Below are 57671 nucleotides of genomic sequence, written 5' to 3'. Positions count from 1 at the left end.
GATGCCAAGAATTTCGCCGATGGCGTAGAGCGCGCCGTCAGGCACCCAGCCACGTTCCTTCTGGACGATCTTCAGGGCTTCGATCGACGCCGCGCGCGGGTCTTCGTAGTGATGCAGCTCGTGCTCGATGGCCGAGCGCTCGGTTTCGCTCAGGGCGAAACGGTCTGTCTGGATAAGCGTGCTGTTCATGCTTAGCGGTCCACGTCGGCCATAACGAAATCGATACTACCCAGGTACGCAATCAAGTCCGCGACCATGCTGCCTTTGATCACCGAAGGGATCTGCTGCAGGTGCGGGAAGCTTGGGGTGCGAATCCGGGTGCGGTAGCTCATGGTGCCGCCATCGCTCGTCAGGTAATAACTGTTGATGCCCTTGGTCGCTTCGATCATCTGGAAGGATTCGTTGGCCGGCATGACCGGGCCCCACGAAACTTGCAGGAAGTGCGTGATCAGGGTCTCGATGTGCTGCAGGGTGCGCTCTTTGGGCGGCGGCGTGGTTAGCGGGTGATCCGCCTTGTACGGGCCTTCCGGCATGTTGCGCATGCACTGCTCGATGATCTTCAGGCTCTGGCGCATTTCTTCGACACGCACGATGCAACGGTCGTAGGCATCGCCATTGGCGGCCAGCGGCACTTCGAATTCGAAGTTCTCGTAACCGGAGTACGGGCGAGCTTTACGCAGGTCGAAATCGCAACCGGTCGAACGCAGGCCGGAACCGGTGACGCCCCATTCCAGGGCTTCTTTGGTGTTGTAGGCGGCGACGCCGATGGTCCGGCCACGCAGGATGCTGTTGTCCAGTGCTGCTTTCTGGTATTCGTCCAGACGCTTTGGCATCCACTCGATGAAGTCTTTCACCAGTTTTTCCCAGCCGCGCGGCAGGTCGTGAGCGACGCCACCGATGCGGTACCAGGCCGGGTGCAGACGGAAGCCGGTAATGGCTTCGATCACCGTGTACGCCTTCTGACGGTCGGTGAACGTGAAGAACACCGGGGTCATGGCGCCGACGTCCTGGATGTAAGTCCCCAGGAACAGCAGGTGGCTGGTGATCCGGAAGAACTCGGCCATCATGATGCGGATGACGTCGACCTTCTCAGGCACCTTGATACCGGCCAGCTTCTCGACCGAGAGCACGTACGGCAGGTTGTTCATCACGCCGCCGAGGTAGTCGATACGGTCGGTGTACGGAATGAAGCTGTGCCAGGACTGACGCTCGGCCATCTTCTCGGCACCACGGTGGTGGTAACCGACGTCCGGCACGCAATCGACGATCTCTTCACCGTCCAGCTGCAGAATGATGCGGAACGCACCGTGCGCGGAAGGGTGGTTAGGACCGAGGTTGAGGAACATGTAGTCCTCGTTCGCACCGGAACGCTTCATGCCCCAGTCTTCAGGCTTGAAGCGCGCAGCTTCTTCTTCAAGCTGTTGCTTGGCCAGGGTCAGGCTGAACGGGTCGAACTCGGTGGCACGGGCCGGGAAGTCCTTGCGCAGCGGGTGACCTTCCCAGGTCGGCGGCATCATGATGCGGGTCAGGTGCGGGTGACCGGCAAAGTTGATGCCGTACATGTCCCACACTTCACGCTCGTACCAGTTGGCGTTCGGCCAGATGCCGGTCACGGTCGGCACGCTGAGGTCGCTCTCGGACAAGGCGACCTTGATCATTACGTCACTATTACGTTCGATCGACATCAAGTGATAGAACACAGTGAAGTCGGCGCCGCTTGGCAGCCCTTGACGCTTGGTGCGCAGACGCTCGTCCACGCCGTGCAGGTCATAGAGCATGACGTACGGCTTGGGCAGGTTACGCAGGAAGGTCAGGACTTCGACGAGTTTGGCGCGGGCAACCCAAAGCACCGGCATGCCGGTGCGGGTAGGCTGGGCGGTGAACGCCTCGGGGCCAAAACGGTTGTTCAGTTCGACGACCACATCCTGGTCGTCTGCCTTATAAGGCGGGATGTACAGAGCACTGCCTGTAGTCATGGTTATTTATCGCTTTCGGTCAACGTAAAGAATGAAGCCAGTGTCTCGTTCTATAAAAGAAGCAGGTCTGGATCAGACTTCGTCGGGGCTGCGCAGGTTGGTGACTGCGATTCGCTGTTCGCGGCGCTGTTCCTTTTGCGAAGGCATCTCGGCGCGGTATACGCCTTGATCGCCAACGACCCAGGAAAGCGGACGACGCTCCTGTCCAATGGACTCCTGCAACAGCATCAAGCCTTGCAGAAAAGCTTCAGGACGGGGCGGGCAGCCAGGCACGTAGACGTCCACGGGCAGGAACTTGTCCACCCCTTGAACGACGGAGTAGATGTCGTACATGCCACCGGAGTTGGCGCACGAACCCATGGAGATAACCCATTTAGGTTCGAGCATTTGCTCGTAGAGACGCTGAATGATCGGCGCCATCTTGATGAAGCAGGTACCGGCGATAACCATGAAATCCGCCTGACGCGGCGATGCCCGGATAACCTCGGCGCCAAAGCGCGCGATGTCGTGAGGCGCCGTGAAGGCGGTGGTCATTTCCACGTAGCAGCACGAAAGACCGAAGTTATACGGCCACAGGGAGTTCTTGCGCCCCCAGTTGATCGTGCCGTTAAGCACGTCTTCGAGCTTGCCCATGAAAATGTTTTTGTGGACTTGATCTTCTAACGGATCGGAAACGGTTTCCCGTTCGCCAATCGGATACTGCTCGTTAGGAGCATCGGGGTCGATCCTGGTGAGATTGTATTGCATTGCCAAAGCCTCATTGTTTCAGCTTCGCTTGCCGCTTACGACGAGCTTCCGGAGCCCAGTCAAGGGCGCCCACTCGGAATAGGTAGACAAGGCCTGCCAACAGAATTGCTATGAAAACGAGAGCTTCGACGAATCCGGTCCAGCCGCTTTCGCGGACGGACACAGACCAGGCAAAGAGAAAAAGGGCTTCGATATCGAAGATCACGAAGAGCATCGCGACCAGATAGAATTTGGCTGAGAGCCGCAGACGGGCGCCACCTGTAGGTAGCATGCCGGATTCGAACGGTTCGTTTTTGCTGCGGCCCCAGGCTTTTGACCCGAGGAGGCTGGAGACGCCGAGCATGAAGGCACAAAGGCCGACGACGCCCAGAAGGAAAATGGCAAAGCCCCAGTTGTGGGCCATGAGTCCTGTCGCTTCGGGCATGCTGGTAATCCTTAACAGAGAGCAAAGGTCTCTGAGCTTGAAAAGAAACAAAGCAGTGACGATATGTCGCAGCAATCAATCCCGCTGATTTTATGGCACATCACCGTGCAAGTAAAATTCAGATAGCGAAATTATTTATAGGAATAAGGACATAGCGCACCTCCAGAACCCTGTAGCCCATGCGGTTCGGGCATTAGCTGGCATTTCATCAATTATGTTTTGTAGGGAATGTAACGAACATAGTTGCGTCTAAATGATAATCAATATTGTTTGAGGTGGTTTTTAAACTGTTTAACGGGTGGGTGGCCAGAAAGTTGTCATATATGCGCGTTACTGCAAGTAGCGCTCTGGGTAGTTTTACCTTCTTTTCCTGATCGAAAAACTGCTCTGGATCAATGATTTTCTCGCGGTTATCTGATCCATGTGGGAGCGAGCTTGCACGCGATGGCGGCCGTCCAGTCGAAGTTGTACTTGACATTCCGCCATCGCGGGCAAGCCCGCTCCCACAGGGATTGATGGTGTTTGTGAAATCACAGGCAAAAAAAACGCCCCGAACCAGTCGGGGCGTCAGATGTGCGACGTTGCGGTTAGCTTTCTATCCGGTCCGCAACGGCCGTTTGCTCAGGCGAATCGGATCAGTGGAACTGTTCTTCTTCAGTCGAACCGGTCAGCGCGGTTACCGAAGACGAGCCACCTTGAATCACAGTGGTCATGTCGTCGAAGTAGCCGGTGCCCACTTCCTGCTGGTGAGCCACGAAGGTGTAACCCTTGGCAGCGTCAGCGAACTCTTGCTCTTGCAGCTTCACGTAGGCGGTCATGTCGTTACGGGCGTAGTCGTGCGCCAGGTTGAACATGCTGTGCCACATGTTGTGAATGCCGGCCAGGGTGATGAACTGGTGCTTGTAACCCATGGCAGACAGTTCGCGCTGGAACTTGGCGATGGTCGCGTCGTCCAGGTTTTTCTTCCAGTTGAAGGAAGGCGAGCAGTTGTACGACAGCAGTTGGTCCGGGTATTCCTTTTTGATCGCTTCAGCGAAGCGACGAGCCTCGTCCAGATCCGGCTTGGCGGTTTCGCACCAGATCAGATCGGCGTACGGAGCGTAAGCCAGGCCGCGAGCGATCGCCTGGTCCAGGCCAGCGCGCACTTTGTAGAAGCCTTCCTGGGTACGTTCGCCAGTCACGAATGGCTGGTCGTACGGGTCGCAATCGGAAGTCAGCAGGTCAGCCGCGTTAGCGTCGGTACGAGCCAGGATGATGGTCGGAGTACCGGCAACGTCAGCCGCCAGACGGGCAGCGGTCAGCTTCTGTACAGCTTCCTGGGTAGGAACCAGTACCTTGCCGCCCATGTGGCCACATTTTTTCACGGAAGCCAGTTGGTCTTCGAAGTGAACACCGGCGGCGCCTGCTTCGATCATGCTCTTCATCAGCTCGTAAGCGTTCAGTACGCCGCCGAAACCGGCTTCAGCGTCCGCCACGATTGGAGCGAAGTAGTCGATGTAGCCTTCGTCGCCCGGGCCTTTACCGGCTTTCCACTGGATCTGGTCAGCACGACGGAACGAGTTGTTGATGCGCTTGACCACGGTTGGAACCGAATCCACCGGGTACAGCGACTGGTCCGGGTACATCGATTCGGCGGAGTTGTTGTCCGCAGCGACTTGCCAGCCCGACAGGTAGATCGCCTGGATACCGGCTTTAACTTGTTGTACAGCCTGGCCGCCGGTCAGGGCGCCCATGCAGTTGACGAAATCTTTCTCAGGACGGAAGGACGGCTTGGCACCCTGGGTCACCAGGTTCCAGAGCTTCTCGGCGCCCAGTTTTGCAAAGGTGTGCTCAGGTTGAACCGAGCCACGCAGGCGGACGACGTCAGCAGCGGAGTAAGCGCGTGTCACGCCTTTCCAGCGTGGGTTTTCAGCCCAATCTTTTTCGAGGGCTGCAATTTGCTGTTCGCGTGTCAGTGCCATGGAGATAAACCTCGTCGCATAGGTCTGGGGTGGAAAATTCCTGCTCCTGCCAAGTACGCATTAAGACGTGCGTAAAAGGCTGCTCGCTGACCAGAAGCTTAGGTGGTCAAGTCGGATTCGGCGGGGTAGGCGACGGGATGAACGATGGGCTCGAGGGGAAGTGAGCAGGTAAGGGCGAACTGGCGAGCGCATTCGGGCGTCGTGGGCCTTGGTACGAACTTCAGTGTGGAGCCGGGTTACCTAATTACGCTTCCGTCCCTCGGGACAACTTCGTTCCAGTCGGCAACCTCGTCAAACACACCTTGTGGGCGGTACAGACACGAAGCGGCTCGCGGGGTTGGTGCGAACGGCGCCTCGAAGGCCCTTGCCAGGGCCCCTGATTAGCGGGAGCGAGGCCATCATGCCTTTGCTTTTTTGTATCGTCAAACGTTTTGTAGTGCTTTTTTTATGGCACTACATCTTTGGTCTAATACGACTAATCAGTCAGTTTTCGGTGGTTTAGTCCAAAGTATCGACTTTCACCCGCAGGGTCATGTCATCCCGGCCCTGAGTCGAGTAGCTGCGGGTCTGGCCCTGTTTGTCGGCCTGAGTCTGGCGGTTCATGCCGGCCAGGGTGATCCATTCACCCAAGCGTCCTGTGACAGTTGTGTCGGTACTTTGCACATTCACTACATCGGGGCGTTCCTGGCTCATGCGGTCACGATTGGTACTGATCGCCAAGTGAACGATGTCGCCGGTGACGCTGGCGGTGACGTAGAAACCCTGGGTGACGTTGCGGTATTCGGTCTTGCTGCGCAGGTCGCCGTAGGAATCGGTCTGAGTGCTGGTGAGCGGGACGCTTTGGCCGACCTGGATCAGTGCCGGCGCGCCTTCGCTGGCCTGGATCTGCTGAATCCCGCCGTCACGGCTGTCGGTGCTGCGGTTGATGATGCGAGTCTGGCTCGGTTTCGCACCGTTTACCGAGTAACCCTGATCGCCCTGGAAGTTGTTTTCGTTGGTGTCGACAGTGATCAGCAGACGTTTGGCGGCCACATCGAGTTGCATGATCAAGGCTTTAAGTTCGTCGATCTTGCGCTGATCGGCATTGACGATCAGTTGGTTGCCGTAGGCGCTGACCTGGCCCTCCTTGCCGATGAAATCCTGGGCCATCGGCAGCATGTCGGCACTGGTACGGTAGTTCAGTGGCACGATCTCGGTGGCTGCCATGGCCGAAAAACTGCAGCTCAGCAGCAACGTGGTGAGCAGGGTGCGTAGGGACATATCCGTTATCTCCGACATCTTGAAGTGTTGATATTGCCAGTTTGTCGGCCCGGCGTGGGGCAAGTTGAATCGTAGACAGCAAAACGCCCCGGCATCGGTTGAAGACGGGGCGTTTTGTGTGTTCTTGCGGGCCTCATCGCGAGCAAGCTCGCTCCCACAGTGGATCAATGGTGTTGCTGCATTCTGTGGCAACACCTAAAACCCTGTGGGAGCGAGCTTGCTCGCGATGAGGGCACCTCGGTGTCAGGCTGAGTGCCTTACCATGTCCACATGCGGAATGCCTGCTTCCAGGAATTCCTCACTGACCAGGCTGAAGCCCAGGCGCTCATAGAACGCCGTGGCTTGTACCTGTGCGCTCAGCATCTGCTGCTTCAGTCCGCGCTTCTCGGCTTCACCGATCACCGCTTGCATCAGCGCATCGCCGACTTTCAATCCGCGCCAGTCTTTCAGCACCGACACCCGGCCGACGTGGCCATCGGGCAGCAGGCGGGCGGTGCCAATCGGAAAGTCGCCTTCGAAGGCCAGAAAATGCACCGCCGTTGCGTCATCAGCATCCCATTCCAGCTCAGGCGGAACGGATTGCTCGGCGATGAACACCGTCTCACGAATGCGCCGGATCTCGGCGTTGTCCTTTTGCCAGTCTGCGACACGAACGTGGATTTTATTCATCAGCGAACCCCAGGCTGCCTTGCTTGACCAGCTCGCACAGCAGGCCGCGGCCGTCTTCGTCGTTCAGCCAGTCACCGAGGTTGTCGGTGTGCAGGGCGTCGGCGGCGCAGATCAGTTTCAGCAGCTCGCGCAGTTTGCCCGGCAGGTAACGGCTCTGGCCACTGGCGAACAGCAGCAGGTCGTCATCGACTTCGGACCAGGCCATGCGTGCGCTCGGGTTGCGGATCAGCACGGCGCCTTGTTCAAGGCTGGCGAGGAAGTCTTCTTCTTCGACTTCTTCCGGGCCGACGACCAGCTCCGGGTAGCGCGGCTCGGTCATGTACTGGCCGAACCAGGTCAGCAGCAGGCGCTCATCGCTCATGTGCTCGGCCAGCAATGCTTTCAGGCGATCAAGGGCGTCGTGCTGAATCTGGTGCGGATCAACCGCCGGCAGCGCGTCGGCATCGGTGTAACGCTCTTCATCGGTCAGGAACTGGCTGAGGAAGTCGGTGAAGTGAGTCAGCACTTCAGAGGCGCTCGGGGCGCGGAAGCCGACCGAGTAGGTCATGCAGTCATCCACCGCAACGCCGCAATGTGCCAGACGCGGCGGCAGGTAAAGCATGTCGCCCGGTTCCAGAACCCACTCATCGGTGGCTTCGAAGTCGGCGAGGATGCGCAGGTCGGCGTGTGGCAGCAGCTTGCTTTCGGAGTCGCACATCTGGCCGATTTTCCAGTTGCGCTTGCCGTGACCTTGCAGCAGGAACACATCGTAGTTATCGAAGTGCGGACCCACGCTGCCACCCGGGGCGGCGAAGCTGATCATCACGTCGTCGACGCGCCAGCTTGGCAAAAAGCGGAAGTTTTCCAGCAGTTCGCTGACTTCCGGCACGAATTGGTCGACCGCTTGTACCAGCAGGGTCCAGTCGCGTTCCGGCAGTTTGCTGAACTCGTCTTCAGCGAACGGGCCGCGGCGCAATTCCCAAGGGCGCTCGCCGTGCTCGATCACCAGGCGCGATTCGACTTCCTCTTCCAGCGCCAGGCCGGCCAGTTCGTCGGCGTCGATCGGGCTTTCGAATTCAGGAATCGCCTGACGGATGAGCAGGGGTTTTTTCTGCCAGTAGTCGCGCAGGAATTCGCGCGCCGTGATGCCGCCCAGAAGTTGAAGAGGAATGTCAGGATTCATGTGTAACCTATTGAAAAAAAGCACTTTTCAGACGGGAATAAAAACGCCCGGCGCTGCCGGGCGTCTCAAAAGGGTGAAGCGGTCGATCAGATGCGTTTGGCTTGCTCTACAGCGTTGCCGATGTAGTTCGCCGGGGTGAGCAGTTTCAGCTCGGCCTTGGCCGCGGCTGGCATGTCCAGACCGTCGATGAAAGTTTGCAGTGCTTCAGGGCTGATGCCCTTGCCACGGGTCAACTCTTTCAGCTTTTCGTACGGATTTTCGATGTTGTAGCGACGCATCACGGTCTGGATTGGCTCGGCCAATACTTCCCAGCAAGCGTCCAGGTCGGCAGCAATCTTCTGAGCGTTGAGCTCGAGTTTGCTGATGCCTTTCAGACTGGCTTCGTACGCGATCACGCTGTGGGCGAAGCCGACACCGAGGTTGCGCAATACGGTGGAGTCGGTCAGGTCGCGCTGCCAGCGGGAGATCGGCAGCTTGCTCGCCAAATGCTGGAACAGTGCGTTGGCGATGCCCAGGTTGCCTTCGGAGTTTTCGAAGTCGATCGGGTTGACCTTGTGCGGCATGGTCGACGAACCGATTTCGCCAGCGATGGTGCGCTGTTTGAAATAGCCCAGGGAGATGTAGCCCCAGATGTCGCGGTCGAAGTCGATCAGGATGGTGTTGAAGCGCGCGATCGCGTCGAACAGCTCGGCGATGTAATCGTGCGGTTCGATCTGCGTGGTGTACGGGTTGAAGCCCAGGCCCAGCTCGTCTTCGATGAAGGCGCGGGCGTTTTCTTCCCAGTCGATCTCAGGGTAGGCCGACAGGTGAGCGTTGTAGTTGCCGACAGCGCCGTTGATCTTGCCCAGCAGCGGAACGGCAGCGACTTGAGCGATTTGACGCTCCAGACGGTAAACCACGTTTGCCAGCTCTTTGCCCAGGGTGGTCGGCGAGGCCGGTTGACCGTGGGTGCGCGACAGCATCGGCACGTCAGCGAAACGGATGGCCAGTTCGCGGATGGCTTCGGCGGTCTGGCGCATCAGCGGCAGCATCACGTCATCACGGCCTTCGCGCAGCATCAGGGCGTGGGACAGGTTGTTGATGTCCTCGCTAGTGCAGGCAAAGTGGATGAATTCGCTGACAGCGGCCAGTTCCGGCAGCTTGGCCGCTTGCTCTTTGAGCAGGTATTCGATGGCTTTGACGTCGTGGTTAGTGGTGCGCTCGATCTCTTTGACACGCTCGGCGTGCTCCAGAGCGAAGTTTTCCGCCAGGGTGTTCAGCACAGCGTTGGCTTCGGCGGAAAACGCCGGCACTTCGCTGATGCCAGGGTGAGCGGCCAGGCGCTGGAGCCAGCGCACTTCAACCAGAACGCGAGCACGGATCAGACCGTATTCGCTGAAAATTGGGCGCAGGGCCTGGGTTTTGCCGGCGTAGCGGCCGTCAACAGGGGAAACCGCAGTGAGCGAAGAAAGCTGCATGGGGTGTTCTCGGACAGTCGGGCAACGAAATGGGGCGCGTATCATACATGAAAAAATCCGCCGGTCCGTTGCCAACTGACCAGCGTCTTACGCGTTACAAATTACAAATGGTCTTGCGGGCGCGGTTCAGCTGCTGCGCATCAGCGGGTAAAGCTCTTTCAGTAACTTGCGACGGCTGATCACCAACTGCCAGCGATGGCCGCCCAGCTGCCGCCACAGGCGCGCCGATCGAATCCCGGCCAGTAACAGGGCGCGGATTTTCGAAGCGTTGCTCGGTTGCTGCAGGTTGCGCATGTCGCCGTGGACCTGAATTCGCTGGCGCAGGGTGCTCAGGGTGTCCTGGTACAGGGCGCCGCACGCCGCAATGACGTTTTCGTGCGCCGGACCGAAGTGCTCAACCTGAGACTGAATCTGCGGCAGACGCTTGCCGATTACGTCCAGCATGTCGTTGCGCTTGGCCAGTTGACGCTCCAGACCGAGCATCGCCAACGCATAGCGCAGCGGTTCGCGCTGAAGGGTGCTTGGGTCGCGTTCCAGGGCGCCGATCAGTGCGCGGTAACCTTCACGCAGATTGATGTCGTCGCCGCCGTAGACTTCCAGGGTGTCTTTGGGGTCGCGAATCAGCAGGCTGCCGAGCATGCAGGTCAGGCCGGCTTCGGCGGTCTGGCCGGTCTTGGCGATCTTGTCGACCAGCACGGCGGCGAGGAACACGCCGCCCAGTGCCGTCAGTTGCTCCTGAGTCGGGCTCATTGCTGCTCGCCTTGAGGAGTGCCTTTGCTGGTCCACGGCTCCGCAACTTCGATCACGCCGCCGCCGAGGCAGATTTCACCGTCGTAGAACACCACGGACTGGCCTGGGGTGACCGCGCGTTGCGGGTCATCGAAGGTCGCGCGGTAGCCGGTGGCGGTTTTTTCCAGCGTGCACGGCTGGTCGCTTTGGCGATAGCGGACTTTGGCGGTCAATCGGCGTGGTTCGCTCAGGTCGATCGGGTTGACCCAATAGATGTCTGAAGCGAGCAGGGCGCGGGAGAACAGATACGGGTGGTCATTGCCTTGGCCAACGATCAATTCGTTGTGTTCAAGGTCTTTGATCAGCACGTACCACGGCTCGTCACTGGCGTCTTTCAGGCCGCCGATGCCCAGGCCCTGACGCTGGCCGATGGTGTGATACATCAAGCCGTGGTGACGGCCGATGACTTCACCTTCGGTGGTCTTGATCTCGCCTGGCTGGGCCGGCAGGTATTGCTTGAGGAAGTCGCTGAAGCGGCGTTCGCCGATAAAGCAGATCCCGGTGGAATCCTTTTTCTTCGCGGTGGCGAGTTCGTGTTTCTCGGCAATCGCGCGGACTTCAGGTTTTTCCAGCTCGCCGACCGGGAACAGGGTCTTGGCGATCTGTTCGCCGCCAACGGCGTGCAGGAAGTAGCTCTGGTCCTTGTTCGGGTCCAGGCCCTTGAGCAGCTCGGTGCGACCATCGATGTCGCGGCGACGCACGTAGTGACCGGTGGCGATCAGGTCGGCGCCGAGCATCATGGCGTAATCGAGGAACGCCTTGAACTTGATCTCGCGGTTGCAGAGGATGTCCGGGTTCGGCGTGCGACCGGCCTTGTATTCGGCCAGGAAGTGCTCGAACACGTTGTCCCAGTATTCGGCGGCGAAGTTGGCGGTATGCAGTTTGATACCAATCTTGTCGCACACGGCCTGAGCGTCCGCCAAGTCATCCATGGCGGTGCAGTATTCCGTTCCATCGTCTTCTTCCCAGTTCTTCATGAACAGGCCTTCCACCTCATAACCCTGCTCGATCAGCAGGAGAGCGGAAACGGAAGAGTCCACGCCGCCGGACATGCCGACAATGACGCGCTTCTTTTGTGTGTCAGAAGGGGCTGGATCACGCATAGGGATTCAATGAGTGTCTTGAAAAAGGACGCGATTCTAACAGGCCCAAGCCCGCAAGGCTAAAGAGAAGGGCGGATCAGTTCGAGAGCGAAGTGTTGACCGTCCAGATAATCATCAATACAGCGGATGATCAGCTCACTGCGCCAGTTTGCGCGCTGTGCCAGCAGTTCGTCACGCGTCAGCCATTTTGCGCCGACGATGCCGTCGTCCAGTTGATAGTCGGGGTGATGTTTGAGCGGTTTTGCGGTGAAGCAGACCCGCTGATAAGTCACGCCGTTGCTCGGGGCGGTGTAGAGGTAAATGCCCACCACGCCGGTCGGCTCGACGTCCCAGCCGGTTTCTTCGAGGGTTTCGCGTACGGCGGCCTCGATCAGGGTTTCGTCCGGGTCGAGGTGACCGGCGGGCTGGTTGAGTACCGTTCGTCCGTGCTTGGTTTCTTCGACCATCAGGAAGCGGCCGTTGTCTTCGACGATGGTGGCGACGGTGATGTGGGGTAGCCAATCCATAAAGCTTCCTCGATTTTCTATGTTGGAACAAAGATCAATGTGGGAGCGGGCTTGCTCGCGAAAGCGGTGGGTCAGCCAGCATGAATGTTGAATGATAAACCGCATTCGCGAGCAAGCCCGCTCCCACATTGGTCCGGTGTTCACATTGGATGTGTGCCAGAAACAGAAACCCCGGCACAGGGCCGGGGCTTCTTTGCATCCTTACAACCTTAAACCAGCGCAGCGATCGCGGCGTTGAAGGTGTTGCTTGGGCGCATGGCCTTGCTGATCAGCTCGGCATTGGCGTGGTAGTAACCGCCGATGTCCACTGGCTTGCCCTGAACGGCGTTGAGCTCGGCAACGATGGTTGCTTCGTTCTCGGTCAGGGTCTTGGCCAGTTCGCCGAACTGCGCTTGCAGTGCAGTGTCTTCGGTCTGGGCAGCCAGGGCTTGAGCCCAGTACAGCGCCAGGTAGAAGTGGCTGCCGCGGTTGTCGATGTTGCCGACTTTGCGCGATGGCGACTTGTTGTTGTCCAGGAACTGGCCGGTGGCCTGATCCAGGGTCTTGGCCAGCACCAGCGCTTTAGGGTTGTTGTAGGTCACACCCAGGTGCTCAAGGGAAGCGGCCAGGGCCAGGAACTCGCCCAGGGAATCCCAGCGCAGGAAGTTCTCTTCCAGCAGTTGCTGAACGTGCTTCGGTGCCGAACCGCCAGCGCCGGTTTCGAACAGGCCACCGCCGTTCATCAGCGGCACGATCGACAGCATCTTGGCGCTGGTGCCCAGTTCCATGATCGGGAACAGGTCAGTCAGGTAGTCGCGCAGTACGTTGCCGGTCACCGAGATGGTGTCCTTGCCTTCGCGAGTGCGACCCAGGGTGAACGCCATCGCGTCGACTGGCGACATGATGCGGATGTCCAGGCCGGAGGTGTCGTGATCCTTCAGGTAAGCCTGAACTTTCTCGATCACTACACCGTCGTGGGCGCGCATTGGGTCCAGCCAGAAGATTGCTGGAGTTGCGCTTGCGCGAGCACGGTTGACGGCCAGTTTGACCCAGTCCTGGATCGGCGCGTCTTTGGTCTGGCACATGCGGAAGATGTCGCCGGCTTCAACCGACTGTTCCAGCAGGGTGCGGCCAGCGCCATCGGAAACCCGAACTACGCCGTTGGACTTGATCTGGAAAGTCTTGTCGTGCGAGCCGTACTCTTCGGCTTTTTTCGCCATCAGGCCAACGTTTGGCACGCTGCCCATGGTGGTTGGATCGAAAGCGCCGTGCAGCTTGCAGTCTTCGATTACCGCCTGGTAGATGGTCGCGTAGCAGCGATCCGGGATCACGGCCTTGGTGTCGTGCAACTGACCGTCAGTGCCCCACATTTTGCCGGAGTCACGGATCATCGCCGGCATCGAGGCGTCGACGATAACGTCGCTCGGCACGTGCAGGTTGGTGATGCCTTTGTCGGAGTTGACCATGGCCAACGATGGACGAGCGGCGTAGACCGCCTGGATGTCCGCTTCGATCTGCGCTTGTTGCTCGGCCGGCAAAGCCTTGATGCGAGCGTACAGGTCGCCGATGCCGTTGTTCAGGTTGAAGCCGATCTGCGCCAGCACGTCAGCGTGCTTGGTCAGTGCGTCTTTATAGAACTCGGCAACGATCTGGCCGAACATGATCGGGTCGGAGACCTTCATCATGGTGGCTTTCAGGTGAACCGACAGCAGTACGCCTTTTTGCTTGGCGTCTTCGATCTCGGCAGCGATGAAGCTGCGCAGAGCGTTTTTGCTCATGACTGCGCAATCGAGGATCTCACCGGCTTGCACGGTGGTTTTTTCTTTCAGGACGGTGGTGGTGCCGTCTTGAGCGATCAGTTCGATTTTAACGGCGTCAGCGGCGTCGATCAGGGCAGCTTTTTCGCTGCCGTAGAAATCGCCGGTGCTCATGTGCGCGACGTGGGACTTGGAGTCCGCAGCCCAGGCGCCCATTTTGTGCGGGTGCTTGCGTGCGTAGTTCTTGACCGACAGCGGTGCACGACGATCGGAGTTGCCTTCGCGCAGAACCGGGTTCACGGCGCTGCCCTTGATCTTGTCGTAACGCGATTTGGCGAGCTTGTCGGCGTCGCTGGTCACGGTTTCCGGGTAGTCAGGCAGTGCGAAGCCCTGGGCTTGCAGTTCCTTGATCGCGGCTTGCAGTTGCGGAACCGAGGCGCTGATGTTCGGCAGCTTGATGATGTTGGCTTCAGGCGTAACGGCCAGGTCGCCCAGTTCGGCGAGGTGGTCGGCTACGGCGTTGTCACCCAGTTGCTCGGGGAAGCTGGCCAGAATGCGCCCTGCAAGAGAGATATCGCGGGTTTCCACGGCGATATCAGCGGAGGCGGTGAAGGCCTCTACGATAGGCAACAGAGAATAGGTGGCGAGGGCGGGAGCTTCGTCGGTGAAGGTATAGATGATCTTCGAGCGGGTGGGCATATTCGGATTAACTCTCTCTTCTTTGCTAAAGCGTGCGCAGAAAAACTCGAGGGGCGCCGGGTAAGCGCGTTCGTTCAAAGTCATCCATGAGCCGAATGTCGAGATTTCTTCGCGGTGATGTTGGGTGCATCAGTCGAGCGTCAAGCGGGTGGACTGCGGTAACAGTCCGGCTTTTTCGGGCCCAAAGCCTCGTAGTAGAAAGGTCGGCCGTCGTGACTCTGTGGTCAGCGGGCGGCATTATACATAGGTAGCTGGCAATCTGCCGATGGTTCATATGCAACGATTGTCGTCCATTGGTCTAAAGGTCGCAGGGGCGAGTGGGGCGTAGAGTCTTGCACCGTGCTTGAGTTTGGCGCTTTTCCCTTTGCTTTCAGGCTTGTACGCCGCGAACTGTGCAGCTTTGCGGCAGATGGTTGGAACATAGGGTTTGCGTGCCGATTTAACTGGGGTACGCTCGAACGAAGCCAGATGTTCAATCCAAACAATGGAGTTCAGCATGGGATACAAGAAGATTCAGGTTCCAGCAGTCGGCGACAAAATCACCGTCAACGCGGACCATTCTCTCAATGTTCCTAACAACCCGATCATCCCCTTCATCGAAGGTGATGGTATTGGCGTTGATATCAGCCCGGTCATGATCAAGGTTGTCGATGCTGCTGTTAAGAAGGCTTACGGCGGCGAGCGCAAAATTTCCTGGATGGAAGTCTACGCCGGGGAGAAAGCGACTCAGGTTTACGATCAGGACACCTGGCTACCCCAGGAAACCCTGGACGCAGTTAAAGATTACGTGGTTTCCATCAAGGGCCCTCTGACCACCCCGGTCGGTGGCGGCATCCGTTCCCTGAACGTGGCCCTGCGTCAGCAACTCGACCTTTATGTCTGCCTGCGCCCTGTGCGCTGGTTCGAAGGCGTGCCTAGCCCGGTCAAGAAGCCAGGCGACGTCGACATGACGATCTTCCGTGAGAACTCGGAAGACATCTACGCCGGTATCGAGTGGAAAGCCGGTTCGCCGGAAGCGACCAAAGTCATCAAGTTCCTTAAAGATGAAATGGGCGTCACCAAGATCCGTTTCGACGAAAACTGCGGTATCGGCATCAAGCCGGTTTCGCTGCAAGGCACCAAGCGTCTGGCGCGAAAAGCTCTGCAGTATGTGGTCGACAATGACCGCGACTCGCTGACCATCGTGCACAAAGGCAACATCATGAAGTTCACCGAAGGTGCCTTCAAGGAATGGGCCTACGAAGTGGCGGCTGAAGAGTTCGGCGCGACCCTGCTCGATGGCGGTCCGTGGATGCAGTTCAAAAACCCGAAAACCGGCAAGAACGTTATCGTCAAAGACGCCATCGCCGACGCCATGCTCCAGCAGATCCTGCTGCGCCCGGCCGAATACGATGTGATCGCGACCCTGAACCTGAACGGCGACTACCTCTCCGACGCCCTGGCGGCGGAAGTGGGCGGTATCGGTATCGCACCGGGTGCCAACCTGTCTGACACCATTGCGATGTTCGAAGCGACCCACGGTACTGCGCCGAAGTACGCTGGCAAGGACCAGGTCAACCCGGGTTCGCTGATCCTGTCCGCAGAGATGATGCTGCGTCACATGGGCTGGACTGAAGCGGCTGATCTGATCATCAAGGGCACCAATGGCGCGATTTCGGCCAGGACAGTGACCTATGACTTCCACCGTCTGATGGAAGGCGCGAAGCTGCTGTCTTCTTCGGCGTTCGGTGATGCGCTGATTTCGCATATGTAAGCGAGTTGGCATTAAAAAAACCGCCTTCGGGCGGTTTTTTTATGACTGGATGACGGGTTGCGTCAGTTCGACACTGTTTCCTGTTGGGTGGCAGCGGCCTGTTCGTTCTCGGTCGTGGCAGCCCCAATCTTGACTGCGTGCAGCCCTTTGGGTCCCTGGACGATCTCGAAGCTTACGAGTTGCCCGGCCTTGAGAGTCTTGTATCCGACCATTTCAATGGCCGAATAGTGTGCAAAGAAATCAATAAGATGACCGTCTTCGTCACGGCCTTCTCTGGTGTCGGTGTTAATGAAACCGAATCCCTTGGCATTGTTGAACCATTTCACCTTACCGACTGACATACCCATATCCCTCTGCAACAGACTCCATCACTGGAGTATCATCCAGTTCATCCGCAGTCATTTCCTGGAAATAAGATTGACTCCGCGGACCTTTTTTACCCACTGTGGGCTCTATTGGTTGTAACACCGTTTTCCCGATAGTCAAGCTGACCGGGCAGTCGGAGTTGAAATCGTCCATAGCCGCCCCCACCACTGTATTCGCACAACTGACGAACCTTTCTTTCCATGCATGCAATCAGCCAGATTCGACTAACATTCAATCAGGATCGCCCTGATTCACACGACGACGATTCCGCAGGCATTGCTGTTCAGGAGGCAAAGCCTGCTTTACAGGCGCCGCCGATGTACAAGGTGGTTTTGTTCAATGATGACTACACACCGATGGATTTCGTCGTCGAAGTGCTCGAGGTGTTTTTTAACCTGAATCGCGAGCTGGCGACCAAGGTCATGCTGGCCGTCCACACAGAAGGACGGGCAGTATGTGGAGTGTTTACCCGCGACATCGCCGAGACTAAGGCCATGCAGGTCAACCAGTACGCCAGGGAAAGCCAGCATCCGCTACTCTGTGAAATCGAGAAGGACGGTTAATCGCCGACCACTTGGGTATGAGGTGAAGCTATGTTAAACCGCGAGCTCGAAGTCACCCTCAATCTTGCCTTCAAGGAGGCCCGATCGAAGCGTCATGAATTCATGACCGTCGAACACCTCCTGCTGGCCCTATTGGACAATGAGGCTGCCGCCACCGTTTTGCGTGCCTGCGGCGCAAACCTCGACAAACTCAAGCACGATCTGCAGGAGTTCATCGACTCCACCACGCCATTGATCCCCGTTCATGACGAGGATCGTGAGACCCAGCCAACCCTGGGCTTCCAGCGTGTTCTGCAGCGTGCTGTCTTTCACGTACAGAGCTCGGGCAAACGCGAAGTGACTGGCGCCAACGTACTGGTCGCGATCTTCAGTGAGCAAGAGAGTCAGGCCGTGTTCCTGCTGAAACAGCAGAGCGTTGCGCGCATCGATGTCGTCAACTACATCGCACACGGCATTTCCAAAGTGCCGGGGCATGGCGATCACTCTGAAGGTGAACAAGATATGCAGGACGACGAGGGCGGTGAGTCTTCTTCTTCAGGCAATCCTCTGGATGCTTATGCCAGCAACCTCAACGAACTCGCGCGCCAGGGTCGTATCGATCCATTGGTAGGCCGTGAGCTGGAAGTCGAGCGCGTTGCGCAGATCCTGGCGCGTCGTCGCAAAAACAATCCGTTGCTGGTGGGCGAGGCAGGCGTGGGTAAAACCGCGATTGCCGAAGGACTGGCCAAACGCATTGTCGACAACCAGGTGCCGGACTTGCTGGCCAACAGCGTGGTGTATTCCCTCGATCTGGGGGCCTTGCTGGCCGGGACCAAATACCGCGGCGATTTCGAGAAGCGCTTCAAGGCGTTGCTCAATGAGCTGAAAAAACGTCCGCAGGCGATCCTGTTCATCGACGAAATCCACACCATCATTGGTGCGGGTGCTGCGTCCGGTGGGGTCATGGATGCCTCGAATCTGCTCAAGCCGCTGCTGTCGTCGGGTGATATCCGTTGCATCGGTTCGACCACGTTCCAGGAATTCCGCGGGATCTTCGAGAAGGACCGTGCATTGGCCCGGCGCTTCCAGAAGGTCGATGTGTCGGAGCCTTCGGTGGAAGACACCATTGGCATTCTGCGCGGCCTGAAAGGTCGTTTCGAAGCGCATCACAACATCGAATACAGCGATGAAGCGTTGCGTGCGGCGGCCGAACTGGCCTCGCGCTACATCAATGACCGGCACATGCCGGACAAAGCCATTGACGTCATCGACGAGGCAGGCGCCTACCAGCGTCTGCAGCCAATCGAGAAACGCGTGAAACGCATCGAAGTGCCTCAGGTCGAGGACATCGTCGCGAAAATCGCGCGAATTCCGCCTAAGCACGTCACCAGCTCCGACAAAGAGCTGCTGCGTAACCTTGAGCGTGACTTGAAGCTGACGGTATTTGGCCAGGATGCCGCAATCGACTCACTGTCGACCGCGATCAAACTGTCCCGTGCCGGCCTCAAGTCGCCTGACAAGCCAGTCGGTTCGTTCCTGTTCGCAGGGCCTACCGGTGTCGGTAAAACCGAAGCGGCGCGTCAGCTGGCCAAAGCGTTGGGTATCGAACTGGTTCGCTTCGACATGTCCGAGTACATGGAGCGCCACACCGTATCGCGTCTGATCGGTGCGCCTCCGGGCTATGTCGGGTTTGATCAGGGCGGTCTGTTGACCGAAGCCATCACCAAGCAACCTCACTGCGTGCTGTTGCTCGATGAAATCGAGAAGGCACATCCGGAAGTCTTTAACCTGCTGCTGCAGGTCATGGACCACGGTACGCTCACCGATAACAACGGGCGCAAAGCGGATTTCCGAAACGTGATCGTCATCATGACGACCAACGCCGGTGCCGAAACCGCAGCGCGCGCTTCGATCGGTTTCACCCATCAGGACCACTCGTCCGATGCGATGGAAGTGATCAAGAAGAGCTTCACGCCAGAGTTCCGCAACCGTCTGGACACCATTATCCAGTTTGGTCGCCTCAGCCATGAGGTCATCAAAAGCGTGGTGGACAAGTTCCTTACCGAGCTTCAGGCGCAGCTGGAAGACAAGCGCGTGCAGCTGGAAGTGACGGACGCGGCGCGCAGCTGGCTTGCAGCGGGTGGCTACGACACGGCAATGGGCGCTCGACCAATGGCGCGTTTGATTCAGGACAAGATCAAGCGTCCGCTGGCGGAAGAGATACTCTTTGGCGAACTGGCCGACCATGGCGGTGTGGTTCACATCGATCTCAAGGACGGCGAGCTGACCTTCGACTTCGAGACCACAGCTGAAATGGCCTGACGGCTGTAAAGCGAAAAGGCGCCTTCGGGCGCCTTTTTTATGCTTGAGATTTAGGTGTATATCCGTTGCTGCGGTAACGGCTACTTAGGGTTTCGCCCTGGGGGCATCGCCTCCGGTTGGCTTCGCTTCAACCTCCTCTCGATGTGTTCGACTGCGTCGAACGGCGCTGCGCGCCTGCCCCCCAGATGAATACCTCCACTCAGCCTCCCGATATAGGGCGGGCAAAGCAAGATCAAGAGCTGCAGGCGAGCTAACGCTCGGCGTGTTGAGTGGTGGAGGGTGGGTGTACACCCATCCCCTGTAGGAGCTGTCGAGTGAAACGAGGCTGCGATCTTTTGATCTTGCTGTGGCTTTAGATCTTGATTCTGCTTTTGATCTCTCGCCCCTTCGGCAGGCCGAGCGTAGGTGTTCATCAGGGGATTAGGCGCTTAGCGCCGTTCGGCGAAGCCGAACACATCGAGAGGAGGTCGTCGCGAAGCAGACCGGAGGCGATGCCCCCTGATGGATACCGTAGCGAGGGAACGCGGAGCTTTAGCGAGGCGCCGTACGCCGGGGCGAAGCCTTTTGCTTACTTTTCGCTGGGCCGGCACTCCGGCGTCTGGAAAAGTGAGTCGCTGTAAGAGCGAAACCGCCAGAAGCCCTAACCGCAGCAACGGATATACACCATAAACTAAAGAGCCCCACCAAATCGCAGACAAACAAAAACGCCCGGCATAAACCGGGCGTTTTGTATTGACTTGATTAGCGAGCGCGGTAAGTGATGCGCCCTTTGCTCAAGTCATAGGGCGTCAGCTCGACGCGCACTTTGTCACCGGTAAGAATACGGATGTAGTTCTTGCGCATCTTGCCGGAGATATGCGCGGTTACGACGTGCCCATTTTCCAACTCCACACGAAACATGGTGTTGGGCAGGGTGTCGACGACAGTGCCTTCCATTTCGAAGCTGTCTTCTTTCGACATGCAGTAAAGCCCTCGGTGTCCAATGAATGGCCCGGTGCAACTGCGCCAGGCAAAAGCGGCGTGCATTGTGCCCGAAAAATGGGGTTTAAGCCAAGGGGTTTACGGCTTGCTCTAGTTCAGGATGACCCAGCGCTGATTAATCAGCAGTTCGATAGGGCGATATTGAGTCTTGTAACTCATCTTTTTGCAGTTTTTGATCCAATAGCCCAGATAGACGGCTTCCAGCCCCAGACGCTGAGCCTCGGCGATTTGCCAGAGAATCGCATAACGCCCCAGGCTGCGGCGTTCTTCAGCGGGCTCGTAGAAGGTGTAGACCGCCGACAGACCGTTCGGCAGCAAGTCGGTGACGGCCACCGCCACCAGTCGTCCTTCGAGACGGAATTCGTAGAATCGGGAAAACGGCAGGTCACGTACCAGGAACGTCGCAAACTGATCGCGGCTCGGCGGGTACATATCGCCATCGGCGTGACGCTGTTCGATATACCGCTGATAAAGGTCGAAATACTCTTCGCTGAATTGCGGCCTGCCAGGCCGCACCTGCAGGTCGACGTTGCGTTTGAAGATGCGTTTCTGCTGGCGGTTGGGCGAAAATTGCGCCACAGGGATGCGCGCCGGTACGCACGCATTGCAATTCTGGCAATGAGGCCGGTAAAGATGATCGCCGCTACGACGGAAACCCATTTCAGACAGGTCTGCATAGACATGCACATCCATGGGCTGACTAGGGTCGAGGAACAAGGTCGTGGCCTGCTCCTCGGGCAGATAGCTGCAAGAGTGGGGCTGAGTGGCATAGAACTTCAAACGCGCCAACTCGGTCATGATCAACCCTCGGGAATAAGCTTTGATTTGGGGGCGTTCTCAATGAGTTTCACCGCCGCGTTGTCGCCTTAAAACGGGCCAGGCAAGGCGCAGGCCGCTGGGAATGGTGTTCCCTTTCCAGGGCCTGCAACGCAGCCTGGCCCGTTTTAAGGCACAACCCGAAGGGCCGGGCCTGCTGTTGCGCAGGGCTGCGTTGCTCGAAGCTTATTTGGAATGACCAAACTACGCTTCTCGCGTCTTGCCCTGCGCAACAGCAGACCCGGCGCGGCGGCGAAACTCATTGAGAACGCCCCCTAAGTGTAAGCCACACGGGCAAAAGTCGCTCAGCAAACCCAAGTTGCGCGGCTGGGCTGGTCCAGATGCTGCGCAAGGTAGTCGGCAAACTCGCTGCGAGGAATCGCTCGGGCGCCGAGGCTGTGCAGATGGTCGGTAGGCATCTGGCAGTCGATCAGCACGAAGCCTGAGTCTTTCAGATGTCGGACCAGTGTGGCAAAGCCATATTTCGAGGCGTTGTCAGCGCGGCTGAACATGGATTCGCCGAAAAACAGCTGACCCATCGCCAGGCCATAGAGCCCGCCGACCAGTTCGCCCTGGTCCCAGACTTCCACCGAATGGGCGTAGCCACGCCTGTGCAGCTCGAGGTAGGCGTTTTGCATGGCTTCTGTGATCCAGGTCCCGTCGGCGTAATCCCGTGGCGCAGCGCAGGCGCGGATGACCGCGGCAAAATCCTGATCAAAGGTCACTTGATAGCGTTGTTGGCGCAGCAGTTTGTTCAGACTGCGCGAGACATGCAGTTCGTCGGGAAACAGTACGGTGCGTGGATCCGGCGACCACCAGAGAATCGGCTGGCCTTCCGAGAACCACGGAAAACAGCCGTGGCGATAGGCCTGAATCAGACGATCGGCGGACAGATCCCCGCCCGCGGCCAACAGCCCGTTGGGATCGCGCATGGCTTTTTCCAAGGGCGGGAAGGTCAGGGTGTTGCGTTGTAACCAAGTCAGCATGGCATCCGGGCTTGCAGAAGGGGAGGGCAGTTGTGGGCGGGTGGGCCCACCGTGAAGTGTGCCGTCAAACGACTGGAATGTCGTCGAGATACTTCTCGGCGTCCAGCGCGGCCATGCAGCCGGCCCCGGCAGATGTGACGGCCTGGCGGTAAACGTGATCGGCCACGTCACCGGCGGCAAACACGCCCGGGATATCGGTGCTGGTAGCATCGCCTTCGCTGCCGCCCTTGACCAGCAGATAGCCGTCACGCATTTTCAGCTGGCCTTCGAACAGGTCGGTGTTGGGTTTATGGCCGATGGCGATAAACACACCGGCCAGCGGCAACTCTCTGGTTTCGCCGCTATGGCTGTCCCGCAGGCGGGCGCCGGTCACGCCGCTGGCATCACCCAGCACTTCATCCAGATTCTGGTTCCAGTGCAGGCGGATATTGCCGTTGGCGGCTTTTTCGAAGAGCTTGTCCTGAAGAATCTTCTCCGAGCGCAACTTGTCGCGCCGGTGAATCAGGTGAACTTCCTTGGCGATGTTCGACAGGTACAGCGCTTCTTCAACCGCCGTATTGCCGCCGCCCACGACCGCGACCACCTGATTGCGGTAGAAGAAACCGTCGCACGTCGCGCAAGCCGAAACCCCTCTGCCGGCAAATGTCTCTTCCGATGGCAGCCCCAGGTATTGCGCCGAGGCGCCGGTGGCGATAATCAGCGCGTCACAGGTGTAAGTGCCGCCGTCGCCGATAAGTTCGAACGGGCGCTGTTGCAACTTGGCGGTGTGGATGTGGTCGTAGACGATCTCTGTATGAAAGCGCTCGGCGTGTTTTTGCATGCGTTCCATCAGCACCGGTCCGGTGAGACCTTCGACATCACCGGGCCAGTTGTCGACTTCGACGGTGGTGGTGAGCTGGCCACCTGCCTGTATTCCGGTAATGACAACGGGTTTGAGGTTGGCGCGGGCGGCATAAACGGCAGCGCTGTAACCGGCGGGGCCGGAGCCCAGAATGATCAGGCGGGAATGCTTCGCTTCGCTCATAAAAACACCTCATAAGCCTTTGTCACAAAAGAGAATGCATGCTCAAATTGAACCGCGCGTAATGTGCTGTTGGCTATGCTACACCTTGGGTTTCAAGCATGGCATCGGACGAACAAACCCGTACAATGCCTACTTGTTACAGAATATTCGCGGCGCGCTGTGTTTATAAAAACCGGAGCGTAGTGTTAAAAGTAGTCCCAGTTACGCCTGTCAACTTTTTTACCTGCCTGGGTTGGGCAGTTTTTTATAGTCATTCAACAGATGGACGCGCCACAGGCGCAGGAAAAGAAGCGTTTTGAAGAAATCCACCGCAGCACCAAAAACAGTCGTTCCGCTCTGGCGCCAGCAATTGCACTACCGGCTCAAGGAAGGTGCATTGATCGCCATCGGCGGCTTGTGCCTGTTCCTGATGATGGCCTTGTTGACCTATGGCAAGGACGATCCGGGCTGGAGCCATAACAGCAAGATCGACGATGTTCAGAACTTCGGCGGACCGGTCGGCTCCTACAGCGCCGATATCCTGTTCATGGTGTTGGGTTACTTCGCCTACATCTTCCCGCTGTTGCTGGCGATCAAGGCATATCAAATCTTCCGTCAACGCCACGAGCAGTGGGAGTGGAGCGGCTGGCTGTTCTCCTGGCGCCTGATCGGCCTGGTATTTCTGGTGCTCTCGGGCGCGGCCCTGGCCCATATTCATTTCCACGCCGCGACCGGTCTGCCGGCCGGCGCTGGTGGCGCTTTGGGCGAAAGCCTCGGTGATCTGGCCCGGAACGCCCTGAATATCCAGGGCAGTACGCTGTTGTTCATCGCGTTGTTCCTGTTTGGCCTGACGGTGTTCACCGACCTGTCGTGGTTCAAGGTGATGGACCTCACCGGCAAAATCACCCTCGACTTGTTCGAACTGTTCCAAGGCGCGGCCAATCGCTGGTGGGCCGCCCGAGTCGAGCGCAAACAATTGGTTGCGCAGTTGCGTGAAGTCGATGATCGCGTGCATGACGTGGTCGCGCCGACCGTCACCGACAAGCGCGAGCAAGCCAAGGTCAAGGAGCGCCTGATCGAGCGTGAACAAGCCCTGAGCAAACACATGTCGGACCGCGAGAAGCAGGTGCCGCCGGTGATTGCCCCAGCGCCGCCCAAGCCAGCGGCGCCCAGCAAGCGCGTGGAAAAAGAGAAACAGGCGACGTTGTTCGTCGACAGTGCCGTCGAAGGCACCTTGCCGCCGATCTCGATTCTCGACCCGGCAGAAAAGAAACAACTCAATTATTCGCCTGAATCCCTGGCGGCGGTTGGCCACTTGCTGGAGATCAAGCTCAAGGAATTCGGCGTCGAAGTCTCGGTGGATTCGATTCACCCGGGCCCGGTGATTACCCGTTACGAAATCCAGCCGGCGGCCGGCGTCAAGGTCAGCCGCATCTCCAACCTGGCGAAAGACCTGGCACGTTCCCTGGCCGTGACCAGCGTGCGTGTGGTGGAAGTGATTCCGGGCAAGACCACCGTCGGTATCGAGATTCCTAACGAAGACCGCCAGATCGTGCGCTTCTCCGAAGTGCTGTCGACCCCCGAGTACGACAACTTCAAGTCGCCGGTTACATTGGCCCTGGGTCACGACATTGGTGGCAAGCCGGTCATCACCGACCTGGCGAAAATGCCTCACTTGCTGGTAGCCGGTACGACCGGTTCCGGTAAATCGGTGGGCGTGAACGCGATGATCCTGTCGATCCTGTTCAAGTCCGGCCCGGAAGACGCCAAGCTGATCATGATCGACCCGAAAATGCTTGAGCTGTCGATCTACGAAGGCATTCCGCACCTGTTGTGCCCGGTCGTGACCGACATGAAGGACGCCGCCAACGCCCTGCGCTGGAGCGTGGCGGAGATGGAGCGTCGCTACAAACTGATGGCGAAAATGGGCGTGCGTAACCTGTCGGGCTTCAATGCCAAGGTCAAGGAAGCCCAGGACGCCGGTACGCCGTTGACTGATCCGTTGTACAAGCGCGAAAGCATTCACGACGAAGCGCCGCTGCTGACCAAGCTGCCGACGATTGTCGTGGTGGTGGACGAATTCGCCGACATGATGATGATCGTCGGCAAGAAGGTTGAAGAACTGATCGCCCGTATCGCCCAGAAGGCGCGTGCTGCCGGTATCCACTTGATCCTCGCGACCCAGCGGCCGTCGGTTGATGTGATCACCGGTCTGATCAAGGCCAACATTCCGACGCGTATGGCGTTCCAGGTGTCGAGCAAGATCGACTCCCGGACCATCATCGATCAGGGCGGCGCCGAACAACTGCTGGGCCACGGTGACATGCTCTACATGCCGCCGGGCACCAGTCTGCCGATTCGCGTCCACGGCGCCTTTGTGTCCGATGATGAAGTTCACCGGGTGGTCGAAGCCTGGAAACTGCGCGGCGCGCCGGAATACAACGACGAGATTCTCGCCGGTGTCGAAGAGCCGGGTAGCGGTTTTGAAGGCGGCAGCGGTGGCGATGAAGACAGTGAATCCGATGCGCTCTACGACGAAGCGGTGCAGTTCGTACTGGAAAGTCGTCGTGCGTCCATCTCTGCGGTTCAGCGCAAGCTGAAAATCGGCTACAACCGCGCCGCACGCATGATCGAAGCCATGGAAATGGCCGGGGTCGTGACGTCCATGAATACCAACGGTTCGCGTGAGGTCCTGGCCCCGGGCCCGGTACGCGACTGAATTGATTGAAACGCGATGGCGCAATGACGCGCCATCGCACCCCCACGAATGTTATGAGGACTCCCATGCGTCTTATCCGCATGCTGTTGCTGCCGGTTTTGGCTTTGACCACGCTCTCGGCCCACGCCGATGACAAGGACGTGGCGCGTCTGACCCAATTGCTGGAAAAATCCCAGACCCTGTCCGCGCATTTCTCTCAGCTGACCCTCGACGGCAGCGGCACCCAGTTGCAGGAAACCGCGGGTGAAATGTCCTTGCAGCGTCCTGGCTTGTTTTACTGGCACACCAATGCGCCGGCTGAGCAAACCGTGGTCTCCGACGGCAAGGAGGTGACGTTGTGGGACCCGGACCTGGAACAGGCCACCATCAAGACGCTCGATCTGCGTCTGAGCCAGACTCCGGCATTGCTGCTGTCCGGTGACGTATCCAAGATCAGCCAGAGCTTCACCATCAGCGCCAAGGAAGCCGGTGGCGTGATCGACTTCACCTTGAAGCCGAAAACCAAGGACACCCTGTTCGACAGCCTGCGTCTGTCGTTTCGTAACGGTCTGGTCAATGACATGCAGATGATCGACAGCGTCGGTCAGCGCACCAACATCCTGTTCACCGGCGTGAAAGCCAACGAACCGATTCCGGCGTCCAAGTTCAAGTTCGACATCCCCAAGGGTGCCGATGTGATCCAGGAATAAAAGCAGACACAAAACCTGTGGGAGCGGGCTTGCTCGCGAAAGCGGAGTATCAGACAACAATGATGTCGACTGACACGGCCTCTTCGCGAGCAAGCCCGCTCCCACAGGGAATGTGGTGTTTAGTAATTTGAATGACCGGCATCAGGACCCAGTGAGGTTTCATAAGTAGTGATGGACCTGTTTCGCAGTGCCCCGATTGCTCAGCCCCTGGCCGCCCGTTTGCGTGCCGCCAATCTGGACGAGTACGTTGGTCAGGAACACGTGCTCGCTCGCGGCAAGCCTTTGCGCGAAGCCCTGGAGCAGGGTGCCCTGCACTCGATGATTTTCTGGGGCCCGCCGGGTGTTGGAAAAACCACCCTGGCGCGGCTGCTGGCGGAAGTCTCGGATGCGCACTTCGAAACGGTGTCGGCGGTACTGGCCGGCGTGAAGGAAATCCGTCAGGCGGTGGAAATCGCCAAGCAGCAGGCCGGTCAGTACGGCAAGCGGACCATCCTCTTCGTCGATGAAGTGCATCGCTTCAACAAGTCCCAGCAGGATGCGTTCCTGCCATACGTCGAAGACGGTACGCTGATTTTCATCGGTGCAACCACTGAAAACCCTTCGTTTGAACTCAACAACGCTTTGCTCTCCCGGGCCCGCGTCTACGTGCTCAAAAGCCTCGATGAAGCGGCCCTGCGCAAGTTGGTGCATCGCGCGCTGACCGAAGAGCGTGGCTTGGGCAAGCGGCAACTGAGCCTCAGTGATGAAGGTTTCCAGATGCTGCTGTCGGCCGCCGATGGCGATGGCCGGCGTCTGCTCAACCTGCTGGAAAACGCCTCGGACCTGGCTGAAGACAACAGCGAGATCGGCGTCGACCTGCTGCAAAGCCTGCTCGGTGACACCCGCCGGCGTTTCGACAAGGGCGGTGAAGCGTTTTACGACCAGATCTCTGCGCTGCATAAATCCGTGCGCGGCTCCAACCCCGATGGTGCGCTGTATTGGTTTGCGCGGATGATCGACGGCGGTTGCGATCCGCTGTTCCTGGCCCGGCGCGTGGTGCGCATGGCCAGCGAAGACATCGGCAACGCCGATCCCCGCGCTTTGAGCTTGTGCCTGGCGGCGTGGGAAGTGCAGGAGCGCCTCGGCAGCCCGGAAGGCGAATTGGCGGTGGCCCAGGCCATTACCTATCTGGCCTGCGCGCCGAAAAGCAACGCGGTGTACATGGGTTTCAAAGCCGCGATGCGCAGCGCCACCGAACACGGTTCGCTGGAAGTGCCGCTGCACCTGCGCAACGCGCCGACCAAATTGATGAAGCAACTGGGTTATGGCGACGAATACCGTTACGCCCACGATGAGCCGGACGCTTACGCCGCTGGCGAAGACTATTTTCCGGAGGAGCTCGAGCCACAACCGTTCTATCAGCCGGTGCCGCGTGGCCTGGAGCTGAAGATCGGCGAGAAGCTCAATCATCTCGCGCAACTTGACCGTCTCAGCCCTCGGCAGCGGAGAAAATAGTGATCCCTTTGATCGTTGCCGTTTCCGTGGGCGGTATCGCCGGAACGCTTTTACGCTTTGCCACGGGGAACTGGATCAACGCTAATTGGCCGCGGCACTTCTATACCGCGACGCTGGCCGTTAATATCGTCGGCTGTTTGCTGATCGGCGTTCTATACGGTCTGTTTTTAGTACGCCCGGAGGTGCCGATCGAGGTGCGCGCCGGGTTGATGGTCGGCTTCCTCGGGGGGCTGACGACTTTTTCATCTTTTTCACTGGATACGGTGCGTCTGCTGGAAACCGGGCAAATACCGCTGGCTTTTGTCTATGCTGCCATCAGCGTATTCGGCGGGCTGCTCGCTACCTGGGCTGGCCTGTCCTTGACCAAACTTTGATAACGAGAGACCGACATGCTCGATTCCAAACTGTTACGTAGCAACCTTCAGGACGTAGCGGACCGCCTGGCATCCCGTGGCTACACGCTGGATGTTGCGCGCATCGAAGCGCTGGAAGAACAGCGCAAGACCGTCCAGACCCGCACCGAAGCACTGCAGGCAGACCGTAATGCGCGCTCCAAATCCATCGGCCAGGCCAAGCAGCGCGGCGAAGACATCGCACCACTGATGGCCGACGTCGAGCGCATGGCGAATGAGTTGAGTGACGGTAAAGTCGAGCTGGACGGGATTCAGACCGATCTGGATTCGATCCTGCTCGGCATCCCGAACCTGCCGCACGAATCCGTGCCGATCGGTGATGACGAAGACGGCAACGTCGAAGTGCGCCGCTGGGGCACCCCGACCGCGTTCGACTTTCCGATTCAGGACCACGTCGCCCTGGGCGAGAAATTCGGCTGGCTGGACTTCGAAACCGCCGCCAAGCTGTCCGGCGCCCGTTTCGCTCTGTTGCGTGGTCCGATTGCTCGTATGCACCGCGCCCTGGCGCAGTTCATGATCAACCTGCACACCAGCGAACACGGCTACGAAGAGGCCTACACGCCTTATCTGGTTCAAGCGCCGGCGCTGCAAGGCACGGGTCAGCTGCCGAAGTTCGAAGAAGACCTGTTCAAGATCACTCGCGAAGGCGAAGCCGATCTGTACCTGATTCCGACCGCTGAAGTGTCGCTGACCAACATCGTCGCTGGCGAAATCGTCGATTCGAAACTGCTGCCGATCAAGTTCGTCGCCCACACCCCTTGCTTCCGTAGTGAGGCTGGTGCTTCGGGTCGCGATACACGCGGCATGATCCGTCAGCACCAGTTCGACAAGGTTGAAATGGTCCAGATCGTTGAGCCGTCGACCTCGATGGAAGCGCTGGAAGGCTTGACTGCCAATGCTGAAAAAGTCCTGCAATTGCTCGAGCTGCCATATCGCACCATTGCGCTGTGCACTGGCGACATGGGCTTCAGCGCGGTCAAGACCTACGACCTGGAAGTGTGGATCCCGAGCCAGGACAAATACCGCGAGATTTCGTCGTGCTCCAACTGCGGCGACTTCCAGGCCCGTCGCATGCAAGCGCGTTTCCGCAACCCGGAAACCGGCAAGCCTGAACTGGTTCACACCTTGAACGGTTCCGGCCTGGCGGTCGGTCGTACCCTGGTGGCGGTGCTGGAAAACTACCAGCAAGCCGACGGTTCGATCCGTGTGCCAGACGTGCTGAAACCGTACATGGGTGGCCTTGAGGTCATCGGCTAAATGGACTATCTGCCGCTGTTCCATAACCTTCGCGGCAGTCGTGTCTTGGTCGTCGGCGGGGGGGAGATTGCCTTGCGCAAATCCCGCCTGCTGGCCGAATCCGGTGCGCTGCTGCGGGTGGTCGCACCTGAAATCGAACCGCAACTGCGCGAACTGGTTGCCGGCAGTGGTGGTGAGTGTCTGGTGCGAGGCTACGTTGAGTCGGACCTGGACGGTTGCGGGCTGATCATCGCCGCCACCGACGACGAACCGCTGAACGCGCAAGTCTCCGCTGATGCCCATCGGCGTTGCGTGCCGGTCAACGTGGTGGACGCGCCAGCCTTGTGCAGCGTGATCTTCCCGGCGATCGTCGACCGTTCTCCTTTGATCGTAGCGGTCTCCAGCGGCGGCGATGCGCCGGTGCTGGCGCGGTTGATCCGCGCCAAACTGGAAACCTGGATTCCTTCCACCTACGGTCAACTGGCCGGCCTGGCAGCGCGTTTTCGCAGCCAGGTCAAACACCTGTTCCCGGATGTGCAGCAGCGTCGGGCGTTTTGGGAAGACGTGTTCCAGGGCCCGATTGCCGACCGGCAACTGGCCGGGCAGGGCGCCGAAGCCGAGCGCTTGATGCTGGCGAAAATTGCCGGTGAAGCACCGAATGCAACGGGCGAAGTCTACTTGGTGGGCGCCGGCCCGGGTGATCCCGACCTGCTGACCTTCCGTGCCTTGCGTCTGATGCAGCAAGCCGATGTGGTGCTGTATGACCGCTTGGTGGCGCCGGCGATTCTGGATTTGTGCCGTCGCGATGCCGAGCGGATTTACGTCGGCAAGCGTCGCGCCGATCACGCCGTGCCGCAGGATCAGATCAACCAGCAATTGGTGGATTTGGCCAAGCAAGGCAAGCGGGTTGTGCGGTTGAAGGGCGGTGATCCGTTCATCTTCGGTCGCGGCGGTGAAGAGATCGAAGAGCTGGCGGCCCATGGCATCCCGTTCCAGGTGGTGCCGGGTATCACCGCGGCCAGCGGTTGCGCGGCGTATGCCGGGATTCCGCTGACTCACCGTGATTACGCGCAGTCTGTGCGTTTTGTCACCGGGCACCTGAAGGACGGTTCCACCGATTTGCCGTGGGCCGACCTGGTCGCGCCGGCGCAAACCCTGGTGTTTTACATGGGGTTGGTGGGCTTGCCGATCATCTGCGAACAGTTGATCAAGCATGGTCGCGCGGCGGATACGCCAGCGGCGTTGATCCAGCAGGGCACCACCGTTAATCAGCGGGTGTTTACCGGCACGTTGGCGGATTTGCCAAGTCTGGTGGCGGAGCATGAAGTGCATGCGCCGACGCTGGTGATCGTTGGGGAAGTGGTGCAATTGCGCGAGAAACTGGCGTGGTTTGAAGGGGCTCAGGCGCAGGTCTGAGTTCTGCGTTGCTTGTTGGAAAAAGATCGCAGCCTTCGGCAGCTCCTACAGGGGATCGCGTAATCCTGTAGGAGCTGCCGAAGGCTGCGATCTTTTGATCTTAATGCTTCTGCCAAACCCCTTTCCCGCTCAACCGCTCGCGATCATGCGGTGCTGTGAAATCCTGCGCCGGCCCTTTAGGCACGATCCCGGTCGGATTGATGGTCTTGTGGCTGCCATAGTAGTGATTCTTGATGTGCTCAAAATCCACCGTCTCGGCAATCCCCGGCCACTGATAAATCTCCCGCAGCCAGTTCGACAGGTTCGGATAATCGGCGATCCGCCGCAGGTTGCACTTGAAGTGCCCGTGATACACGGCATCAAAGCGAATCAACGTGGTGAACAGCCGAATATCAGCTTCAGTCAGGGACTCACCGGTCAGATAACGATTGGCGGCCAACAACTGTTCCAGTCGATCAAGCTCCTCGAACAATCCGTCGAACGCCTCTTCATACGCCTGCTGCGACGTGGCAAACCCTGCGCGATACACGCCATTGTTCACCGCCGGATAAATCCGTTCGTTCAGCGCGTCGATCTCGCCCCGAAGCGGCGCCGGGTAGAAATCCAGGTCATTACCCGTCAAATCATCGAAGGCGCCATTGAACATGCGGATGATCTCCGCCGATTCATTGTTGACGATGCGATTCTGCTGTTTGTCCCAGAGCACCGGCACGGTGACGCGGCCGGTGTAGTCGGCGGTATCGGCGGTGTAGCGCTGGTGCATGAAATTGAAATGATCGAGCTTGTCCCCGGTCGATCCGAGGTTCCGGTCGAAGGTCCAGCCATTTTCCAGCATCAACCAACTGACCACCGACACGTCGATGAGGCTTTCGAGGCCTTTGAGTTTGTGCAGGATCAGCGTGCGGTGAGCCCATGGACAGGCGAGAGACACGTAGAGGTGATAGCGACCGGCCTCGGCCGCAAAGCCACCGACACCTGTCGGGCCAGGTTCGCCGTCGGCGGTCAGCCAGTTACGACGCTGCGCTTGTTCACGCTGGAACGCGCCGTCCTTGCCGCTTACGTACCACTGGTCATGCCAGCGACCTTCAACTAACAAACCCATGTTCAAGACTCCTCAGCCAATAAGCGTTGGAGAGGAGTCTATTCGCATAGGTTCGATAAAAAAGCGCAAAGGTTGGGCGCTTATGATCGGTTAAATCGATTTGTCCCGAGCGTCCCAATACTGCTGGGCGGTTTCGAAGGCGTGTTCGCGGGTTTGGCCGAGGCCGCGCAAGGCCAGGGCCATGGTCGAGATCAGTGCCATTTGCGGATAGCTGTCGACTACGTCGCCACGCCACACGGCTTTCAAATGCTCGGGATCGAGGGTGGCCGGTTTGACGTGGCGTTGTGCCGAAAGCTGCGGCCATTCCTCGTCCCAGCTTTCACCACCCGTGGTGCCATACAGGTGACTGTCGGCATCCGGGTTGATCTCGATTTCGCCGCCGTCGCCTTTCACCACGATCGCGGTATCGCCGAGCAAACCGCTGGCATCGCGATGCACCGCCTGGTAACCGGGGTGGAAAATGCTTTGCAGGCCACAGCGAGCACCCAACGGGTTGAGAATCCGCGTCAGGGAATGGATTGGCGAACGCAGGCCCAATGTATTGCGCAGCTCGATCATGCGCTGAAGCTGGGGCGCCCAATCCACCAGCGGCATGAAGGCCAGACCGCCGTTATCGAGCGCCTCGCCGACCTGCTGCCAGTCGCGGCACAACGGAATCTTCAACTCGTCCAGCAATTGCTCGCTGTACAGCCGACCGGACGTGTGTGCACCACCGCCGTGCATGAAGATCCGCACGCCGTTCTGCGCCAGGCACTTGGCCGCCAGCAGATACCACGGCAGGTGACGCTTCTTGCCGGCATACGTCGGCCAGTCCAGATCGACGGCCAGTGCCGGCGGATTCAGACGTTCGCGCAAAGCTTCGGTAAAACCCGCCATCTCCTCAGCGCTTTCTTCCTTGTGCCGCAACAACATCAGGAATGCGCCGAGCTGGGTGTCTTCGACCTTGTGGTCGAGCACCATGCCCATTGCCTCGCGGGCTTCGACCCGGGTCAAGTCGCGGGCGCCGCGTTTGCCTTTGCCGAGGATGCGCACGAACTGGGCGAACGGGTGTTCGGCGGGTGTTTCGAGGGTCAGCGCTGGGTAGTCGGTCATAAGCAATTCGTCGGTTTGGGCAGGCCCGCCAGTTTCGCGGCGAGTTTGGCAGGGGTGCCTTTGAACAATCGGTTCAGGTGCAGGCTGTTGCCCTTGTCCGGGCCCAGCTTCAGCGCGGTGTATTTGATCAGCGGACGGGTGGCCGGGGATAGCTGGAATTCGTCGTAGAAACGGCGCAGCACATCGAGGATTTCCCAGTGTTCGGGGCTCAACTCGATGTCTTCGGCGGCAGCCAGGGCGGCGGCTACTTCGGTAGACCAGTCGCTGAGTTCGACCAGGAAACCGTCCTTGTCCAACTCGATGGCGCGGGCGCCGACCGTCAGGGATTTCATAGCCAACTGTTGACCTTGTCGTAGTGAATCGACAGCTCGACGAAGGCCGGGTAGTCGATGGCCTTGGCCGTGTCAGGAATCTCCAGCGCGCGAGCCTGGGCGTCTTCGGCCAGTACGAACAGTTTCAGATGGCGGGCGTTCAGCGCATTGAACGGCGCGGTGCCTGGTTGCAAGGCATAAACCGCGTCGCCAGTCAGCAGCAGCGCATCGTCAGCGCCCATCAAGCGCAGGCAACTGGTCAGGCGATCGTCGCCGAACGGGGAATGAGACAACACATGCAAAGTCGACATCAGAGGGTGATCACTTGGTCGTAACGGTCAATAAGTGCGGTGATTTCGTGGGCGGCCAGCACTTGAGCTTCTTCCAGCGACAAGCCGGCCGGGTCCAATCCCCGTTCTGCAACGCTGTCGCCACAGACGAACAGGTCTTCGACACCGAACATCGGCAAGGCTTGCAGATTGGCGCTCAGGTCCTTCTGCTGGAGGGCCTTGGCATCCTGGTTCGCGGCGAGCTGGAACACCCCGTCATCGAGAAACAGCAGGCCGATCGGCAGATCAAAGGCACCGCCGGCCAGCACGATGTCCAGCACTTCCCGCGCGCTCGGCCCGGACCAGGGCGCCTGACGGCTGATAATCAGCAAGGATTTAGGCATCTCACGCGCCTCCGAAACAGATCAGGCGGTCAGCATCCTGCACCGCGTCATGCAACTGGCCCAGACCAGATAATTCCCACGGCGAACCCACCGCCACGGCTTCACGCTGATAGCGCCCGGCTTCTTCTTCATTCAGCACGCCACGACGCAGGGCGGCCGCGATACACACGACGCCGTCCAGTTGATGCTCGGTGACGAAATTGCGCCATTGCTTGGGCAAGTCCTGCTCATCCTGCGGCGTGACCACGCTTGCGGAGGCGTTGTAGACGCCGTCCTGATAGAAAAACAGCCGGACAATCTCATGCCCGCCGGCCAGCGCAGCCTGAGCAAACAATAAGGCGCGGCGCGAGGAGGGCGCATGGGCGGCGGAAAACAGCGCGATGGCGAACTTCATGACGGACTCGATGAGTAAAACTGCGGCCATGATAAAGCTTTATCGCCGGGGCGGCTAAATGGGTTTTCCCTTGGGACCGAGTCGCCCCCTTCGCGAGCAAGTCGAATCGTCGCACCGCCGCTCCCACACTAGATTTGTGTCGATCATAAAATTGCGATCCGCCGCAGCTTCCCTGTGGGAGCGGGCTTGCTCGCGAAAGCGGACTACCGGGCAACGTAAATGTTGGATCTAACGTGGCATATAACCCAACTGCCAGCGCCGCGGAATTTTCAGCGACAGCAGCGCGACCGCGCCGGCCAGCAGACCGCTGACAAACAACGCCTTGAGCCCCAGATGATGTTCCAGCACGGCGCCGAGTACCGCGCCGGCAAACATTCCCGTCCAGGGGATCAGTTGCACGCGCCAACCGTTGCGCCGTTCGCCGAGCATCCAGCGTCCCAGCCCACGGCCGAAGCGCGACAGGGCGCCGGTGACGTAGGTCAGGCCGACCGGCAGCCCGTTCACTTCTTCCACGGCGGCATTGAGCATGCCCATGGCGATGATCGCCGCCAGTAGTGCTGGCAATTGTTCGTCGTAGGGCCAGGCAGCGGCGCCGCAGAGCAGCGTGGCGATGCACAGCAGCAAGGGCAGCGCGCGGCGACCGCCGAGGCGGCTGACGACAATCCCCAAGGCGTTGCCGACGATGAAGGTGCCGACGAGGATCACCAGGCGCAAGGTCAGGCCCAGGTCGCCGTCGCTGATGGCGACGGCGAGGCGGGTGGTGTTGCCGCTCATGAACGAGACGAAATCGCCGCTGGCCATGAAGCCGATGGCGTCGGTCATGCCCGCGAGCACCGAGAGGCTGGCCACCAGCGACATGCCGATGCGTCCACGCCATTTGCGGGTATGCAGATGGCCTGGACTGGCGCGGTCAGTGGAGAGGGATGGCAACATCAGCGAAGGTCGTCCTCAGGCAGCGACCGAAATGGTCACTTACTCAATCCATATAACTCGCAATACTCCAGCCAGTCCATGCCGGCCATCTCGGCCACTTCCTTGTGCACTTCCAGGCGCTGTGCCTGATAGTCCTCGGCCGTCGCGGCAGTCAGTTGCAGCGTCAGCTCCCAGGCAAACAATCCCAGGCGCTCGGCCTCGGCCTCGAAGGCTTCATGCAAGCGCTCGTCGCGGTACTGCGCTGCGGTCTCGCCCTTGGCCTGAGCCAACAGTGGGTTGAGGTTGTCGAGTTCGACGCGCAGTTCAGGGCGCTCATCGAGAAACTTCTTCAGCGCTTGCTCGTGTTGCTGTTCGGTTGCCGCCATGGTCGCTCCTTGAGGCTGGACTACGAAGACTGCTTCTTGCTGGCCTTGGCCGCTGCTGCCAGGCACTCGAGGGCAAACTGCTCGGGGTAGGTCATTTGAATCGGTGTGGTTTCACCTTTGACGGTTCTTTCGCCGTCGAGGATGTAACGAATCCGCTTGTCGGTGACGCCAATTCGCTTGGCAATCCAGGACGGCGTCTGACCGATCTGGCTGATCAGCTTGTCGGCATATTCAGCGGTCGGTTTGTAATATTCGGCGTTGGGTGTCATGACCTTTCCAGAAAATAAGCCCGGAAAAACGGGCGATGCGGTGTTAATGGCGCGACAGGGTGCGCGAATCGTCACTCGGTGTCGCGGTATAAATGAAGTAAAGCAGAACGATACGCCGTGCCGCGGTGATACAGTCCGATTTTTCTTGATGAGCGAACGCAATGCGAATTCTGATGGTGGCGCTGGCCGTGACGTTGCTGGCCGGTTGCGCGGGTTCGGTGATGAACGACGCCCGCACTGGAACCCCGTACAAAACCCTGACGTCGGACAAACCGGAAAAAGTCGTCGCCCAGTGTGTGCAGTTTTCCTGGCAGGACGAGGCGGTGTTCGGTGTCGATGCGGGCGCGTATTTGCAGCCTGGCGAGAAGGGCGGCACTACCGTTTACACGCGCTCGGCGGAATCCTTTGTGGACGTGAAGACTGACGCATCCGCCACCGTGCTGAATTATTACGCGCAGCATGACGACTTTGTCGCCAAGCGCCGACTGGCGGCGTTGGCGACCTGCCTGTAAGCAAGATCAAAAGATCGCAGCCTGCGGCAGCTCCTACAGGGTGTGTACGCCGGCCCATTGTAGGAGCTGCCGCAGGCTGCGATCTTTTGGCGGTACCAGCGATCAAACGTTTGTCAGGCGCTTCTGAAAAAAGAAGCGCTTGTGGCCTGGCGGGTAGTCAGCGATCTGGCCTAACTCGCTGTAGCCGAGCTTCTTGTAGAACTCTGGCGCCTGGAAGTCGAAGGTGTCGAGCCAGATTCCGATGCATTCCTTCTCCCGCGCCAGCTCTTCGGCCATCTGCATCAATTTCGAGCCCATGCCCTGTCCCCGGGCCTGTTCTGGCACCGACAGCAACTCGATGTACAACCATTGATAAAAAAACCGACCATACAGGCCGCCGAGAATATCGTCCTGTTCGTCGCGGATCAGCAAGGCAATGGGCTCCTGCGTCGAGACACCGGCCTTTGAGGCGTTATAGGCACGCAACGGCAGGACGATCGCCTGCTCCTCGTCTTCGGTGGGGTTTTGCGACTGTTCGATTCGCAGTTCCATCAGCTAAATCCTTATGGCTATGAGGGGACAACACCCGTAAGCCTAACGTGTGCGCTGGCGGTTGTTCCAGCCCCTTGAGTGGAACCCTTGCTCGCGCCCGGATGTCTAGCCTAAACAGCGTCATTCCTGAACGCGGCCTATGAGGACAATTCCGTGAATATTTTCGAAGCCTTACGCGAAAGCCACGACCGCCAACGCACGTACGCCGATGCGCTGATCCAGACCAGCGGTGACACCCCCGAGCGGGTCGAGGCTTACAAGCAGCTCAAGTCCGAACTTCAGGCCCACGAAACCGCTGAAGAGCGGCATTTCTACATCCCGCTAATGGAGTTCGATAACGGCGTCGACCTCAGCCGTCATGCCATTTCGGAACATCACGAGATGGACGAAATGATGGAGGAACTGGACGAGACCGAGATGTCCAGCCCGGCCTGGCTGGCGGTCGCGAAGAAGCTCGCCGAGAAGGTCAATCACCACCTGGAAGAGGAAGAGCAGAAGTTCTTCCAGATGGCCGGCAAGCTACTCGACGACAAACAGAAAGAGACGCTGGCGGGTCAGTATGAGAAGGAATACAAGGCTCAACTGTCTTAGCGCCAGGCTTTCGTTTTCGCCTAAGATGTGCGCCTTCTGACGAAAAAAGGGATGCATTGTCATGTCGAACACAGCCGAGCGGGTCAACCTCATCGAGTCTCAGGTGTTGTCCCACGACTGGTACATGCTCAAGAAAATCACCTTCGATTACCTGCGCAACAACGGCGAATGGCAACGCCAGATCCGCGAGGTCTATGACCGTGGCAACGGCGCGGCGATTCTGCTGTTCAACCGCGAAAAGAAAACCGTGGTGTTGACCCGGCAATTCAGGTTGCCGGTGTTCGTCAATGGCCACGATGGTCTGCTGATCGAAGTGGCGGCGGGGCTGCTCGAAGGTGCGGCGCCTGAAGAGCGCATCCGCGAAGAAGCCGAGGAAGAAACCGGTTATCGCGTGCACCACGTGTATAAGGTGTTCGAGGCCTACATGAGCCCCGGTTCGGTGACTGAAAAACTGCATTTCTTCATCGCCGAATACGATGCCGCTTCCAAGGTCAGTGATGGCGGCGGACTGGAGGAGGAGACCGAGGAGCTGGAAGTGCTGGAGTGGAAGTTCGATGACGCGCTCGAGGCGTTTTATCGCGGGGAGATCTGCGATGCGAAGACCATCATGTTGCTGCAGTATGCGGCGATGAAGGGCATCTTCGGATCGGTTTGAGCAGGCTGAATGGGCATCTGAATCGAGAGAGCGTTTCGGCACACTGGTCGAGCATTTCGGCACAGTAATCAACCTGTGCGCTCTCTAGACTCGTGCTTCACGCCAAGATTCAGATGAGGTCACGATGAACATCAGAACAATCCTATCCGCATTGTCCATGGGAGGCGTCCTCACGGGACACGCTGCCGACTTCTCGCTGACGAGCCAGGATATTGCTGAAAACCGCCCGCTGACCAGTCGCGAGGTGTTCCAGGGTTTCGGTTGCGAAGGGGGTAATACTTCTCCCGAACTGACCTGGGCCAACGCTCCGGCGGGTACTAAAAGTTACGCGATCACGGTCTACGATCCTGATGCGCCGACCGGCAGCGGCTGGTGGCATTGGACGGTGGTCAACTTGCCCGCTTCAACCCGCAGTGTGCCAAGAGGGGTAGGCTCGAACTTGCCTGCCGGTGCAGTACAAGGTCGAACCGATTATGGCCAGCCGGAATTTGGCGGGGCTTGCCCGCCTGTAGGGAATAAGCCCCATCGCTATCAATTCACCGTATGGGCGTTGAAAGTCGATAAGCTACCCCTCGACAACCAGGCCAGCGGCGCTTTGGTGGGTTATATGCTCAATGCCAACGCCTTGGCTAAAGCGACCATCACTTCAACTTACGGACGTTAAGAATGATGCGCCCTTGTGACGGCATACAGCACCGGGAAAACATTATCGATGCGTGTGTCATACGGGCGCGACAGCCCCATACATTGCAACGGGTGCCGGTATTCGTGACCACCTTGTGTCGAGTCAGGCAGGGGGAAAAACTGCTGCAATGGGATGACCGGGAGATGCGTGCAGGGCCGCAACACCTGATTCTGATGCCGGCCGGGCGCGAGCTTGGCATTTCAAACTTCCCCGGCCTTCACGGTCACTACATCGCCGATGCGGTGACCTTTCCCGTTTCGACATTGCGTCACTTCAGCACCCGATATAGCCAGCAGATCATGAGTCGTCGCGGTGCACTGAAGACCGATCTATGCGTCCCTCTGGACAGGCACACAACCCAGGCATGGGATCAATTGTTGGCCTCCATCAATGGGGACGCTCCGCAGGCATTACGCATACATTACGGGGAAGCGGTTCTTCTGAGCCTGTGCCTTGGCGGCCAGGCCGGACCTCTGCTGATGGATCGCAACGATCCACTGTGCGAACGTGTGCAGCAGCTGGTCATGGGCAGCCCGCAGAGAGACTGGACGGTTGCGGACGTCGCACAACACCTGAACCTGGGGGAATCGACGTTGCGTCGCCAACTGGCCAATGAGGGGGACAGTTTCAGGAATATTCTGGAAAGCGTTCGGCTGGCAACGGCGCTGCAATGGTTGCAAACCACGTCTCGCCCCATCGGTGAAATTGCCGGTGCCAGCGGTTACGCCTCGGCCTCACGTTTTGCCGTGCGCTTTCGCTCACACTATGGCCTGTCGCCACGGGAATTGCGGGCGACGATATAGGCGTTCCGTTACATCAAAATGAATCATCCATCCTGCTGGCCCCTGACCACTCGCAGCCCTCAAGTGTCAGCAGCCGCTCCTTCGCCTCAAGTCCACCGGCAAACCCGGTGAGTTTCCCCGAAGCGCTAATCACCCGATGACACGGCGCAACAATCGAAATCGGGTTCTTGCCATTCGCCGCACCCACCGCCCTCACTGCACTGGGATTGCCGATCTGTTGGGCAATCTCGCTATAGCTGCGAGTCTCGCCAAACGGAATGGTCAGCAACGCCGTCCAGACCTTCTTCTGAAATTCCGTCCCGGCAAAATCCAGTTCCAGGTCGAAACGATTGCGCGTGCCCGCAAAGTATTCCCGCAACTGCTGAGCGGTGCGCATCAGGATCGGATGATCCGGCGCCTCGCGCATCGGCCCAAGCGGCACCCGCTCGGGTTTGTCGTTTTCCCAGAGGATAGCTGCCAGTCGTGAGCCGTTCGCGACCAGCTTCAACTCGCCCACCGGGGATGCGAGGGTGATGAAGGTGTAACTCATGCCGGTGGACTCCGTAAAAGTGCTGAGCAGAGGCCAAGCATACTGCCTCGACGGGGAGGCGCAATACGCAATCCCAGCCATACTTGCTTCTGCTCTTGAAGCCTTCCCTCTGTTTTTTTACAGAACCTAAAAACAAAAAGAGACCGACTCATGAAGTTCGAACCTTTTGCCAAATCGCTGATTGCGACCTCATTGGCGCTCAGCTGCCTCAGTGCTTACGCGGCCTCCGTGGCGCCGGTTGCGGCCGAAAACGGCATGGTCGTCACCGCCCAGCATCTGGCCAGTCACGTGGGCGTCGATGTGCTCAAGAACGGCGGCAACGCCGTCGATGCCGCGGTAGCGGTCGGTTATGCGCTGGCGGTGGTTTATCCCGCGGCGGGTAATCTGGGCGGCGGCGGTTTCATGACCATTCAGTTGGCGGACGGGCGCAAGACCTTCCTCGACTTCCGTGAAAAAGCACCGCTGGCCGCCACCGCCGACATGTACCTCGATAAGGAGGGCAACGTCGTCCCTGACCTGAGCACCCGTGGCCATCTGGCCGTTGGCGTGCCGGGTACCGTGTCGGGCATGGAACTGGCGCTGAAGAAATACGGCACCAAACCGCGCAAGGAAGTGATCGCCCCGGCTATCAAGCTCGCCGAAGACGGTTTTGTGCTGGAGCAGGGCGATGTCGAGTTGCTGGAATATGCCACCGACGTGTTCAAGAAGGACATCAAGGATTCCGGCTCGATATTCCTGAGCAACGGCGAGCCGATGCAAGTCGGTCAGAAACTGGTGCAAAAAGACCTCGGCAAGACCCTGCAGGAAATCTCCGAGAAGGGCGCCGACGGCTTCTATAAAGGCTGGGTGGCCGATGCCATCGTCACCGCCAGCCAGGCCAACAAAGGCATCATCACCCAGGCCGACCTCGACAAATACAAGACCCGCGAACTGGCCCCGATCGAATGCGATTACCGCGGCTATCACGTGGTTTCAGCGCCACCGCCAAGCTCTGGCGGTGTGGTGATTTGCGAGATCATGAACATCCTCGACGGCTACCCGATGAAAGACTTGGGTTACCACTCGGCCCAGGGCATGCACTACCAGATCGAAGCGATGCGCCACGCTTATGTGGATCGCAACAGCTACCTGGGCGACCCGGATTTCGTGAAGAACCCAATCGACCATCTGCTGGATAAAAATTACGCCACCAAAATCCGCACCGCCATCGATCCGCAAAAGGCCGGTGTGTCCCGCGAGCTCAAACCCGGCGTAGCGCCCCATGAAGGCAGCAACACCACCCATTACTCCATCGTCGATAAATGGGGCAACGCGGTTTCGGTGACCTACACCTTGAACGACTGGTTCGGCGCCGGCGTCATGGCCAGCAAAACCGGGGTCATCCTCAACGACGAAATGGACGATTTCACCTCGAAAATCGGCGTGCCAAACATGTACGGCCTGGTGCAAGGGGAGGCCAACGCCATCGCGCCCGGCAAGGCACCGCTGTCGTCCATGAGCCCGACCATCGTCACCAAGGACGGTAAAGTGGTGATGGTGGTCGGCACCCCCGGTGGCAGCCGCATCATCACCGCGACCTTGCTGACCATGCTCAACGTGATCGACTACGGCATGAACATCCAGGAAGCGGTCGATGCACCGCGTTTCCACCAGCAGTGGTTGCCGGAAGAGACCAACCTTGAGACCTTCACTACCAGTCCCGATACGGTGAAGATGCTCGAAAGTTGGGGGCACAAGTTTGCCGGGCCGCAGGACGCCAATCATGTGGCGGCGATACTGGTTGGCGCGCCTTCTCTGGAAGGCAAACCAGTGGGCAAGAACCGCTTCTATGGGGCGAACGATCCACGTCGTAATACCGGGTTGTCGCTCGGTTATTGAGGCAGATCTGAGGCCATCCCGATCCTTGAGGGTGGCCCCCGATCCCGTAGCAGCTGTCGAGCCTGCGAGGCTGCGTTCGACTGCGTAGCAGTCGTAAATCGGTTGACCGTGTTCATTCAGGTAGAGCACATTCGCTGGATTACGACCGCTTCGCAGTCGAACGCAGCCTCGCAGGCTCGGCAGCTGCTACACGTTAAAAGGGGAGCGGATTCTAAATCCGTTGCCGATTCACCGACCCATCAAGGACGGGAACTCATGGCTACTGCACTGCTGATCATCGACGTCCAGCGCACCCTGTGCACAGGCGAGTACGCATGTTTTGAGATCAAGCGTGTTATCGAGAACATCAACGACCTCAGTGCCAAGGCTCGCGAAGCAGGCATCCCGGTCATCCTCATCCAGCACGAAGAAAAGGGCGACCTGCTGCAACACGGTTCCGAAGGCTGGCAACTGGCCGAAAGCCTGAAGACTTCGCCGCAAGACCTTCGCGTGCGAAAAACCAATCGAGACTCGTTCTACCAGACCCACTTGCAATCATTGCTGCAAGACCAGGGAACTGATCGACTGATCATCTGCGGCCTGCAAACCGACTATTGCGTCAACGCCACTGTCCGCCAGGCCCTGAACCTGGGCTATGACGTAGTGCTCGCCGCCGATGCGCATTCCACCGTCGACAACGGCAACCTCGCCGCCGAAGACATCATCACCGAGCACAACGCAGACCTGGCGCACTTGACGGGGCCCGTGGCGCGGATCGACGTTATCCCGACCAGCGAAATCCGGATCTGAAACGGGTGAGGGGCTTGCTCCCGTTGACGCTTACACGGCCTCGAAAATGTCGATCAATTCAGTCAAAAAAGCATGCCGGGTTTCGCGGGGACGGCCGCGATCATGGGGCCAGACCGCGAGCAAGTCGCCTCGCATTGGTTCAGCGGAGCCAACGCGATGATGCTCAACCATCTCGGTCAGGAAGCGGGCGCGATATGCTCGCGCGCGCGGGGGAAATAACGTTCCAGCAACTGCCGGCAGCCATCATGCGCGGCTCCTCGACTCTCCACCTTTCATGCACGGGAGATTGTGCCCGGGTTTTGCCGACCACCTTGTAGAAGTGCCGCACAGGTGAAAGTCAGTTGGTGACCAACAGTTCCGGGCCGAGGTAGTCGTTGATGTGGTCGATATCGTCGTCGCCCAGACTGCCCACCGAAGAGGCCAGGCGCAGGCGCGACATCAAGTAGCGCAGCTTGGCCTCGAACAGATCGTGGCGCGCAACGAAGAGCAGCTCTTCGGCATTGAGGACGTCCGCATTGGTGCTGGTGCCCCCCTCTTTGAAGCCCTTGCGTGTCGAATTCAGTGAGCGTTCGTTGGACTCCACTGCCTTCTCCAGCGCGCGAATACGTTGGGCGCCGCTCTCTACGCCGCGATACTCACGGGTGGTACCGGTGATGACTTCCTGGCGCGTGGCGTCGAGTTCGTCCAGGGCCTTATAGCTATTGGCACTGGCCTGGCGTGTCAACGCGCTGGTGCCGCCACCGCTGTACAACGGGAAGTTTACTTCCAGCCCGATTGAGGCGTAGCGGTTGCGTTGATTCAGCTCGGAGATTGATTGGCTCTGACCCGCGGTGTAGCCGGCCACGAAATCCAGTGTTGGCCAGTGGCCGGCCTTGGCGCGCTTCACTTCTTCTTCGGCGAGGTCGCTGCTATGACGGCGCGCATGGATCAGCGGGCTGTCGGTCTGGGCTTTGACCAACCAGTCTTGCAGGTTGCTAGGTAGCAGCGGTGGTGTATCGAAGCTCGGACGCAAGGTGGTCAGCGATTCGGGGGTTTCACCGATAAATTCCTCAAGCTTGCGGCGCGCGTTGACCAGGTTGTCCTGCGCTTCGATCAGCTCAACCACGGCGAGGTCGCGGCGAGCGGCCGACTCGTCGATGTCGGTGACGGTGCCGGCCCCCAACTCCATGCGCCGTTTCGCCGAAGCGAGTTGCTCGTCGAAGGCGTTCAGTTTGGACTTGGCAAGGGTGATGGTTTCGCTGGCGAGGAGCACGTCGAAATAGCTTTGAGCCAGGCGCACTGCGGCGTCCTGACTCTTGGCATCGAACACCGCGACGCTGTAGTCGGCACGCTGCTTGCCCTGGCGGTATTCGGCCATTTTCTGTTTGTTGAACAGCGGCTGGCGCAAGCGCACGTTAGCGCCCTTGGAGGTGTAGTCGAGATCTCTTTCGACGCCGCTCTGGCGTTGGGTGCCATTGACCTTGTTGTCGTAGGCCGAGGCATTGATCTGCGGTAGCAGGCCGGCCAAGCCGATGTCGCGGTTTTGCGCACCAGCCTCTTTTTCATGCACGGCGGCGCGATAGACGGGGCCTTGGTACTGCAACAGATCCCAGGCTTGTTTGAGGTCCATGGCGCTGGTCGGGAGGGACAGCGCCAACAGGCTGAAGAACAGGCAATGACGGTCCATTTCATTGTTCCTTGAAGGAGCTGTCAACACGCTCAAGCATTGGTTTGAGAAGATAGCTCATCATGTTGCGCTCGCCAGTCTTGATGGTGACGCTGGCGGGCATACCGGGACGAATGTGATTGCTGCCAAGAAGGCTCATGCCATCGGGCGTGACTTCTACCTGAGCCAGATAGAACGGTTGCTTGCTTTCCTCGTCGAGCAGGCGGTCGGCGGAGACGGTCTTCACGCGGCCGGGTATGTTGGGCGTGCGGGCATGGTTGAAGGCCGGGAAGGCGATGTCCACGGCCAGGCCGGGGACCATCTTGTCGATGGCCTGCACGGGAATCATCGCGTCGACCTGCAGCGGTTCGTTGTCTGGAACGATTTCCATGATCTTGAAGCCGGGCTGAATGATCCCGCCGACGGTAGCGATGCTCAGGGACTGGACCATGCCATCGATGGGCGATCGAATCACCGTGTGGGTCACTTCATAGTCCAGCGCACGCAAGCGGTCGGCCAGGGTGGTATTTTCCTTGGCGGTGTCGGTGAGCTGCGATTCGACTTCCTTCAGGTAATCGTGCTGGCGCTGCAGGATGCGCAGCTTGATTTCGGTGGTCTGGCTACGCACCCGAGCGATGTTGTTGAGGTTCTCGGCCTGGCCGGCGGAGAGGTCGGCATTGCTGCGTTCCAGCTCAAGCAGACGGTTGCGCGGGACATAGCCTTCGGCCGCCAGCGCGCGGGTGCCTGTTAGTTCCTGGCTGAGGAAGTTGATCTGCGAGGCGCGGGCGCCATAGACCTGCTGCAGACCCTTGAGCTGCACCGCCGACGCCGCGAGGTTTTCCTGCAGGATGCTGATTTCGCCAGCGAGGCCAGCACGCCGGGTGTCCAGCAGGCGTTGTTGCAGATCCATGGCGGCCACCAGGCGGTAGTCATTCCCGAAGCGCTTGATCAATTCGGGATCGTAGTTCACCACATCGCGGCCGTCACGTTCCGCTTCCAGGCGGTTTTCCACAGTCTTGCTGACGATGTACTGGGCGCTGACCGCACCCTGTTCGGCAGCGGCACGCAGCGAGTCGAGGCGGACCACCTCCTGGCCTTTTTTCACTGTATCGCCTTCGCGAACAAGAATGGCCTCCACGGTGCCGCCGCTCAGATGCTGCACGGCTTTGCGATTGCTGGTGATTTTTACCGTGCCTGTCGCGACCACGCCGGCATCCAGCGGCGCCAGCCAGGACCACAGGAGGAAGCCGCCGAAGCCAGCGACCATCAGCAACATGCCCCAGCGCACGGGTTTACCGACGTCCAGATCCACCACGTTCCTGGGGTCGGTGTGAATCATGTCGGTGTGTTGGCTCATTTGCATGATCGGTTACTCCCGTGCTTTGACGGAGGCCAGCGGAGTTGACGCGCCTGCAGGCATCACACTGGCCTTGCGCAGCGCTGCGAATACTTCGTCGCGAGTGCCGAGCATCTGCACGCCGCCGTCTCGCAGCATCAACACCTTATCGACGGCGCAAAGCACATTGGGACGGTGGGAAATCAGAATGACGGTGGCACCGCGGTTTTTGAGTTGGGCCAGCGCATCGACCAAGGCCTTTTCACCGATGTCGTCGAGGTTGGCGTTCGGCTCGTCCAGCACAATCAGATTGGGTTCTCCATACAGCGCGCGGGCCAAGGCGATGCGTTGCTTCTGGCCACCGGAAAGCGGGTTGCCATCGGTGCCCAGGCGGGTCTCATAACCCTGCGCAAGACGCAGGATCATCTCGTGCACTCCAGTAGTCCTGGCGGCGCGGATGACCGCGTCGCTGTCCACTTCGCCAAAGCGCGCAATGTTGTCGGCGATGGTGCCCTCGAACAGCTCCACGTCCTGTGGCAGGTAACCGAGCCAGGGTCCAAGTTCGCCCTTGTTCCAGGTGAATATGTCCGCGCCGTCCAGGCGCACCTTGCCGGCCTGTGCCGGCCAGACGCCGACCAACAGGCGGGCGAGGGTGGATTTGCCCGAGGCGGATGGACCGATAATGCCAAGGCTTTCGCCGGGGGAAAGATTGAAGCTCACCCCGCGCAGAATCGTGTTGCCGGTGCCGGGGGCGCCGGCAAACACATTCTCCACCGCCAGCATGCCCAGCGGCCGCTGCAGTGACATGCTCGGTGGCCGGCGCGGATAGTCGTTCAGCATCTCGTTCAGCCGGCCCCAAGCCGAACGGCAACCAAGCAGCTGTTTCCACGACGCGATGACTTGTTCCACCGGGCCCAGCGCGCGGCCGGTGAGGATCGAGCAAGCAATCATCATCCCGGGGGTGATCTTGCCTTCGATCGCCAGCAGCGCGCCGGCGCCGAGGATCAGCGACTGCAAAGTGATACGCACGAAGCGCCCGGTGCTGCTGATCAGGGCGGCACGGTCGGAGGCCAGGGTCTGCATTTCCAGTATGCGCAAATGGCTTTGGTACCAGCGCTTGCCGATCGACGGCAGCATGCCCATGGCCTCGATGACCTCGGCGTTGCGCAGGTTATTGTTGGCGTAGCTGGCGGAGGAGAGGGCGGCCTGATTGGCTTCGGCCAGCGGCTTTTGCGTCGCCTTCTCGGTGAGATAGGCCAGGCCCACCAGAATCAGCGAACCGATCAGCGTGACCAGTCCGAGCAGCGGGTGGATCAGATAGGCGACCAGCAGGTAGATCGGCGTCCATGGCGCATCAAAGAAAGCGAACAGGCCATTGCCGGTGAGGAACTGACGCACCTGCGCGAGATCCTGCAGGGCCTGGGCCGGATTACCTCCGGCGCGGCTCAGGTTGCGCTCGAATGCTGCAGTGAAAATGCGTCGATTGAGGTCCATGTCGAGGCAGTTGCCGACCCGGATCAGCACGCGGGTGCGGAACATTTCCAGCGTGGCCATCAGCAGGAACAGGCCTATCACCAGAATGGTCAACATCGTCAATGTTGTGACGTTGCGACTGACCAAGGCCCGATCATAGACCTGCAGCATATAAATAGCTGGCGTCAACATCATGACGTTGATGACGCCACTGAACCCTGCCAGCGAGTAAAAACTGCGGCGAAGTCGAAAAAGCGCGTCAGCCAGTTCTGATCGAGTGCTCGATTGTTTGTGCATTTGGGTGACCCCTCTTCGAAAAGCCGTTAGCCCTTGCGGCGCAACAGCTAACAGATGTAGTCCACAGGCAGTTTGTCGATACGCAGGTTGGTCGCTCTAGGGGCGCATCACCTGCAAATCACTGCGTCGCTCTCATGGCAGCAGCGTAGGTGTCGTCGAAACAATCTGAAATAACATTTCGCTCTAATGCCGCGAATGAATTCCTATAAGTCTCATAAAAACAGCTAGTTAGTAGGTCAATCACCAGTCGTCTGTTTTGCGTGTCGTAAAATTGACAATTTTTCGCTATGCAACTTTAGTCTCAGTCATTGAGGGAGCCGCTCGCCTGAAGCCTGTCAACTTTTTGGCAACGCAAGGTGTGATGATTTTCCCGATGGAGCACACCATGTCGATGATTTCGTTCTACTGCGAATTGAAGGGGCTGTTCAGGAAGTTCGCCGTTACTTCAAGTTTCCATGGCCCACCCAAGGCTCGGGTTCGCTCTGCCTAATCGCCGAGCGAGCCATTCTTTCGCGAATTCCAGGCGCGCATCCCGGGGGGCCGTGTAACGGCTCTGCCATCCAGCGCCCGCGATCGCCAAAAAAAAAAGAACCAACACACTGCGCAAGCCAGCACCGGACTGGGCGCGGGAGGATTCTCATCGTCCCGTGTCCTTTCCCCAAAGAGATCGAGGGCAATCAAAATGGCCAATTTCAACAAGTCGGACCTGGAGTTCATCCTCAAGCAAATCTTCATCGCAGAAGCGCATGCCGACGGCGCCAGCCTCAGTGATTTGCTACCCAACAGCCAAGTGCCATTCGGCCTGCGTACCGTCGATGGCAGCTACAACAACCTGGTCGCCGGGCAAAGCGAGTTTGGCGCCGCGGACAATTCCTTCCTGCGCCTGCTTGATGCCCAGTATCGAGCGGCCTATGCCGCGTCAGGGACGGTGGTCGACCCGCAGCCACGGATTATCAGTAACCTGATTGTCGACCAGACCGCCAACAACCCGGCCGCGGTTGCGGCGAACGGCGGCGCCGACCCGGTGATCAGCCCCGGTCTGGATGGCGTGTTCGGCACGGCCGACGACAAGGAAGTGTTCTTCATCCCCAACGTGTCGGCGGACGCCGGTCTGACCGCCGGCTTCAACTCGTGGATGACCTTCTTCGGCCAGTTCTTCGACCACGGCCTCGACCTGGTCACCAAGAGCAGTACCGACTTCGTTTTTGTTCCGTTGCAGCCGGACGATCCGTTGTTCGTACCGGGCAGCCCGACCAACTTCATGGTGCTGCCACGTGCAGTGCATACCCCCGGCGCGGACGGAATACTCGGCACTGCCGATGATGGCCAGCCCAACACCACCTCGCCGTTCGTGGACCAAAGCCAAACTTACAGCTCGCACCCCTCGCATCAGGTGTTCCTGCGCGAGTATGTCCTCAACGCGGCAGGTGACCCTGTTGCAACGGGGCGCTTGATTACCAACCGCGATCTCGGCGCCGATGGCAAGTTCGGCACTGCCGATGATGGTGGCGGCACAAATGGCGGCATGGCGACCTGGGCGGTGGTCAAGGCCCAGGCCCGTGACATTCTCGGTATCAACCTGACCGACGCCGATGTGCACAGCGTGCCGCTGCTGGCAACCGATGCGTATGGCAACTTCATCCGGGGGGCGAGCGGCATGCCGCAGGTGGTGATGCGCGTCAGCAACGGTGCTGACGGGATCGCCGGGACAGCGGATGACGTCACTCAACTGGTCGAAGGCAACCGGGATGCTCCGATCAGCCTGGCCAGCGCCGTGAGCGCCGGGCATGGCTTCCTCGACGACATCGCCCACAATGCCGCGCCGGTAGTCGTCGGCGGGGTTCTGCAGGCGGATGCTGACACTGATATCGGCAATGCTCAGCCGGTTGGTGCGGGCGGCAACAACCTGACCTACGACAACGAACTGCTCGACGCTCACTACATTGCCGGCGACGGCCGGGTGAACGAGAACATCGGCCTGACCACGGTGCACCATGTGTTCCACTCCGAGCACAACCGGCTGGTCCAGCAAACCAAGGACACCCTCCTTGCCGCCGGCGATCTGGCCTTCCTCAATGAGTGGCTGGTGGACGACGTGGCCGCCATACCGACTACACCCGCTGAAATCGCGGCGTTGGTGTGGGACGGCGAACGCCTGTTCCAGGCCGCCAAGTTCGGCACCGAGATGCAGTACCAGCACCTGGTGTTCGAGGAGTTCGCGCGGACCGTTCAGCCGCAGATCGACGGATTCCTTGCCCCCAACGGGTATGACACCTCGATCAACCCGGCAATCCTCGCCGAGTTCGCCCACGTGGTGTACCGCTTCGGTCACTCGATGTTGACCGAGACCGTCGATCGCTTTGACCCTGAGTTCAATCCGCTCCTCACTGACCCGAACAACCCGGACTCGCAAATGGGTCTGATTGCGGCCTTCCTCAACCCGCTGGCGTTTACCGGCAGCGGGGCGACTGCGGACGAAGCGGCAGGGGCGATCATTCGCGGTGTGACCCGCCAGCTCGGCAACGAGATCGACGAGTTCGTCACCGAAGCGTTGCGCAACAATCTGCTCGGTCTACCGCTCGATTTGCCGGCCCTGAACCTGGCGCGTGGTCGCGACACTGGCATCCCCACGTTGAATGAAGCGCGCCGTGAGATGTACACATCAACCGGCGACAGCCAACTCAAGCCGTACATCAGTTGGGCTGATTTTGCGGACCACCTCAAGCACCCCGAGTCGTTGGTCAACTTCATCGCTGCCTATGGCACGCATGACACGATTACGGCGGCGACCACATTGGCAGACAAACGCGCTGCAGCCTTGGCGCTGGTATTCGGCGGTTCTGGTTCACCGGCTGACCGCCTGGACTTCCTCAACAGCACCGGTGCTTATGCCAACGTAACGCTGGCCGGCAAGGATGGGCTGCTGGGTACTGCCGACGACGTGACGGGTGTGACGATCACCGGCCTCGACGACATCGACTTCTGGGTCGGTGGACTCGCCGAGAAGAAAATGCCGTTCGGCGGCATGCTCGGCTCGACGTTCAACTTCGTGTTTGAAACCCAGCTGGAGGCGTTGCAGAACGGCGACCGCTTCTACTACCTGTCGCGTACCGCAGGCCTGAACTTCGGCACCGAGTTGGAGAACAACTCCTTTGCCAAGCTGATCATGCTCAACAGCGATGTCACCCACCTGTCGAACACCGTGTTCCTGACGCCGACGTTCAGCCTCGAAGTGAATCAGGCCAATCAGTTCACTAACCTTGGCGCGGACGGCAAAGCCGATCCAACGGGCGGCCTCATGATCAACGGCGTGGAAATCGTGCCGCTGGTGATCCGCGACAACCCCGACACCGTGGGTGCGGACAGTAATTATCTGCAATATACCGGTGAAGACCATGTCGTCCTGGGCGGCACCGCCGGCAATGACATCATCATCTCCGGTGACGGCGATGACACTGTTTACGGCGATGCAGGCAACGACCGCCTCGAAGGCGGCGCCGGGAACGATGCGGTACTCGGTGGCGCGGGCGATGACATCATCACCGACTCGTTCGGCGACAACCGTCTGGAAGGCAATGCCGGTAACGATGTGATCGTGGCCGGTAGCATGCTTGCTTTAGGCAACCTGATCCTTGGAGGCGATGGCCAGGACTTCATCGTCACCACTGAAGACATCACCACCACCTTCGGCGGTCAGGGTGACGATTTCATCCTCGGCGCCAAGACCAACCTGCCACCTACCGGCAACGAAGGTGATGACTGGATCGAGAACGGCATGCAGGACGGTGCGCCTGGCGATAACTTCTCGCCGTTGCTCAATGACGATGTGGTCGGCAACGATATTTTTGTCGGTGGTGGTGGCTTCGACGAAATGATCGGCGAGGGTGGCGATGACATCTTTGTCGGCAGCGATGCCCAGGACAAGATGGACGGCATGTCCGGTTTCGACTGGGTGACCTACAAAAATGACAGGGTCGGCGTGACCGTTGACCTGTCCTTGGCCGCGCTAGCGCAGCCACACGGCAACGCGCCAAACCAGAACGCCGGGGTGTTCAATCCGGTCGGCGCCTCGCCGGCCTCGATTCTCGACCGTTTTGCCGAGGTCGAAGGCTTGTCCGGTTCGAAATTCGGCGATGTGCTCAAAGGCGATGATGTTGATGCGGTGACTCTCGTCAACCACGGTGGTGCCACGGGCGGTGCATTGACCAATGTGGCTTTGATCCGTGGACTGGAGCAGTTTCTGGCCGATGCCGGTTTGCCGACCACTGGCTTTGCCACTGGCAACATCATCCTCGGTGGCAATGGCAGTGACCTGATCGAGGGCCGCGGGGGCGATGATCTGATCGATGGCGACAAATGGATCAACGTCAGAATTGCGGTGTATGCCGCCGACGACGTCAACCATACCGGTCCCGAGATCGCCTCCTTCGACAGCATGGTCGATATGATCCCGCTCATGCTGGACCGCACCTATAACCCAGGTCAGCTCAAGGCGGTGCGGGAAATCATGTCCGGCACCTCGACGGGCGGGGCGGCCTTTGACACCGCCATTTTCTCCGGGCTCCAGTCCGAGTATGTGGTGACGCATGACACCCGCGGCACGGACAATGTGGCGGACGATGTGTGGACGGTGGCAGATACCGTAGCGGGTCGCGACGGCACCGATACCTTGCTGCATATCGAACGCCTGCAGTTCGCCGATACCCAGCAAGTGCTGGTGACGGGGCTGAATGCACAACCGGTGGGCAGGCCGACCGTCACGGACGGAAACGGCGGCGCGATAACAGTGGGCGACACGCTGACGGTGAGCATGGCCGGTGTGCGCGATGCCAACAACATCGCGGTGGGTAATCTGCTGGGTACTGTCAACAACACCTCGGTTTCCTACTATTGGCAGTTCGAGGCAAATCCAGGCACCGGCGTATTCGAGGACATCATCCTGTTGCCGGCCGGCGACCTGGCGTTCCAAAGTGCCGACGGCACCGCGTTCAAGGTCTCCCCGGATCTTGCCGGGCTGTCACTGCGGGTCAAGGCGATCTACCAGGATGGTCATGGCACGACTGAAATAGTGTTCTCGCAGCCGACGGCCGTGGTGGTTCCCGGCGCGCCGGTTGTGCCGACGGCGCCGACACCTGTCGTCGATGCCACTGCGGGTGGCGCGGGCCTTCACATGGTCCGCTCCGACCTCAACTTCATTCTTGATCAAATCAAGATTGCCGAGGCAGACGCGGCCGGTCAGGACATCCTCTCGCTGATCCCGAATATCCGCGCACCATTGGGCCTGCGTGCGGTCGATGGCTCGAACAACAACCTGATGAACCTCAACGGCATTAACAACACCGAGTTTGGTGCCGCGGATAACACCTTTCCACGCTTGGCCGATCCGGTCTTCAATCCGGCGGAAGGTGCACCTGCCGGGTTCTTCGGCCCCGGCTCGCCAGCCATCCCGGGATCGTCGTACCAGCAGAACAGCGGCTATGTGTTTGACTCGCAGCCGCGCATCATCAGTAATCTGATCGTCGACCAGACCTCGAACAACCCGGCGGCCTATGCCACGGCTTACGACCCGGGTGCGGACGGTGTGCTCAACTTCGGCACGGTGGGTAACGACGACGTGCTCAAGGACGGCGTACGGATAGTCGCCAGCCCCGGCATGGATGGTCAGTTCGGTACTGCCGACGACCACGATGTGTACCTGTTCGAGAACACCGCGGCGGATGCGGGGTTGTCCGCGCCGTTCAACGCCTGGATGACCTTCTTCGGGCAGTTCTTCGATCACGGTCTGGACCTGGTGACCAAAGGCGGTTCGGGCACCATTTTCATCCCGCTGCAAGCGGATGATCCGCTGTATGTGCCAGGCGGCAACGCCAACTTCATGGTGCTGACCCGCGCGACCAACCTGCCAGGGGCGGATGGCGTTCTCGGCACGGCCGACGACATCCATGAGCACACCAACACCACCTCGCCGTTCGTGGACCAAAACCAGACCTACAGCTCGCACCCGTCGCACCAGGTTTTCCTGCGCGGTTATGAGCTGACCGACAACGGCCCCATCGCGACCGGCAGGCTGATCACTAACCGTGACCTGGGAGCGGATGGCAAGTATGGTTCCGCGGACGACAGCGAAATCGGTGGTATGGCGACCTGGAAGGTGGTCAAGGCGCAGGCCAACGACATCCTGGGTATCCACCTTACCGATGCCGACGTCGGTAACGCCCCGTTGTTGGCGACTGACGCTTACGGCAATTTCATCAAGGGGCCGAACGGCTTCCCGATGGTCGTGATGAAGGGGGCTGACGGTCTGGGTGGCACGGCTGATGACGTCCTTGTCGAAGGCAATCCGCTTTCCCCCATTAGCCTGACCAATGCTGTGCGCACCGGTCACCAGTTCCTCATCGACATTAATAACAATGCAGCGCCGGTAATCGTCGGCGGGGTTCTGCAGGCGGATGCTGACACTGATGTCGGCAATGCGCAGCCAGCTGGCCCAGGCGGCAACAACCTGACCTATGACAACGAGCTGCTCGACGCTCACTACATCGCTGGCGACGGCCGGGTCAACGAGAACATCGGCCTGACCGCTGTGCATGCGATCTTCCACTCCGAGCATAATCGGTTGGTCGCACAGACCAAGGACACCGTGCTCGATTCGGGTGACGTGGCCTTCCTCAACGAGTGGCTGCTCAATCCGGTGAACGCGTTGCCAGCCAACCAGGCTGAGATCGATGCGCTGGTGTGGAATGGCGAGCGCTTGTTCCAGGCTGCCAAGTTCGGCACCGAGATGCAGTATCAGCACCTGGTGTTCGAGGAGTTTGCGCGGACCATCCAGCCCAGGGTCGACTTGTTCTTCGCACCGACCCAAGTCTATGACGTCGACCTCGATGCCTCGATCGTCGCCGAGTTCGCCCACACCGTGTACCGGTTTGGCCACTCGATGCTGACCGAGACCGTCGATCGCTTCGATGTCAATTTCAACGTGGTTGGCGATCCGAACAACGGTGATCCGAATCAGCAAATCGGCTTGATCGCGGCGTTCCTCAACCCGTTGGCGTACGCCGCCAGTGGTGTGACGCCGGAGGATGCGACCAGTGCGATCATACGTGGGGTGACTCGCCAGGCCGGTAACGAAATCGACGAGTTCGTCACCGAGGCGCTGCGCAATAACCTGCTCGGTCTGCCGCTCGACCTGCCGGCGCTCAACATTGCCCGTGGTCGCGACGTGGGGATTCCCTCGCTCAATGCGATCCGCCGCGACATCTTCAGCCAAACCGGTGATACCCAACTCAAGCCGTACAGCAGCTGGGTTGACCTGGTGCAGCACCTGAAACATCCAGAGTCGTTGATCAACTTCATCGCGGCCTATGGCACGCATGACACGATCACGGAGGCGACCACGCTGGCAGACAAACGCGCTGCAGCGATGGCGCTGGTATTTGGTGGTGTTGATGCGCCGTCTGACCGCTTGGCCTTCCTCAATGGCAGCGGTGCCTGGGCCAACGTAACACTGGCCGGCAAGGATGGGGTGCTGGGGACTGCCGACGATCTGAGGGGTGTGACGGTCACGGGGGTCGATGCCATCGACCTCTGGATCGGCGGCCTGGCTGAAGAGAAAACCCCGTTCGGCGGCATGCTCGGCACGACCTTCAACTTCGTGTTCGAGAACCAGCTGGAAAAACTGCAGGACGGTGACCGCTTCTACTACCTGGAGCGCACCGCTGGCCTGTCGATGAATGCCGAACTGGAAAGCAACTCGTTCGCCAAGCTGATCATGGCCAACACCTCGGCCACGCACTTGCCAGGCCTGGTGTTCTCGGACCCTGCGTACTATCTGGAAAGGGACCAGAGCAAGCAGTACAACGATGGCCTGGGCAACGCCGATCCGCTTAGCGACAACAACGAGCAGGTGGTGTTCCGCGACAACCCGCTGACCGCGGGGCCGGACGCCAACTACATCCGGTACTCGGGTGACGAGCACATCGTGCTGGGCGGCACCAACGGCGCAGACATCCTCGTCTCGGGTGGTGGCGATGACACGGTCTGGGGTGATGCCGGCAACGATCGCATCGAAGGCGGTAACGGCAACGATCAACTGCGCGGTGGCGCCGGCGACGACATCATCACCGACCTCGGTGGCGACGATAACATCCAGGGTGGCGACGGCAACGACGTGCTGCACGGAGGCAACGGCATCAACCTGATCATTGGCGGGTTCGGCAATGACTTCATCGTGACCGGTGAGGACGCTTCCGAGGCCATTGGTGGCCAGGGCAACGACTTCATCCTGGGCAGCAAAGCCAACGAACAGGACATGGGTAACGAAGGCGACGACTGGATCGAGAAGGGCACTTCGGACGGTGCACCTGGCGACAACTTTGACCCGGCTGGCAATGACCAAGTGATCGGCAACGATGTGTTCATCGGCGGTAACGAGAACGATAAGTTCAACGCCGAAGGTGGCGACGACATCATGGTTGGCAGTCTCGGCATGGGTGACCGCTATATCGGCGGCTCCGGCTATGACTGGGCAACCTTCAAGGACCTCGCCCAGGGCGTGACCATCGATTACAGCGACCGCTTTTTCGATGTTCCACCGGTGCCGGGTTCGGGTGCTTCGGCGCTGGTGCGTTTCGACATCGTGGAAGGTCTGTCGGGTTCATCGCACGGTGACTTCCTGCGCGGTGATAACGAAGATGCCACATCGCTGCCCACTGCGGGGGCAACCGGTAGTGTGCTGACCAACATCAACCTGATCAACGGCCTGGCTGATTTGCTGCCAGCCGGAGCGGCGTTCTTCGACGGCGGCAACATCATCCTCGGCGGTAGTGGTAGCGACCTGATCGAAGGTCGCGGTGGTGACGACATCATCGATGGTGACAAGTGGCTGAACGTACGCATCAGTGTTCGGGCGAACGCTGACGGCACTGGCCCGGAAATCGCCACGTTCGACAGCATGGCGCCGATGGTGCAGCTGATGCTGAACGGTACTTACAACCCAGGCCAGCTGGTCATCGTGCGGGAGATTCTGACCGGCAATGACAGCTTCGACACCGCGCTGTTCTCCGGTAATGCGGCGGAGTACAGCGTCGAGATCGATGGCAACACTGTCGTTGTGACCGACTCGGTAGCGGGGCGTGATGGCGTCGATCGCTTGACGGGCATCGAGCGTCTGCAGTTCGCTGATGTTGCGCAGTCGTCCGGAGTGGGCACCGCCCAAAACAACGACCCATCGGGTCATCTGGCAATCCTCGATGCTGCCACCGGTGTGCGTGACGAAACGCCTGTGGCCGGCCAGTTGCTGCGCGTCAGCGATCGGGCGGTACACGACGCGGACAACCAGAGTGTGGCCAACCCGACCGGAGCTGTGACCGGTGGGGTGGCTTACTACTGGCAGGTCGAAAACATTGCCGGGTCGGGCGTCTTTGAAGACATCACCTTTATCGCCGCTGGCGAGGTATCGCGGGCGATCGGCACCACCTACCGGGTGGCGGACGATGTGGCGGGCCTGAACATCCGCGTCCGTGCGGTGTATCAGGATGCCAAGGGCACGCTGGAGATCGTCGACTCGTCGGGGAACAGTACACCG

General features: G+C 59.4%; 49 protein-coding genes and 1 pseudogene (1 of these 50 running past the window's edge). 18 read left to right on the top strand and 32 right to left on the bottom strand.

The genetic code is table 11. The annotated features are described in order from the left end of the window. From nuoE to E3W21_RS27095, 13 genes are all read right to left on the bottom strand, one after another. Positions 1–189, bottom strand: the start of a protein-coding gene (gene nuoE, locus E3W21_RS27155) for an NADH-quinone oxidoreductase subunit NuoE (protein ID WP_008146039.1). It extends 309 nt beyond the left edge of the window; 189 of the gene's 498 nt are visible here — the first part of the coding sequence; the start codon lies at positions 187–189; its stop codon lies beyond the left edge, outside the window. A 2-nt stretch (positions 190–191) separates the two neighbouring features. Next, the gene (nuoC, locus tag E3W21_RS27150; protein WP_008146037.1) at positions 192–1976 is read right to left on the bottom strand and encodes an NADH-quinone oxidoreductase subunit C/D; all 1785 of its coding nucleotides are present in this window, start codon (positions 1974–1976) and stop codon (positions 192–194) included. Between the two features lie 72 nt (positions 1977–2048). Next, entirely contained in the window at positions 2049–2723 is a 675-nt protein-coding gene (locus E3W21_RS27145) for an NADH-quinone oxidoreductase subunit B family protein (RefSeq protein ID WP_008146035.1), read from the bottom strand. 10 nt (positions 2724–2733) lie between these two features. Next, positions 2734–3147 carry an NADH-quinone oxidoreductase subunit A gene (locus E3W21_RS27140; protein ID WP_003223812.1) on the bottom strand — a complete coding sequence of 138 codons (414 nt, stop codon included), beginning with the start codon at positions 3145–3147 and terminating at the stop codon, positions 2734–2736. Positions 3148–3782: 635 nt separating this feature from the next. Further along, on the bottom strand, positions 3783–5108 hold the full coding sequence (aceA, locus tag E3W21_RS27135) for an isocitrate lyase (RefSeq protein WP_008032724.1): 1326 nt from the start codon (positions 5106–5108) through the stop codon (positions 3783–3785). 498 nt (positions 5109–5606) lie between these two features. Further along, entirely contained in the window at positions 5607–6368 is a 762-nt protein-coding gene (locus E3W21_RS27130) for a secretin N-terminal domain-containing protein (RefSeq protein ID WP_134422640.1), read from the bottom strand. A gap of 243 nt (positions 6369–6611) precedes the next feature. Continuing rightward, positions 6612–7037 (bottom strand): GNAT family N-acetyltransferase, encoded by a 426-nt coding sequence (locus tag E3W21_RS27125; protein ID WP_017339601.1) that lies wholly within the window; start codon positions 7035–7037, stop codon positions 6612–6614. Continuing rightward, positions 7030–8199 (bottom strand): cupin domain-containing protein, encoded by a 1170-nt coding sequence (locus tag E3W21_RS27120; protein ID WP_134422638.1) that lies wholly within the window; start codon positions 8197–8199, stop codon positions 7030–7032. The genes E3W21_RS27125 and E3W21_RS27120 overlap by 8 nt, the downstream gene beginning before the upstream one ends. Before the next feature lie 86 nt (positions 8200–8285). Beyond that, positions 8286–9656 carry an adenylosuccinate lyase gene (gene purB / locus E3W21_RS27115; RefSeq protein ID WP_027925117.1) on the bottom strand — a complete coding sequence of 457 codons (1371 nt, stop codon included), beginning with the start codon at positions 9654–9656 and terminating at the stop codon, positions 8286–8288. Positions 9657–9782: 126 nt separating this feature from the next. Continuing rightward, positions 9783–10406 carry a high frequency lysogenization protein HflD gene (hflD, locus tag E3W21_RS27110; protein ID WP_033057057.1) on the bottom strand — a complete coding sequence of 208 codons (624 nt, stop codon included), beginning with the start codon at positions 10404–10406 and terminating at the stop codon, positions 9783–9785. Further along, entirely contained in the window at positions 10403–11548 is a 1146-nt protein-coding gene (mnmA, locus tag E3W21_RS27105; RefSeq protein ID WP_008146022.1) for a tRNA 2-thiouridine(34) synthase MnmA, read from the bottom strand. Before mnmA ends, hflD begins: the two co-directional genes overlap by 4 nt. Before the next feature lie 59 nt (positions 11549–11607). Further along, positions 11608–12054: an NUDIX hydrolase gene (locus E3W21_RS27100; protein ID WP_129436907.1), complete on the bottom strand. Its 447-nt coding sequence runs from the start codon at positions 12052–12054 to the stop codon at positions 11608–11610. Positions 12055–12263: 209 nt separating this feature from the next. Continuing rightward, a complete protein-coding gene (locus tag E3W21_RS27095; protein WP_134422636.1) occupies positions 12264–14489 on the bottom strand; it encodes an NADP-dependent isocitrate dehydrogenase in 2226 nt (741 codons plus the stop codon). Positions 14490–14985: 496 nt separating this feature from the next. On the opposite strand from E3W21_RS27095, the gene icd reads away from it, so the two are divergent. After that, positions 14986–16242: an NADP-dependent isocitrate dehydrogenase gene (gene icd / locus E3W21_RS27085; RefSeq protein ID WP_134422634.1), complete on the top strand. Its 1257-nt coding sequence runs from the start codon at positions 14986–14988 to the stop codon at positions 16240–16242. Between the two features lie 62 nt (positions 16243–16304). On the opposite strand, the gene E3W21_RS27080 is transcribed toward icd, so the two are convergent. Beyond that, positions 16305–16583 carry a cold shock domain-containing protein gene (locus E3W21_RS27080; RefSeq protein ID WP_134422632.1) on the bottom strand — a complete coding sequence of 93 codons (279 nt, stop codon included), beginning with the start codon at positions 16581–16583 and terminating at the stop codon, positions 16305–16307. A gap of 225 nt (positions 16584–16808) precedes the next feature. Here E3W21_RS27080 and clpS point away from each other — a divergent pair, with 225 nt between their 5' ends. Together clpS and clpA are read left to right on the top strand one after the other, a co-directional pair. Beyond that, the gene (gene clpS, locus E3W21_RS27075; protein WP_046032480.1) at positions 16809–17171 is read left to right on the top strand and encodes an ATP-dependent Clp protease adapter ClpS; all 363 of its coding nucleotides are present in this window, start codon (positions 16809–16811) and stop codon (positions 17169–17171) included. Between the two features lie 30 nt (positions 17172–17201). Then, complete coding sequence (clpA, locus tag E3W21_RS27070) at positions 17202–19472, top strand: ATP-dependent Clp protease ATP-binding subunit ClpA (RefSeq protein WP_095129000.1); 2271 nt, start codon at positions 17202–17204, stop codon at positions 19470–19472. Between the two features lie 741 nt (positions 19473–20213). Here the strand turns inward: clpA and infA are convergent. The 4 genes from infA to trxB form a co-directional block, all read right to left on the bottom strand. Continuing rightward, complete coding sequence (infA, locus tag E3W21_RS27065) at positions 20214–20432, bottom strand: translation initiation factor IF-1 (RefSeq protein WP_002553999.1); 219 nt, start codon at positions 20430–20432, stop codon at positions 20214–20216. Between the two features lie 111 nt (positions 20433–20543). Continuing rightward, positions 20544–21251 carry an arginyltransferase gene (locus tag E3W21_RS27060; protein ID WP_129436902.1) on the bottom strand — a complete coding sequence of 236 codons (708 nt, stop codon included), beginning with the start codon at positions 21249–21251 and terminating at the stop codon, positions 20544–20546. Between the two features lie 323 nt (positions 21252–21574). Beyond that, positions 21575–22255, bottom strand: a complete 681-nt coding sequence (aat, locus tag E3W21_RS27055; protein ID WP_056743911.1) for a leucyl/phenylalanyl-tRNA--protein transferase — start codon at positions 22253–22255, stop codon at positions 21575–21577. Positions 22256–22319: 64 nt separating this feature from the next. Continuing rightward, a complete protein-coding gene (trxB, locus tag E3W21_RS27050) occupies positions 22320–23279 on the bottom strand; it encodes a thioredoxin-disulfide reductase (protein WP_129436900.1) in 960 nt (319 codons plus the stop codon). A 295-nt stretch (positions 23280–23574) separates the two neighbouring features. On the opposite strand from trxB, the gene E3W21_RS27045 reads away from it, so the two are divergent. From E3W21_RS27045 to cysG, 6 genes are all read left to right on the top strand, one after another. Beyond that, positions 23575–25977: a DNA translocase FtsK gene (locus E3W21_RS27045; RefSeq protein WP_134422630.1), complete on the top strand. Its 2403-nt coding sequence runs from the start codon at positions 23575–23577 to the stop codon at positions 25975–25977. A 65-nt stretch (positions 25978–26042) separates the two neighbouring features. Then, positions 26043–26666 (top strand): outer membrane lipoprotein chaperone LolA, encoded by a 624-nt coding sequence (lolA, locus tag E3W21_RS27040; protein WP_134422628.1) that lies wholly within the window; start codon positions 26043–26045, stop codon positions 26664–26666. Between the two features lie 171 nt (positions 26667–26837). Beyond that, complete coding sequence (locus E3W21_RS27030) at positions 26838–28160, top strand: replication-associated recombination protein A (RefSeq protein WP_134422626.1); 1323 nt, start codon at positions 26838–26840, stop codon at positions 28158–28160. After that, positions 28160–28534 carry a fluoride efflux transporter CrcB gene (crcB, locus tag E3W21_RS27025; RefSeq protein WP_008154847.1) on the top strand — a complete coding sequence of 125 codons (375 nt, stop codon included), beginning with the start codon at positions 28160–28162 and terminating at the stop codon, positions 28532–28534. Before E3W21_RS27030 ends, crcB begins: the two co-directional genes overlap by 1 nt. A gap of 15 nt (positions 28535–28549) precedes the next feature. Further along, positions 28550–29830: a serine--tRNA ligase gene (gene serS, locus E3W21_RS27020; RefSeq protein WP_129436896.1), complete on the top strand. Its 1281-nt coding sequence runs from the start codon at positions 28550–28552 to the stop codon at positions 29828–29830. Further along, the gene (gene cysG, locus E3W21_RS27015) at positions 29831–31225 is read left to right on the top strand and encodes a siroheme synthase CysG (protein ID WP_134422624.1); all 1395 of its coding nucleotides are present in this window, start codon (positions 29831–29833) and stop codon (positions 31223–31225) included. Between the two features lie 100 nt (positions 31226–31325). On the opposite strand, the gene E3W21_RS27010 is transcribed toward cysG, so the two are convergent. The 9 genes from E3W21_RS27010 to E3W21_RS26970 form a co-directional block, all read right to left on the bottom strand. Further along, positions 31326–32327 (bottom strand): glutathione S-transferase family protein, encoded by a 1002-nt coding sequence (locus E3W21_RS27010; protein ID WP_134422622.1) that lies wholly within the window; start codon positions 32325–32327, stop codon positions 31326–31328. 90 nt (positions 32328–32417) lie between these two features. Further along, positions 32418–33419: a glycosyl transferase family protein gene (locus E3W21_RS27005; protein ID WP_134422620.1), complete on the bottom strand. Its 1002-nt coding sequence runs from the start codon at positions 33417–33419 to the stop codon at positions 32418–32420. Then, positions 33416–33751 carry a TusE/DsrC/DsvC family sulfur relay protein gene (locus E3W21_RS27000; RefSeq protein ID WP_134422618.1) on the bottom strand — a complete coding sequence of 112 codons (336 nt, stop codon included), beginning with the start codon at positions 33749–33751 and terminating at the stop codon, positions 33416–33418. The genes E3W21_RS27005 and E3W21_RS27000 overlap by 4 nt, the downstream gene beginning before the upstream one ends. Next, entirely contained in the window at positions 33748–34041 is a 294-nt protein-coding gene (gene tusB, locus E3W21_RS26995) for a sulfurtransferase complex subunit TusB (protein WP_056743895.1), read from the bottom strand. The genes E3W21_RS27000 and tusB overlap by 4 nt, the downstream gene beginning before the upstream one ends. After that, positions 34041–34403, bottom strand: a complete 363-nt coding sequence (gene tusC / locus E3W21_RS26990; RefSeq protein ID WP_134422616.1) for a sulfurtransferase complex subunit TusC — start codon at positions 34401–34403, stop codon at positions 34041–34043. Before tusC ends, tusB begins: the two co-directional genes overlap by 1 nt. Before the next feature lies 1 nt (position 34404). Continuing rightward, entirely contained in the window at positions 34405–34797 is a 393-nt protein-coding gene (tusD, locus tag E3W21_RS26985; RefSeq protein WP_129436890.1) for a sulfurtransferase complex subunit TusD, read from the bottom strand. 228 nt (positions 34798–35025) lie between these two features. After that, positions 35026–35730, bottom strand: coding sequence for a YoaK family protein (locus E3W21_RS26980; protein ID WP_134422614.1), 705 nt, complete (start codon positions 35728–35730; stop codon positions 35026–35028). A 35-nt stretch (positions 35731–35765) separates the two neighbouring features. Continuing rightward, on the bottom strand, positions 35766–36095 hold the full coding sequence (locus E3W21_RS26975; RefSeq protein ID WP_134422612.1) for a DUF6388 family protein: 330 nt from the start codon (positions 36093–36095) through the stop codon (positions 35766–35768). Positions 36096–36115: 20 nt separating this feature from the next. Next, positions 36116–36364, bottom strand: a complete 249-nt coding sequence (locus tag E3W21_RS26970) for a hypothetical protein (protein WP_008154823.1) — start codon at positions 36362–36364, stop codon at positions 36116–36118. A 161-nt stretch (positions 36365–36525) separates the two neighbouring features. Here E3W21_RS26970 and E3W21_RS26960 point away from each other — a divergent pair, with 161 nt between their 5' ends. Further along, entirely contained in the window at positions 36526–36876 is a 351-nt protein-coding gene (locus E3W21_RS26960; protein WP_134422608.1) for a hypothetical protein, read from the top strand. 102 nt (positions 36877–36978) lie between these two features. On the opposite strand, the gene E3W21_RS26955 is transcribed toward E3W21_RS26960, so the two are convergent. Next, positions 36979–37407, bottom strand: a complete 429-nt coding sequence (locus tag E3W21_RS26955; protein WP_134422606.1) for a GNAT family N-acetyltransferase — start codon at positions 37405–37407, stop codon at positions 36979–36981. Positions 37408–37560: 153 nt separating this feature from the next. On the opposite strand from E3W21_RS26955, the gene E3W21_RS26950 reads away from it, so the two are divergent. The 4 genes from E3W21_RS26950 (at position 37561) to E3W21_RS26935 (ending at position 40141) form a co-directional block, all read left to right on the top strand. Continuing rightward, complete coding sequence (locus E3W21_RS26950; protein ID WP_134422604.1) at positions 37561–37998, top strand: hemerythrin domain-containing protein; 438 nt, start codon at positions 37561–37563, stop codon at positions 37996–37998. 61 nt (positions 37999–38059) lie between these two features. Continuing rightward, a complete protein-coding gene (locus E3W21_RS26945; protein ID WP_134422602.1) occupies positions 38060–38653 on the top strand; it encodes an NUDIX domain-containing protein in 594 nt (197 codons plus the stop codon). 124 nt (positions 38654–38777) lie between these two features. Next, the gene (locus E3W21_RS26940; RefSeq protein ID WP_129436882.1) at positions 38778–39317 is read left to right on the top strand and encodes a YbhB/YbcL family Raf kinase inhibitor-like protein; all 540 of its coding nucleotides are present in this window, start codon (positions 38778–38780) and stop codon (positions 39315–39317) included. Positions 39318–39322: 5 nt separating this feature from the next. Continuing rightward, positions 39323–40141 (top strand): helix-turn-helix transcriptional regulator, encoded by an 819-nt coding sequence (locus E3W21_RS26935; RefSeq protein WP_134422710.1) that lies wholly within the window; start codon positions 39323–39325, stop codon positions 40139–40141. A gap of 13 nt (positions 40142–40154) precedes the next feature. On the opposite strand, the gene E3W21_RS26930 is transcribed toward E3W21_RS26935, so the two are convergent. Beyond that, on the bottom strand, positions 40155–40670 hold the full coding sequence (locus E3W21_RS26930; RefSeq protein WP_134422600.1) for a methylated-DNA--[protein]-cysteine S-methyltransferase: 516 nt from the start codon (positions 40668–40670) through the stop codon (positions 40155–40157). A 150-nt stretch (positions 40671–40820) separates the two neighbouring features. Here E3W21_RS26930 and ggt point away from each other — a divergent pair, with 150 nt between their 5' ends. The 3 genes and pseudogenes from ggt to E3W21_RS32455 form a co-directional block, all read left to right on the top strand. Beyond that, on the top strand, positions 40821–42548 hold the full coding sequence (ggt, locus tag E3W21_RS26925) for a gamma-glutamyltransferase (protein ID WP_134422598.1): 1728 nt from the start codon (positions 40821–40823) through the stop codon (positions 42546–42548). Positions 42549–42803: 255 nt separating this feature from the next. Continuing rightward, complete coding sequence (locus E3W21_RS26920) at positions 42804–43337, top strand: cysteine hydrolase family protein (RefSeq protein WP_129436879.1); 534 nt, start codon at positions 42804–42806, stop codon at positions 43335–43337. A gap of 72 nt (positions 43338–43409) precedes the next feature. After that, positions 43410–43600 (top strand): annotated as a pseudogene (locus tag E3W21_RS32455) (cytochrome c family protein); the annotation flags it as partial. 74 nt (positions 43601–43674) lie between these two features. Here the strand turns inward: E3W21_RS32455 and E3W21_RS26910 are convergent. The 3 genes from E3W21_RS26910 to E3W21_RS26900 are packed head-to-tail and all read right to left on the bottom strand — an operon-like array spanning position 43675 to position 48088. Further along, positions 43675–45003 carry a TolC family outer membrane protein gene (locus E3W21_RS26910; protein ID WP_129436878.1) on the bottom strand — a complete coding sequence of 443 codons (1329 nt, stop codon included), beginning with the start codon at positions 45001–45003 and terminating at the stop codon, positions 43675–43677. Between the two features lies 1 nt (position 45004). After that, a complete protein-coding gene (locus E3W21_RS26905; protein ID WP_134422596.1) occupies positions 45005–46345 on the bottom strand; it encodes an HlyD family type I secretion periplasmic adaptor subunit in 1341 nt (446 codons plus the stop codon). A gap of 6 nt (positions 46346–46351) precedes the next feature. Continuing rightward, positions 46352–48088 carry a type I secretion system permease/ATPase gene (locus tag E3W21_RS26900; protein ID WP_134422594.1) on the bottom strand — a complete coding sequence of 579 codons (1737 nt, stop codon included), beginning with the start codon at positions 48086–48088 and terminating at the stop codon, positions 46352–46354. Between the two features lie 682 nt (positions 48089–48770). Here E3W21_RS26900 and E3W21_RS26895 point away from each other — a divergent pair. Further along, positions 48771–57671: peroxidase family protein (locus E3W21_RS26895; RefSeq protein WP_256661667.1), on the top strand; the 8901-nt coding region annotated here is incomplete at its 3' end.

Source organism: Pseudomonas sp. F01002, assembly GCF_004402115.1.
In the GTDB taxonomy this organism is placed as follows: Bacteria; Pseudomonadota; Gammaproteobacteria; order Pseudomonadales; family Pseudomonadaceae; genus Aquipseudomonas; species Aquipseudomonas frigoris.
This window is presented reverse-complemented; position numbering and strand designations above follow the sequence as displayed.

What these genes read in the sequence shown, in the direction of transcription:
- nuoC (WP_008146037.1), bottom strand. Translation starts at nt 1,976, where the DNA reads ATGACTACAGGCAGTGCTCTGTACATCCCGCCTTATAAGGCAGACGAC.
- E3W21_RS27145 (WP_008146035.1), bottom strand. Translation starts at nt 2,723, where the DNA reads ATGCAATACAATCTCACCAGGATCGACCCCGATGCTCCTAACGAGCAG.
- E3W21_RS27140 (WP_003223812.1), bottom strand. Translation starts at nt 3,147, where the DNA reads ATGCCCGAAGCGACAGGACTCATGGCCCACAACTGGGGCTTTGCCATT.
- aceA (WP_008032724.1), bottom strand. Translation starts at nt 5,108, where the DNA reads ATGGCACTGACACGCGAACAGCAAATTGCAGCCCTCGAAAAAGATTGG.
- E3W21_RS27130 (WP_134422640.1), bottom strand. Translation starts at nt 6,368, where the DNA reads ATGTCCCTACGCACCCTGCTCACCACGTTGCTGCTGAGCTGCAGTTTT.
- E3W21_RS27125 (WP_017339601.1), bottom strand. Translation starts at nt 7,037, where the DNA reads ATGAATAAAATCCACGTTCGTGTCGCAGACTGGCAAAAGGACAACGCC.
- E3W21_RS27120 (WP_134422638.1), bottom strand. Translation starts at nt 8,199, where the DNA reads ATGAATCCTGACATTCCTCTTCAACTTCTGGGCGGCATCACGGCGCGC.
- purB (WP_027925117.1), bottom strand. Translation starts at nt 9,656, where the DNA reads ATGCAGCTTTCTTCGCTCACTGCGGTTTCCCCTGTTGACGGCCGCTAC.
- hflD (WP_033057057.1), bottom strand. Translation starts at nt 10,406, where the DNA reads ATGAGCCCGACTCAGGAGCAACTGACGGCACTGGGCGGCGTGTTCCTC.
- mnmA (WP_008146022.1), bottom strand. Translation starts at nt 11,548, where the DNA reads ATGCGTGATCCAGCCCCTTCTGACACACAAAAGAAGCGCGTCATTGTC.
- E3W21_RS27100 (WP_129436907.1), bottom strand. Translation starts at nt 12,054, where the DNA reads ATGGATTGGCTACCCCACATCACCGTCGCCACCATCGTCGAAGACAAC.
- E3W21_RS27095 (WP_134422636.1), bottom strand. Translation starts at nt 14,489, where the DNA reads ATGCCCACCCGCTCGAAGATCATCTATACCTTCACCGACGAAGCTCCC.
- icd (WP_134422634.1), top strand. Translation starts at nt 14,986, where the DNA reads ATGGGATACAAGAAGATTCAGGTTCCAGCAGTCGGCGACAAAATCACC.
- E3W21_RS27080 (WP_134422632.1), bottom strand. Translation starts at nt 16,583, where the DNA reads ATGTCAGTCGGTAAGGTGAAATGGTTCAACAATGCCAAGGGATTCGGT.
- clpS (WP_046032480.1), top strand. Translation starts at nt 16,809, where the DNA reads ATGCATGCAATCAGCCAGATTCGACTAACATTCAATCAGGATCGCCCT.
- clpA (WP_095129000.1), top strand. Translation starts at nt 17,202, where the DNA reads ATGTTAAACCGCGAGCTCGAAGTCACCCTCAATCTTGCCTTCAAGGAG.
- infA (WP_002553999.1), bottom strand. Translation starts at nt 20,432, where the DNA reads ATGTCGAAAGAAGACAGCTTCGAAATGGAAGGCACTGTCGTCGACACC.
- E3W21_RS27060 (WP_129436902.1), bottom strand. Translation starts at nt 21,251, where the DNA reads ATGACCGAGTTGGCGCGTTTGAAGTTCTATGCCACTCAGCCCCACTCT.
- aat (WP_056743911.1), bottom strand. Translation starts at nt 22,255, where the DNA reads ATGCTGACTTGGTTACAACGCAACACCCTGACCTTCCCGCCCTTGGAA.
- trxB (WP_129436900.1), bottom strand. Translation starts at nt 23,279, where the DNA reads ATGAGCGAAGCGAAGCATTCCCGCCTGATCATTCTGGGCTCCGGCCCC.
- lolA (WP_134422628.1), top strand. Translation starts at nt 26,043, where the DNA reads ATGCGTCTTATCCGCATGCTGTTGCTGCCGGTTTTGGCTTTGACCACG.
- E3W21_RS27030 (WP_134422626.1), top strand. Translation starts at nt 26,838, where the DNA reads ATGGACCTGTTTCGCAGTGCCCCGATTGCTCAGCCCCTGGCCGCCCGT.
- serS (WP_129436896.1), top strand. Translation starts at nt 28,550, where the DNA reads ATGCTCGATTCCAAACTGTTACGTAGCAACCTTCAGGACGTAGCGGAC.
- cysG (WP_134422624.1), top strand. Translation starts at nt 29,831, where the DNA reads ATGGACTATCTGCCGCTGTTCCATAACCTTCGCGGCAGTCGTGTCTTG.
- E3W21_RS27010 (WP_134422622.1), bottom strand. Translation starts at nt 32,327, where the DNA reads ATGGGTTTGTTAGTTGAAGGTCGCTGGCATGACCAGTGGTACGTAAGC.
- E3W21_RS27005 (WP_134422620.1), bottom strand. Translation starts at nt 33,419, where the DNA reads ATGACCGACTACCCAGCGCTGACCCTCGAAACACCCGCCGAACACCCG.
- E3W21_RS27000 (WP_134422618.1), bottom strand. Translation starts at nt 33,751, where the DNA reads ATGAAATCCCTGACGGTCGGCGCCCGCGCCATCGAGTTGGACAAGGAC.
- tusB (WP_056743895.1), bottom strand. Translation starts at nt 34,041, where the DNA reads ATGTCGACTTTGCATGTGTTGTCTCATTCCCCGTTCGGCGACGATCGC.
- tusC (WP_134422616.1), bottom strand. Translation starts at nt 34,403, where the DNA reads ATGCCTAAATCCTTGCTGATTATCAGCCGTCAGGCGCCCTGGTCCGGG.
- tusD (WP_129436890.1), bottom strand. Translation starts at nt 34,797, where the DNA reads ATGAAGTTCGCCATCGCGCTGTTTTCCGCCGCCCATGCGCCCTCCTCG.
- E3W21_RS26980 (WP_134422614.1), bottom strand. Translation starts at nt 35,730, where the DNA reads ATGTTGCCATCCCTCTCCACTGACCGCGCCAGTCCAGGCCATCTGCAT.
- E3W21_RS26975 (WP_134422612.1), bottom strand. Translation starts at nt 36,095, where the DNA reads ATGGCGGCAACCGAACAGCAACACGAGCAAGCGCTGAAGAAGTTTCTC.
- E3W21_RS26970 (WP_008154823.1), bottom strand. Translation starts at nt 36,364, where the DNA reads ATGACACCCAACGCCGAATATTACAAACCGACCGCTGAATATGCCGAC.
- E3W21_RS26960 (WP_134422608.1), top strand. Translation starts at nt 36,526, where the DNA reads ATGCGAATTCTGATGGTGGCGCTGGCCGTGACGTTGCTGGCCGGTTGC.
- E3W21_RS26955 (WP_134422606.1), bottom strand. Translation starts at nt 37,407, where the DNA reads ATGGAACTGCGAATCGAACAGTCGCAAAACCCCACCGAAGACGAGGAG.
- E3W21_RS26945 (WP_134422602.1), top strand. Translation starts at nt 38,060, where the DNA reads ATGTCGAACACAGCCGAGCGGGTCAACCTCATCGAGTCTCAGGTGTTG.
- E3W21_RS26940 (WP_129436882.1), top strand. Translation starts at nt 38,778, where the DNA reads ATGAACATCAGAACAATCCTATCCGCATTGTCCATGGGAGGCGTCCTC.
- E3W21_RS26935 (WP_134422710.1), top strand. Translation starts at nt 39,323, where the DNA reads ATGCGCCCTTGTGACGGCATACAGCACCGGGAAAACATTATCGATGCG.
- E3W21_RS26930 (WP_134422600.1), bottom strand. Translation starts at nt 40,670, where the DNA reads ATGAGTTACACCTTCATCACCCTCGCATCCCCGGTGGGCGAGTTGAAG.
- ggt (WP_134422598.1), top strand. Translation starts at nt 40,821, where the DNA reads ATGAAGTTCGAACCTTTTGCCAAATCGCTGATTGCGACCTCATTGGCG.
- E3W21_RS26920 (WP_129436879.1), top strand. Translation starts at nt 42,804, where the DNA reads ATGGCTACTGCACTGCTGATCATCGACGTCCAGCGCACCCTGTGCACA.
- E3W21_RS26910 (WP_129436878.1), bottom strand. Translation starts at nt 45,003, where the DNA reads ATGGACCGTCATTGCCTGTTCTTCAGCCTGTTGGCGCTGTCCCTCCCG.
- E3W21_RS26905 (WP_134422596.1), bottom strand. Translation starts at nt 46,345, where the DNA reads ATGCAAATGAGCCAACACACCGACATGATTCACACCGACCCCAGGAAC.
- E3W21_RS26900 (WP_134422594.1), bottom strand. Translation starts at nt 48,088, where the DNA reads ATGCACAAACAATCGAGCACTCGATCAGAACTGGCTGACGCGCTTTTT.